At 66.9% G+C, this 53,734-nt stretch carries 52 protein-coding genes; 25 read left to right on the forward strand and 27 right to left on the reverse strand.

Annotated elements, in window-relative coordinates:
• Positions 1-127: 127 nt before the first annotated feature.
• On the reverse strand, positions 128-694 hold the full coding sequence (locus ACTJJM_RS06040) for an N-acetylmuramoyl-L-alanine amidase (RefSeq protein WP_010486193.1): 567 nt from the start codon (positions 692-694) through the stop codon (positions 128-130).
• A 72-nt stretch (positions 695-766) separates the two neighbouring features.
• Between ACTJJM_RS06040 and ACTJJM_RS06045 the strand changes: the two genes are divergently transcribed.
• Positions 767-1,294: an alpha/beta hydrolase gene (locus tag ACTJJM_RS06045; protein WP_019336678.1), complete on the forward strand. Its 528-nt coding sequence runs from the start codon at positions 767-769 to the stop codon at positions 1,292-1,294.
• A gap of 145 nt (positions 1,295-1,439) precedes the next feature.
• Positions 1,440-3,578 (forward strand): bifunctional 23S rRNA (guanine(2069)-N(7))-methyltransferase RlmK/23S rRNA (guanine(2445)-N(2))-methyltransferase RlmL, encoded by a 2,139-nt coding sequence (gene rlmKL / locus ACTJJM_RS06050; protein ID WP_010486189.1) that lies wholly within the window; start codon positions 1,440-1,442, stop codon positions 3,576-3,578.
• 71 nt (positions 3,579-3,649) lie between these two features.
• On the opposite strand, the gene ACTJJM_RS06055 is transcribed toward rlmKL, so the two are convergent.
• From ACTJJM_RS06055 to ACTJJM_RS06080, 6 genes are all read right to left on the reverse strand, one after another.
• Complete coding sequence (locus tag ACTJJM_RS06055) at positions 3,650-3,979, reverse strand: DUF3325 domain-containing protein (protein WP_010486188.1); 330 nt, start codon at positions 3,977-3,979, stop codon at positions 3,650-3,652.
• Positions 3,976-5,604 (reverse strand): PepSY-associated TM helix domain-containing protein, encoded by a 1,629-nt coding sequence (locus tag ACTJJM_RS06060; RefSeq protein WP_159359956.1) that lies wholly within the window; start codon positions 5,602-5,604, stop codon positions 3,976-3,978. The genes ACTJJM_RS06055 and ACTJJM_RS06060 overlap by 4 nt, the downstream gene beginning before the upstream one ends.
• Positions 5,601-5,915, reverse strand: a complete 315-nt coding sequence (locus ACTJJM_RS06065) for a DUF3649 domain-containing protein (RefSeq protein WP_019336682.1) — start codon at positions 5,913-5,915, stop codon at positions 5,601-5,603. The genes ACTJJM_RS06060 and ACTJJM_RS06065 overlap by 4 nt, the downstream gene beginning before the upstream one ends.
• Before the next feature lie 244 nt (positions 5,916-6,159).
• Positions 6,160-7,446 carry a DUF445 domain-containing protein gene (locus ACTJJM_RS06070; protein WP_341927536.1) on the reverse strand — a complete coding sequence of 429 codons (1,287 nt, stop codon included), beginning with the start codon at positions 7,444-7,446 and terminating at the stop codon, positions 6,160-6,162.
• Between the two features lie 124 nt (positions 7,447-7,570).
• A complete protein-coding gene (locus ACTJJM_RS06075) occupies positions 7,571-8,449 on the reverse strand; it encodes a plasmid replication/partition related protein (protein WP_341927534.1) in 879 nt (292 codons plus the stop codon).
• Between the two features lie 63 nt (positions 8,450-8,512).
• Positions 8,513-9,865 carry an aspartate aminotransferase family protein gene (locus ACTJJM_RS06080; protein WP_440865317.1) on the reverse strand — a complete coding sequence of 451 codons (1,353 nt, stop codon included), beginning with the start codon at positions 9,863-9,865 and terminating at the stop codon, positions 8,513-8,515.
• A gap of 104 nt (positions 9,866-9,969) precedes the next feature.
• Between ACTJJM_RS06080 and ACTJJM_RS06085 the strand changes: the two genes are divergently transcribed.
• Positions 9,970-11,466: an aldehyde dehydrogenase gene (locus ACTJJM_RS06085; protein ID WP_126560969.1), complete on the forward strand. Its 1,497-nt coding sequence runs from the start codon at positions 9,970-9,972 to the stop codon at positions 11,464-11,466.
• 145 nt (positions 11,467-11,611) lie between these two features.
• Here ACTJJM_RS06085 and ACTJJM_RS06090 read toward each other — a convergent pair whose 3' ends face one another.
• Positions 11,612-12,253, reverse strand: a complete 642-nt coding sequence (locus ACTJJM_RS06090; protein WP_440865318.1) for a hypothetical protein — start codon at positions 12,251-12,253, stop codon at positions 11,612-11,614.
• Positions 12,254-12,400: 147 nt separating this feature from the next.
• Between ACTJJM_RS06090 and ACTJJM_RS06095 the strand changes: the two genes are divergently transcribed.
• Positions 12,401-13,702, forward strand: a complete 1,302-nt coding sequence (locus tag ACTJJM_RS06095) for an MFS transporter (protein WP_010486179.1) — start codon at positions 12,401-12,403, stop codon at positions 13,700-13,702.
• On the opposite strand, the gene ACTJJM_RS06100 is transcribed toward ACTJJM_RS06095, so the two are convergent.
• From ACTJJM_RS06100 to ACTJJM_RS06110, 3 genes are all read right to left on the reverse strand, one after another.
• The gene (locus ACTJJM_RS06100) at positions 13,683-14,144 is read right to left on the reverse strand and encodes a bacteriohemerythrin (protein ID WP_004151683.1); all 462 of its coding nucleotides are present in this window, start codon (positions 14,142-14,144) and stop codon (positions 13,683-13,685) included. The two genes, ACTJJM_RS06095 and ACTJJM_RS06100, sit on opposite strands and share 20 nt — an antisense overlap.
• A gap of 85 nt (positions 14,145-14,229) precedes the next feature.
• Positions 14,230-15,573, reverse strand: a complete 1,344-nt coding sequence (locus ACTJJM_RS06105) for a diguanylate cyclase (protein ID WP_049455536.1) — start codon at positions 15,571-15,573, stop codon at positions 14,230-14,232.
• A gap of 95 nt (positions 15,574-15,668) precedes the next feature.
• A complete protein-coding gene (locus ACTJJM_RS06110; RefSeq protein WP_043400407.1) occupies positions 15,669-17,222 on the reverse strand; it encodes an MASE1 domain-containing protein in 1,554 nt (517 codons plus the stop codon).
• 324 nt (positions 17,223-17,546) lie between these two features.
• Between ACTJJM_RS06110 and ACTJJM_RS06115 the strand changes: the two genes are divergently transcribed.
• Positions 17,547-17,972 (forward strand): hypothetical protein, encoded by a 426-nt coding sequence (locus ACTJJM_RS06115; RefSeq protein WP_043400410.1) that lies wholly within the window; start codon positions 17,547-17,549, stop codon positions 17,970-17,972.
• A 126-nt stretch (positions 17,973-18,098) separates the two neighbouring features.
• Here ACTJJM_RS06115 and ACTJJM_RS06120 read toward each other — a convergent pair whose 3' ends face one another.
• A complete protein-coding gene (locus tag ACTJJM_RS06120) occupies positions 18,099-19,697 on the reverse strand; it encodes an MASE1 domain-containing protein (protein WP_043400413.1) in 1,599 nt (532 codons plus the stop codon).
• 196 nt (positions 19,698-19,893) lie between these two features.
• Positions 19,894-21,171 carry an NAD(P)/FAD-dependent oxidoreductase gene (locus tag ACTJJM_RS06125; protein ID WP_049455535.1) on the reverse strand — a complete coding sequence of 426 codons (1,278 nt, stop codon included), beginning with the start codon at positions 21,169-21,171 and terminating at the stop codon, positions 19,894-19,896.
• Between the two features lie 161 nt (positions 21,172-21,332).
• On the opposite strand from ACTJJM_RS06125, the gene ACTJJM_RS06130 reads away from it, so the two are divergent.
• The 3 genes from ACTJJM_RS06130 to ACTJJM_RS06140 all read left to right on the forward strand — a co-directional run bounded on the left by ACTJJM_RS06130 (position 21,333) and on the right by ACTJJM_RS06140 (position 24,689).
• Positions 21,333-22,094 (forward strand): gamma-glutamyl-gamma-aminobutyrate hydrolase family protein, encoded by a 762-nt coding sequence (locus ACTJJM_RS06130; RefSeq protein ID WP_049455534.1) that lies wholly within the window; start codon positions 21,333-21,335, stop codon positions 22,092-22,094.
• Positions 22,091-23,488 (forward strand): glutamine synthetase family protein, encoded by a 1,398-nt coding sequence (locus ACTJJM_RS06135; RefSeq protein WP_019337139.1) that lies wholly within the window; start codon positions 22,091-22,093, stop codon positions 23,486-23,488. The genes ACTJJM_RS06130 and ACTJJM_RS06135 overlap by 4 nt, the downstream gene beginning before the upstream one ends.
• Before the next feature lie 91 nt (positions 23,489-23,579).
• Positions 23,580-24,689: a polyamine ABC transporter substrate-binding protein gene (locus ACTJJM_RS06140; protein WP_010486170.1), complete on the forward strand. Its 1,110-nt coding sequence runs from the start codon at positions 23,580-23,582 to the stop codon at positions 24,687-24,689.
• 20 nt (positions 24,690-24,709) lie between these two features.
• On the opposite strand, the gene ACTJJM_RS06145 is transcribed toward ACTJJM_RS06140, so the two are convergent.
• A complete protein-coding gene (locus ACTJJM_RS06145) occupies positions 24,710-26,134 on the reverse strand; it encodes a flavin-containing monooxygenase (protein ID WP_043400424.1) in 1,425 nt (474 codons plus the stop codon).
• Between the two features lie 273 nt (positions 26,135-26,407).
• Here ACTJJM_RS06145 and ACTJJM_RS06150 point away from each other — a divergent pair, with 273 nt between their 5' ends.
• From ACTJJM_RS06150 to ACTJJM_RS06165, 4 genes are all read left to right on the forward strand, one after another.
• A complete protein-coding gene (locus ACTJJM_RS06150) occupies positions 26,408-27,544 on the forward strand; it encodes an ABC transporter ATP-binding protein (RefSeq protein WP_010486163.1) in 1,137 nt (378 codons plus the stop codon).
• Positions 27,541-28,473, forward strand: coding sequence for an ABC transporter permease subunit (locus ACTJJM_RS06155; RefSeq protein WP_049431291.1), 933 nt, complete (start codon positions 27,541-27,543; stop codon positions 28,471-28,473). Before ACTJJM_RS06150 ends, ACTJJM_RS06155 begins: the two co-directional genes overlap by 4 nt.
• Positions 28,470-29,312: an ABC transporter permease subunit gene (locus ACTJJM_RS06160; RefSeq protein WP_004151945.1), complete on the forward strand. Its 843-nt coding sequence runs from the start codon at positions 28,470-28,472 to the stop codon at positions 29,310-29,312. The genes ACTJJM_RS06155 and ACTJJM_RS06160 overlap by 4 nt, the downstream gene beginning before the upstream one ends.
• A 63-nt stretch (positions 29,313-29,375) precedes the next feature.
• Positions 29,376-30,740, forward strand: a complete 1,365-nt coding sequence (locus tag ACTJJM_RS06165; protein WP_049455532.1) for an NAD-dependent succinate-semialdehyde dehydrogenase — start codon at positions 29,376-29,378, stop codon at positions 30,738-30,740.
• 112 nt (positions 30,741-30,852) lie between these two features.
• On the opposite strand, the gene ACTJJM_RS06170 is transcribed toward ACTJJM_RS06165, so the two are convergent.
• The 7 genes from ACTJJM_RS06170 to ACTJJM_RS06200 all read right to left on the reverse strand — a co-directional run bounded on the left by ACTJJM_RS06170 (position 30,853) and on the right by ACTJJM_RS06200 (position 36,783).
• Positions 30,853-31,875 (reverse strand): magnesium and cobalt transport protein CorA, encoded by a 1,023-nt coding sequence (locus ACTJJM_RS06170; protein ID WP_440865319.1) that lies wholly within the window; start codon positions 31,873-31,875, stop codon positions 30,853-30,855.
• Between the two features lie 6 nt (positions 31,876-31,881).
• The gene (locus ACTJJM_RS06175; RefSeq protein WP_440865320.1) at positions 31,882-33,135 is read right to left on the reverse strand and encodes a lipoprotein N-acyltransferase Lnb domain-containing protein; all 1,254 of its coding nucleotides are present in this window, start codon (positions 33,133-33,135) and stop codon (positions 31,882-31,884) included.
• Positions 33,132-34,013: an HlyC/CorC family transporter gene (locus ACTJJM_RS06180; RefSeq protein ID WP_005408827.1), complete on the reverse strand. Its 882-nt coding sequence runs from the start codon at positions 34,011-34,013 to the stop codon at positions 33,132-33,134. Before ACTJJM_RS06180 ends, ACTJJM_RS06175 begins: the two co-directional genes overlap by 4 nt.
• Before the next feature lie 64 nt (positions 34,014-34,077).
• The gene (locus ACTJJM_RS06185; protein WP_311069072.1) at positions 34,078-34,665 is read right to left on the reverse strand and encodes a hypothetical protein; all 588 of its coding nucleotides are present in this window, start codon (positions 34,663-34,665) and stop codon (positions 34,078-34,080) included.
• On the reverse strand, positions 34,665-35,273 hold the full coding sequence (locus ACTJJM_RS06190) for a membrane protein (protein WP_029380068.1): 609 nt from the start codon (positions 35,271-35,273) through the stop codon (positions 34,665-34,667). Before ACTJJM_RS06190 ends, ACTJJM_RS06185 begins: the two co-directional genes overlap by 1 nt.
• Before the next feature lie 41 nt (positions 35,274-35,314).
• The gene (gene ybeY, locus ACTJJM_RS06195; RefSeq protein WP_005408831.1) at positions 35,315-35,800 is read right to left on the reverse strand and encodes an rRNA maturation RNase YbeY; all 486 of its coding nucleotides are present in this window, start codon (positions 35,798-35,800) and stop codon (positions 35,315-35,317) included.
• On the reverse strand, positions 35,797-36,783 hold the full coding sequence (locus ACTJJM_RS06200; protein WP_049455531.1) for a PhoH family protein: 987 nt from the start codon (positions 36,781-36,783) through the stop codon (positions 35,797-35,799). Before ACTJJM_RS06200 ends, ybeY begins: the two co-directional genes overlap by 4 nt.
• A 482-nt stretch (positions 36,784-37,265) precedes the next feature.
• Between ACTJJM_RS06200 and ACTJJM_RS06205 the strand changes: the two genes are divergently transcribed.
• Genes ACTJJM_RS06205 through ACTJJM_RS06215 form a run of 3 tightly spaced genes read left to right on the forward strand, consistent with a single transcriptional unit; the run spans position 37,266 to position 40,275 of the window.
• Complete coding sequence (locus ACTJJM_RS06205; protein ID WP_241877037.1) at positions 37,266-38,222, forward strand: HlyD family secretion protein; 957 nt, start codon at positions 37,266-37,268, stop codon at positions 38,220-38,222.
• Between the two features lie 20 nt (positions 38,223-38,242).
• Positions 38,243-39,166: an ABC transporter ATP-binding protein gene (locus ACTJJM_RS06210; protein ID WP_010486131.1), complete on the forward strand. Its 924-nt coding sequence runs from the start codon at positions 38,243-38,245 to the stop codon at positions 39,164-39,166.
• Positions 39,163-40,275, forward strand: coding sequence for an ABC transporter permease (locus tag ACTJJM_RS06215; protein ID WP_049412557.1), 1,113 nt, complete (start codon positions 39,163-39,165; stop codon positions 40,273-40,275). Before ACTJJM_RS06210 ends, ACTJJM_RS06215 begins: the two co-directional genes overlap by 4 nt.
• 79 nt (positions 40,276-40,354) lie before the next feature.
• Here the strand turns inward: ACTJJM_RS06215 and miaB are convergent, their stop codons facing one another.
• Both miaB and ACTJJM_RS06225 read right to left on the reverse strand, forming a co-directional pair.
• Entirely contained in the window at positions 40,355-41,773 is a 1,419-nt protein-coding gene (gene miaB / locus ACTJJM_RS06220) for a tRNA (N6-isopentenyl adenosine(37)-C2)-methylthiotransferase MiaB (protein ID WP_191863135.1), read from the reverse strand.
• A 188-nt stretch (positions 41,774-41,961) separates the two neighbouring features.
• The gene (locus tag ACTJJM_RS06225) at positions 41,962-42,582 is read right to left on the reverse strand and encodes a glutathione S-transferase family protein (RefSeq protein WP_010486127.1); all 621 of its coding nucleotides are present in this window, start codon (positions 42,580-42,582) and stop codon (positions 41,962-41,964) included.
• Positions 42,583-42,662: 80 nt separating this feature from the next.
• Between ACTJJM_RS06225 and ACTJJM_RS06230 the strand changes: the two genes are divergently transcribed.
• The 7 genes from ACTJJM_RS06230 (at position 42,663) to ACTJJM_RS06260 (ending at position 48,697) form a co-directional block, all read left to right on the forward strand.
• Positions 42,663-43,631, forward strand: a complete 969-nt coding sequence (locus ACTJJM_RS06230; protein WP_010486125.1) for a helix-turn-helix transcriptional regulator — start codon at positions 42,663-42,665, stop codon at positions 43,629-43,631.
• 46 nt (positions 43,632-43,677) lie between these two features.
• Entirely contained in the window at positions 43,678-44,604 is a 927-nt protein-coding gene (locus tag ACTJJM_RS06235) for a lytic transglycosylase domain-containing protein (RefSeq protein ID WP_019337152.1), read from the forward strand.
• A gap of 164 nt (positions 44,605-44,768) precedes the next feature.
• Positions 44,769-45,389 carry a ubiquinol-cytochrome c reductase iron-sulfur subunit gene (petA, locus tag ACTJJM_RS06240; RefSeq protein WP_010486121.1) on the forward strand — a complete coding sequence of 207 codons (621 nt, stop codon included), beginning with the start codon at positions 44,769-44,771 and terminating at the stop codon, positions 45,387-45,389.
• Positions 45,389-46,648, forward strand: a complete 1,260-nt coding sequence (locus ACTJJM_RS06245) for a cytochrome b (protein ID WP_006429450.1) — start codon at positions 45,389-45,391, stop codon at positions 46,646-46,648. The genes petA and ACTJJM_RS06245 overlap by 1 nt, the downstream gene beginning before the upstream one ends.
• A complete protein-coding gene (locus tag ACTJJM_RS06250; protein ID WP_440865321.1) occupies positions 46,641-47,390 on the forward strand; it encodes a cytochrome c1 in 750 nt (249 codons plus the stop codon). The genes ACTJJM_RS06245 and ACTJJM_RS06250 overlap by 8 nt, the downstream gene beginning before the upstream one ends.
• Positions 47,391-47,524: 134 nt before the next feature.
• Positions 47,525-48,160: a glutathione S-transferase N-terminal domain-containing protein gene (locus tag ACTJJM_RS06255; RefSeq protein ID WP_005408842.1), complete on the forward strand. Its 636-nt coding sequence runs from the start codon at positions 47,525-47,527 to the stop codon at positions 48,158-48,160.
• 84 nt (positions 48,161-48,244) lie between these two features.
• On the forward strand, positions 48,245-48,697 hold the full coding sequence (locus tag ACTJJM_RS06260) for a ClpXP protease specificity-enhancing factor (protein ID WP_005412806.1): 453 nt from the start codon (positions 48,245-48,247) through the stop codon (positions 48,695-48,697).
• Positions 48,698-48,801: 104 nt separating this feature from the next.
• Here ACTJJM_RS06260 and ACTJJM_RS06265 read toward each other — a convergent pair whose 3' ends face one another.
• The 4 genes from ACTJJM_RS06265 to ACTJJM_RS06280 all read right to left on the reverse strand — a co-directional run bounded on the left by ACTJJM_RS06265 (position 48,802) and on the right by ACTJJM_RS06280 (position 51,518).
• Positions 48,802-49,152, reverse strand: a complete 351-nt coding sequence (locus ACTJJM_RS06265) for a DUF3301 domain-containing protein (protein WP_005408844.1) — start codon at positions 49,150-49,152, stop codon at positions 48,802-48,804.
• A gap of 68 nt (positions 49,153-49,220) precedes the next feature.
• Positions 49,221-50,219 carry a DUF2272 domain-containing protein gene (locus ACTJJM_RS06270; RefSeq protein ID WP_053442778.1) on the reverse strand — a complete coding sequence of 333 codons (999 nt, stop codon included), beginning with the start codon at positions 50,217-50,219 and terminating at the stop codon, positions 49,221-49,223.
• A 181-nt stretch (positions 50,220-50,400) separates the two neighbouring features.
• Entirely contained in the window at positions 50,401-51,252 is an 852-nt protein-coding gene (nadC, locus tag ACTJJM_RS06275; RefSeq protein WP_010486110.1) for a carboxylating nicotinate-nucleotide diphosphorylase, read from the reverse strand.
• Positions 51,249-51,518: a Trm112 family protein gene (locus ACTJJM_RS06280; protein ID WP_005408847.1), complete on the reverse strand. Its 270-nt coding sequence runs from the start codon at positions 51,516-51,518 to the stop codon at positions 51,249-51,251. The genes nadC and ACTJJM_RS06280 overlap by 4 nt, the downstream gene beginning before the upstream one ends.
• Positions 51,519-51,576: 58 nt before the next feature.
• On the opposite strand from ACTJJM_RS06280, the gene purE reads away from it, so the two are divergent.
• From purE to ACTJJM_RS06295, 3 genes are all read left to right on the forward strand, one after another.
• Positions 51,577-52,080 carry a 5-(carboxyamino)imidazole ribonucleotide mutase gene (gene purE, locus ACTJJM_RS06285; RefSeq protein ID WP_005412808.1) on the forward strand — a complete coding sequence of 168 codons (504 nt, stop codon included), beginning with the start codon at positions 51,577-51,579 and terminating at the stop codon, positions 52,078-52,080.
• On the forward strand, positions 52,077-53,225 hold the full coding sequence (locus ACTJJM_RS06290) for a 5-(carboxyamino)imidazole ribonucleotide synthase (RefSeq protein WP_440865322.1): 1,149 nt from the start codon (positions 52,077-52,079) through the stop codon (positions 53,223-53,225). Before purE ends, ACTJJM_RS06290 begins: the two co-directional genes overlap by 4 nt.
• A 112-nt stretch (positions 53,226-53,337) precedes the next feature.
• A complete protein-coding gene (locus ACTJJM_RS06295; protein WP_004152082.1) occupies positions 53,338-53,679 on the forward strand; it encodes a carboxymuconolactone decarboxylase family protein in 342 nt (113 codons plus the stop codon).
• Positions 53,680-53,734: the final 55 nt, after the last annotated feature.

Genomic DNA, 53,734 nt, shown 5'->3' on the forward strand with positions numbered 1-53,734 from the left:
CCCCCCCCCCCCTCCCCCCCCCCCCCCCCCCCCCCCCCCCCCCCCCCCCCCCCGCCATCCCAGGGAATCCTGCTGTTGCCCTTGCTTCGGCCGTTGCCTCTGCGGGTGCAGGGCGCAGCCCTGCCGCTTACCCAACAGGCTGCAGCGGCACCTTCGCCAGCACCCGCGCCCACGGGAACAACGGTCCCGGATCACGCTTGCGCGCCACCGTCAGCGTCGGATCATCGCTGGCCGGCACCTGCTCCAGATCCAGCTGGTCGTGCCCGGCAATCCGCCGCAGCGACGGATAGCGCGCCACCAGCGCCAGCAGCAGCGCCTCCAGCGCCGCCAGCTGTGCCTCGGTGTAGGCCTCGTCCATCGCCTGATGGCGGCTGTCGAACCAGTCCGGGTAGCGCCCGGTGTTGACCAGCTCGATGCCCAGCGTATGCGCGTTCATGCCGCGCACGTGGTGGGCCACCCGTTCCGGTGCCACGTACTGCACCACGCTGCCATCGCGGTCGATGTAGAAGTGGCCGCTGTTGCCGGCGCCGCTGTCATACAGCACGCGCTCGCCGTACTCGCGGGCCATCGCCAGATCGGGCAGCTCGGTGCAGTGGATCACCACCATCTCCAGCGTGGCCGGGTCGCGCAGCGGCAGGCGGTCTTGATAGGGCAGGGGCTGCAGCTGCAGGTCGGGAAGGAGCGGGTTGGGCATCCAGCGATGCTAGCATTGCGGCATGAACCTGCCTCCTCTTTCGCCGCCGACCCGCTCCCACGGAGCGCGTGCATGAGCCGCGGCCACTGCATCCTGTCCCACGGTTTCGAGAGCGGCCCGGAAGCGACCAAGGTCACCGCGCTGGCCGACGTGGCGCAACGCCTGGGCTGGACCCATGAACGCCCGGACTACACCGACCTGGACGCGATGAGCGAGGTCAGCCGGGTGGGTGACGTGCGCACCCGGCTGCAGCGCCTGGTGGAACGTACCGCCATCGCCGCCCAGCAGGGCCCGGTGGTGCTGGCCGGCTCCAGCCTGGGCGCCTACATCTCCGCCATCGCCTCGCTGCAGGTGCCTGTGGCCGGCCTGTTCCTGATGGTGCCGCCGACCACCATGGGCCCGATGCCGGCGCTGGATGCTGCGGCGGTGCCGACCACGGTGGTGCAGGCCTGGCATGACGACGTGGTACCGGCCGCCGGGGTGATTGCCTGGGCGCAGGCGCGTTCGGCGCAGCTGCTGCTGGTCGACGACGGTCACCGCCTGGAGCACCACGTGGAGGCCTCCGCGCAGGCCTTCGAGCGCCTGCTGCGGCAACTGTGAAGCCCGGGCGCACGGCGCGCCCGCCCGCTTTGACTACAATGACAGCCCCGCCGCCCCCGGCGCGGGCCTGCCGGCCGTGCCTACGGCCCTCCTTTCCGACTGGCCCGGCCCCTGTGCCGCGCCCGACCATCTGCGAACCGATTCCGTGAAATTCTTCGTCTCCTGCGCCAAGGGCCTGGAATACCTGCTTGCCGATGAACTGTCGGCCCTGGGCCTTGCCAAGGCCACTGCCACCATTGCCGGCGTCAACGCCGAGGGCGAACTGGAGCAGGCGCTGCGGATCGTGATGTGGTCGCGCCTGGCCAGCCGCGTGCTGTGGCCGATCGACGAGTTCGAGTGCCCGGACGAGCAGGCCCTGTATGACGGCGTGCGTGCGCTGCCGTGGCATGAGCACATCAAGCCGGAGATGACCCTGGCGGTGGACGCACATGTGTCCGGCGACAAGATCACCCACGCCCGCTTTGCCGCCCAGCGGATCAAGGACGCCATCGTCGACCGCATGCGCGATGAGGGCCTGGAACGCCCCTCGGTCAACACCGACCTGCCGGACGTGCGCGTCAACCTGTCACTGCGCAAGGGCCGTGCCTCGCTGTCGATCGATCTCGGCGGCGGCCCGTTGCATCGCCGGGGCTGGCGCGGTGCCGCCCACGAGGCACCGCTGAAGGAAAACCTGGCTGCCGCGCTGCTGCTGCGCGCGCAGTGGCCGCGCCTGCACGCCGCCGGTGGTGGCCTGCTGGACCCGATGTGCGGCAGCGGCACGCTGCTGATCGAGGGCGCGCTGATGGCCGCCGACGTCGCTCCCGGCCTGATGCGCCATGGCAGCCTGCCGCCGAGCCGCTGGCTGGGCTTCGACAAGGCCGCCTGGAAGACCATCCAGAGCGAAGCGCGTGACCGTGAGGCCGCAGGCCTGGCCGCGCTGAAGCCGGTCATCCACGGCAGCGACATCGACCCGACCGCGATCCAGGCGGCACGCGAGAATGCCGAGGTCGCGGGCGTCGCCCACGCGATCCGCTTCACCCGCGCCGACGTCGCCGACCTGGCCGCGCCGGAGCAGGAGATCGGCGCGGTGGTCTGCAACCCGCCGTACGACGAGCGCCTGGCCGCCGATCCGGCGCTGTACCGCGCACTGGGCAACGCCCTGCAGAAGGCCGTGCCGCAGTGGCGTGCCAGCCTGCTGTGCGGCAACGACGAGCTGGCCTTCGCCACCGGCCTGCGTGCGGGCAAGAAGTACCAGATGTTCAACGGTGCGCTGGAATGCGCGCTGATCGTCTGCGACCCGATCGCCGTGCCGGGCCGTGACCCGGCGCAGCCGCGCGAGCTGAGCGAAGGTGCGCAGATGGTGGCCAATCGCCTGCGCAAGAACCTGAAGAAGTTCAAGAGCTGGCGTGCCCGCGAGGACATCACCTGCTTCCGCGCCTACGACGCCGATCTGCCGGAGTACGCGGCGGCCATCGATGTCTACGAGGAAGACGGTGGCAAGCGCCGCACCTTCCTGCATGTGCAGGAATACGCCGCACCGGCGGCGATTCCCGAGAACGACGTGCGCCGCCGCCGCAACGAGCTGCTGGCGGCAGCGCGCGAAGTGTTCGGCGTGCCGCCGGAGCAGGTGTCGATGAAGTCGCGTGAGCGCGGCAAGGGTGGCAGCAAGTACGGCCGTTTCGAACAGCGTGATGAATTCATCGTGGTGCGAGAGAACAATGCGCTGCTGCAGGTGAACCTGTTCGACTACCTCGATACCGGCCTGTTCCTCGACCACCGCCCGCTGCGCCGGATGATGGCCGAGCAGGTGCGCGGCAAGCGTTTCCTCAACCTGTTCTGCTACACCGGCGTGGCCAGCGTGCAGGCCGCGGTGGCCGGTGCCACCAGCACCACCAGCGTCGACCTGTCGGCCACCTACCTGCAGTGGTGCTACGACAACCTGGCGCTGAACGGGCAGGGGGGCAACCAGCATCTGCTGGTCCAGGCCGATGCCATGGCCTGGCTGGAAGGCGACCGGGGCCAGTACGACGTGATCTTCTGCGACCCGCCGACCTTCTCCAACTCCGCGCGTGCCGATGACTTCGATGTGCAGCGCGAGCAGTTGAAGCTGCTGCGCGCAGCCGTGGCGCGGCTGGCACCGGGCGGCGTGCTGTATTTCTCGAACAACTTCCGCCGCTTCAAGCTGGAAGAGAACGCCATCGCCGAATTCGCCCAGTGCCGCGAGATCACCGCGCGCACCATCGGTCCGGATTTCGAGCGCAACGCGCGCATCCACCGCGCGTGGGAACTGAAGCGGTTGGGGTAAGTCCGTCAGTGCCGGCCGATGGCCGGCACCACCCATCTGGCCAGTAGATCCACGCCATGCGTGGATGGCGGTTACAGCAACCCCACCACCAGCCCGGCCACCGGCAACGCGATCGCCAGCGGCGCGATCCACTTCGGTCGGTACGGGTACAGCCCGAACGACAGCGCCACACCGCCCAGGGTCATCGTGCCCAGCCACAGCACCGGGCCCATCGCCCAGCCATGGTCGACCACGCACAACGCGAACGCCACCGTCAGCAGGGCCCAGCCCAGCACCCGCCACTGCGTGCGCCGTGCCGGGGGAGCTGCAGCCTTACCGTGCAGGTCGTGCTGGTGCTTTTCCATCGCCAGCGACAGGGCGGTGAACGCAGAGAACGACAGCGTCAGAGCCAGCAGCATCATGCGCTGGCCTCCGCTTCGGCCGCTTCGACTGATGCCTTCGGCGCTGCTGCGGCAGCCGCGCGCTTCTTCCTCTCGGCCGCACTCAGCGGTGGCGTCCAGCGCTGCATGCGCCAGCCGCACATCGCCAGCATCGCGCCGAAGGCAATCATCGACAGATCAACGCCGGCCAGCACCCAGTCACCGTTGCGCAGGGTGACGCCCAGGTGGGCATGCGTGGTCAGCGCGTTGACCACCGGCACCAGCGCGAACGCGGCGGCGCCCAGGTACAGCTGCCACGCCCACATCATCCGCTTCGGCCAGATGAAAGCGGCCAGCAGCGCGCCGCCCCAAGCGTAGAAGAACACGTTGGCTTCCGCACTCGAGCGCTCGGCGATGGCCAGCGGCAGCAGGCGGTTGCCCCAGAAGTAGGCGGCAAAGGCGATCGGCAGCCCGGCCACGGTGCCGATGTTCAGCGCATCGACCAGGCGCAGGCCGAAGCCGATGCGTCCACTCTTGGCATGCTTGGGATGTTCCTTCACCGCCCACAGCACCACGCCGCTGGCGACCATCAGGCAGCCGACCAGGCCGGACAGGAAGAACAGTGCACGCAGGCCCCAGTCGGCAAAGCGTGCCAGATGCAGGCCGTACAGCACGCCGCGGGTGGCGGTGGCGCCACCGGAGGGCGGTGTTTCTTCCAGCAATGCACCGCTGACCATGTCGTAGCGCACGGCCGGGGTGTCGGTGGACAGGCGCTTGCCATCACGCTGGCGGATGTCGATCACCGCATTGGCCGCGCCCGGGTTGGACACGGTGAAGCCGGCCACTTCCACGCCGTGCCAATGCGCACGCGCGCTGTCCAGCAGTTGCGCGATCGGCAGCGGTGTTGCGCGGCCTTCGGCCGGCGCGGTCACCTCCGGCATGCCGCCGAAGGCTTCGCTGAAGAACTTGTCCTCGTCCTGCGGGTAGGCGACTTTCACGCCCCACGGCAGGTACATGATCATCAGCGTGACGATGCCGGTGTAGGTGATCATCGCGTGGTAGGGCAGGGCCATCACCGCGCTGACGTTGTGGAAATCGAGCCAGGAGCGCAGGCCCTTGTCCTTGCGGAAGGTGAAGAAGTCCTTGAAGATTTTCTTGTGGGTGATGACGCCGGTGATGATCGCCACCAGCATGAACATCGCGCAGAAGCCGACCAGATAGCGTGCCCACAGCACCGGGATGTAGTGCAGGTCGAAGTGCAGGCGGTAGAAGAAATCACCGCCGCGGGTCTCACGGGCCTTCAGTGCCTGGCCGGTGTTGGGGTCGAGCGTGGCATCGCCGAAGCCGCCTCGACGGCCACGGCTGGGGTCGGCCAGTTCCGGGGGCAGTCGCCAGAACATCTGCATGGCCGGGTTGCGCGGCTGCGGCAGGGTGACGAACCAGTTCTCGGCCTGCGCGGCGTTGGCCTGCAGGTAGTCCACCGCGCGCTGCGCGGCGACGTCGATGCTGACGTTGCTGGACGGCAGTTCGGGACGCATCCAGCGGCTGATTTCCTCGCGGTAGTAGCTGGCCGTGCCGGCCATGAAAATCAGCAGCAGCAACCAACCGACCAGCAGCCCGGTCCAGGTGTGCAGCCAGGCCATCGACTGGCGGAATCCGTTCTTCATGCCCAGGCCCCCAGCATGCGCGCGATGGCAGCCATCAGCAGGGTGGGAGCGAGAATGCCGATCCACGCACGCAGCGCGCTGCGGGTAGCGAACGCCCACAGCGCCGCGCAGGCGGCCACCAGAATCGCCAGCAGCATGCCGGTCAGCACGGTCTGGCCGCGCGCGCCAGGCAGGGCCACCGCGCAGAACACGCTGGTCACCGAGGCCAGCGCGTAGCCGCCGAAGATTGCAGCCAACGAGCGTGACAGCACGCCCCAGCGCGGGTTGGAGAAGAAGGTGCGGGGGCTGGCGGTTGCGGGCGAGCGGTCCACGGCGTTCCTGCAGGTAGGGGAGGGGATGGAACGCGTCCGCGGCCCCCTTGCGCCCTGCGCATGTCGCCCAGCGTGTCCCATCGACGAAGCACTGCCCGCGCAGACGGGCAGCCCAGAAGTCGGGGCAGTACACGGGCGATGGGCACGTCTTCGTGCCCGTTTGGCTAAGCGTACAACCGATCAGTAAATGATATGTATTCGCATTTTATGAATCAAGCGTGCTGATCGTGGGCGTTGGCCGGGGCTAGAACCTGAACACCACCGTGGCCGCATGCAGCAGCAGGCCAATCAGGCCACCTACCAGGGTGCCGTTGAAGCGGATGAACTGCAGGTCGCGGCCCACACTCAGTTCCAGCTGCTCGACCAGGTGCCGCTCGTCCCAGCCCTTCACGGTCTGCGCGATATGCGTGGTCACGCCTTCGCGCAGGCGACCGGTCAGACGTTGGGCGCCCTCCAGCAGATGCTGGTTCAGCGCGTCGCGCAGGGCGGGATCGGCCTGCAGGCTGCTGCCCAGCGAGGCCAGGCTGCGCTGCAGGTGGCCGACCAGTGCCGAGTCCTCGCGTTGCAGGTCGGCGCGCAGGCTGGCATGGATGCGCGCCCACAGCCCCTGCACGTAGTCCTGCAGGGCGGGGTGGTCGATCATGTCCTGCTTGAGCTGTTCGATGCGCTCGGCCAGCGCCGGGTCTTCGCGCAGGCGCTGCACGTAGTTCTGCAGCCAGGTCTCATAGTCCTGGCGCAGCGGATGCTGCGGCTCGGCCAGCACCTGTTGCAGTTCTTCCAGTACCGCCCGCGCCAGGCGTTCGGCCAGGCTGTCGCCGATCTCGTCGATCGGCTTGACCCAGTTCACCGTGCTCGACAGGGTGGGCCACTCGCGCTGGATGTAACGCACGATCAGCTGCGAAGCACGCTCCTTCACTTCCGGTTGCTCCAGCCAGCGCCCCAGGCGCTGCAGGCCTTCGTCCAGCACGCGCTGGTGGCGCCCATCGGCGGTCAGCAGGGCCAGCAGCTCACCGGCGGTGGCGGCGGCATTCCACTGCCGCAGCTGCTGCACCACAAAGGCGTGCAGCTGGCGGCGTACGGCGGTTTCGTCGAAGAAATCCAGCGCCTGCAGGGCCCAGCCGCGGGCCATGTCGGCCAGCATCCGCGAGCGCGCCGGGTCGGCCAGCCAGCTGCCGAGGCGGCTGGCTGGATCGAACACCTGCAGCTTGGCCAGCAGCACACCCGGCTCCAGGAACTGGTCGCGCACAAACAGGGCGAGACTGTCGCCGATGCGTTCCTTGCTGCGCGGGATGATTGCGGTATGCGGGATCGGCAGGCCCATCGGCCGCCGGAACAGCGCGACCACAGCGAACCAGTCGGCCAGCGCGCCCACGGCCGCTGCTTCGCAGAAGGCCGAGACCCAGGCCCAGATGCCGCGCTCGCCCTGCCAGTGGCTGATTGCGAAACCGGCCAGCATCAACAGCAACAGGCCCAGCGCGAGGGCTTTCAGGCGCCGCAGCTGAGCGCGGCGCGGATCGTGGGCAGGCGTCATGCGGAAAGTCTAACCGCAGCTTGGTGACGCCTGTCTGTAGAGCCGAGCCCATGCTCGGCTGCCTTGCGCGTGGAAAAGAGCAGCCGAGCATGGGCTCGGCTCTACAGAAGCGCGTCGAGAGCGCTTAGAGCGCTTCCAGCTGCTTGCGCAGCGCGGCCAGCTGCGCGCGCAGGGTGTCGTTCTCGCGGGTCAGCGCGACCACGCGACGGCGCAGGGCCGGTGCATCCTCGCCCAGCTGTTCCAGTGCCGACAGAACCTCGGCATCGCGGCTGGCCACCTCGTCCTCGCTGGGTTCTTCGAAATCCATCTCGGCTGGTTCAGGCTTCGGTGCACGCGGCTTGCGCTTGGACTCGCGCACGCGCTTGGCGGCCTGCTTCAGCTCGTCCTTGCCACCGGCGGCGGCAGCGCGCTGCTCGTCTTCCGGCAGGTCGGCCACGGCCGCAGCGGCGCTGATCGAGATCACGCCGGCCTTCACCGCTTCCACCACCTCGGCCGCGGCCTGGGCGTGGATGCGCTCGATCATGCCGACCTGGCTTGTGCTCAGCTTGGCCTCGCGGGCCAGCTCGGCGCGGCTGATCTTCGGCGCCGGTTCCCACGGCGGGCCGTCCTCGCCCGCGTCTACGACGACGTCGGCGGTGCCGTCGCTCTCGCGCTGCAGCTGGGCCTGCTCGACCTGCTTGCGGGCGGCCAGGATGTCGCGCTTGCGCAGCGCCAGCACACCGCGCTGGAAATCGGACACGCTGCGGCGGCCCAGGTGCTGCTCGATCATCCACAGGTGCACGTCTTCCATGCTCTGGAAACGGGTGTTCTGCACGGTGTTGAAGGGCAGGCCGTGCTTCTGGCAGATGCCGAAACGGTTGTGGCCATCGACCAGCACATCACCCCACAGCACCAGCGCATCGCGGCAGCCTTCGGCCAGGATGCTGCGCTCCAGCGCGTCATGTTCGTCCGCGGTCAGCGGGTCGATGTAGGCCTTGAGTTCTTCTTTGACGACGATATCCATGGGCACGGCAGCGAGCAGGAGCGGAACCGCCGATTGTACCCGCTCGCCACCGCTGGCCCGGGCTCAGGCGGTGGCCTGGATCATCTCGCCCAGGGTGCCGGTGATCTGGTCGATCTGTGCCTTGTCCACGATCAGTGGCGGCGACAGCGCGATGATGTCGCCGGTGCAGCGCACCAGCAACCGGCCGTCGTGGAAGCAGCGCCGGAACACCTCGTAGCCACGGCTGCCGGGAGCATCGCGGCGCGGTGCCAGCTCGACCGCGCCGACCAGCCCGAAGTTGCGGATGTCGATCACGTTGGGCAGGCCCTGCAGTGCATGCAGCCGTTCCTGCCAGTACTCGCCCAGCTCGATGGCACGCTCAAACAGGCGCTCCTCGGCATAGACGTCCAGCGTCGCCAGCGCTGCGGCGCAGGCCAGCGGGTGGCCGGAATGGGTATAGCCATGGAACAGCTCGATGGCCTGCGGCGGGGCCTGCATCAGCGTGGTATGCACGGCGTCGCTGGCCAGCACGCCGCCCAGTGGCACCGCGCCGTTGCTGACCGCCTTGGCAAAGGTCAGCAGGTCCGGGGTGACCCCGAAGCGCTGCGCGGCGAACGGCATGCCAACCCGGCCGAAGCCGGTGATGACCTCATCGAACACCAGCAGGATGCCGTGGTGGTCGCACAGCTCGCGCAGGCGCTGCAGGTAGCCGGGTGCGGGCAGGATCACCCCGGCGGAGCCGGCGATGGGCTCGACGAAGACGGCGGCAATGGTGGAGGCGTCGTGCAGCGTGATCAGTCTTTCCAGGTCGTCGGCCAGTTCCGCGCCCTGGCGCGGCAGGCCCTTGCTGAACGCATTGCGCGGCAGGTCCAGGGTGTGGCGCAGGTAGTCCACGCCACCCAGTTGCAGGCCGAACGCCCTGCGGTTGTTGGGCAGCCCGCCAAGTGCCATGCCGCCGAAACCGACGCCGTGATAGGCCTTCTCGCGGCTGATGAAGCGGGTGCGCTGGCCCTCGCCACGCTGGCGGTGGTAGGCCAGCACGATCTTCATCGCCGTATCCACCGCCTCGGAGCCGGAGCTGGTGAAGAACACATGGTTGAGCGGGCCCGGAGCCAGTGCGGCCAGTCGCTGCGCCAGCGCGAAGGCCGGCGGCGAGCCCATCTGGAAGGCCGGCGAGTAGTCGAGCGTGCGTGCCTGCTCGGCGATGGCATCGACAATGCGTGGGCGGGCATGGCCGGCGTTGCAGCACCACAGGCCGGCAGTGCCATCGAGGATCTGGCGGCCGTCGACATCCTCATAGTGCATGCCTTCGGCGCGCACCAGCATGCGTGGTGCCGCCTTGTACTGGCGGTTGGCGGTGAACGGCATCCAGTACGCGTCCAGTGACTCGGGGCGCTGGGTGGCCAGGTCGTGCAGGTCGCTTTCGGGACGCTTCATGCCAGCTCCGTCGGGTCCGATGCGACGAATGTAGCGCAGCCGCGTCACGGCGGAGTCGCGGCGGTCCCGGTATAACGAAGGCTCGTTGAATGTTGGAGCTTCCCATGGCTGATTTCCCCGACCGTAGCCATTGGCAGGCGCTGGCCCTCCAGCTGTCGATGCCGGGCCAGGCCTTCATCGACGGCCGCTATGTCGATGCCGCCAGTGGCGCCCGCTTCGACTGCATCAGCCCGATCGACGGTCGCGTGCTGGGCGCGGTTGCCGACTGCGACGCGCAGGATGTCGAGCGCGCGGTCCTGGCCGCGCGACGCAGCTTCGAGGCGGGCCACTGGTCGCAGGCCACTCCGGCCCATCGCAAGCGCGTGCTGCTGGCGATGGCGGCATTGGTGGAAGCGCACGCCGATGAACTGGCCCTGCTGGAAACCCTGGACATGGGCAAGCCGGTGCGTGACGCGCGCCGTATCGACCTGCCCGGCGTGGTGCGCTGCCTGCGCTGGACCGCTGAAGCGGTGGACAAGCTGTACGGCGAGGTCGCGCCCACCGGCCCGCACGAGCTGGGGCTGGTCACGCGTGAGGCCGCTGGCGTAGTGGCGGCCATCGTGCCATGGAACTTCCCGCTGTTGATGGCGTGCTGGAAGATCGCACCGGCCTTGGCCATGGGCAACTCGGTGGTGCTCAAGCCTTCCGAGCGGTCACCGCTGAGTGCGCTGCGGCTGGCCGCACTGGCCGCCGAGGCGGGCCTGCCGGAGGGCGTACTGAACGTGTTGCCGGGCCACGGTGCGCGCGTCGGTGAACCGTTGGCCCTGCACATGGACGTGGACGTGCTGGCCTTCACCGGTTCCACTGCCACCGGCGCGAAGCTGCTGCAGTATTCAGGGCGATCCAACCTCAAGCGGGTCTGGCTGGAGTGTGGTGGCAAGAGCCCGCATGTGGTGTTTGCCGACGCCCCCGATCTGGACGTCGCCGCCAAGGCGGTGGCACAGGGCATCTTCTTCAACCAGGGCGAAGTCTGTACTGCCGGCTCCCGGCTGCTGGTCCAGCGCTCGATCCGCGAGGATTTCGTGCATCAGGTGATCGCCCATGGCCAGCACATGCAGCCGCAGCATCCGCTGGAGGCCGATGCACCGATGGGCGCGCTGGTGGATGCCGCGCATCTGCACAAGGTGATGGACGATATTGCACGCGCAGAAGGCGAGGGCGCGCGGCTGCTGCTGGGTGGGCGACGGGCCGAGGTCGAGGCCGGCGGCAGCTATGTGCAGCCGACAGTGTTCGACCAGGTGCGCCCGGAGCAGGCCTTGGCGCGTGAGGAAGTATTCGGGCCGGTGCTGGCCGTACTCGGCTTCGACGACGAGGCCGAAGCGGTGCGCCTGGCCAATGACAGTCGCTACGGCCTGGCCGCGGGCCTGTGGACGCGTGATCTCAGCCGCGCCCATCGGGTCGCGCGGCAGTTGCGCGCGGGTAGTGTCTGGGTGAACGGCTGGGATGGTGGCGACATGACCGCCCCGTTTGGTGGTTACAAGCAGTCCGGCAATGGGCGGGACAAGTCACTGCATGCGTTCGACAAGTACAGCGAGATCAAGGCTACCTGGATCCAGTTGTAACGACGCGATTGCTGGACGGCTGTTCGCTCTTTGTAGAGTCGAGCCATGCTCGACTGCCGTTCGCCCCTCTGTAGCGCCGAGCCATGCTCGGCTGCATCTCGGCAAGAGCAGTCGAGCATGGCTCGACTCTACAAAGGCGTGCCCTCTACCGGCAGCGGGTGCTCACCTGCAGCACGGCCGCACGCAGCATGTCGCGGTCGGCTTCTTCGACGGCGTTCTGGAAATAGTCCATGTCCTGCTTGCCCAGCTCGCACGGGTCGACGATGTACCCCGGTGGCCACAACCCCAGCAGCTGCGCCACGCCATGCACGATCTGCTCGGGGGTCATCTGCCGACGGATCCGGAAGTAATTGCGGCGCGGCCCGAACGCGGGATGGACCTCGCGCCGACCGATCAGGCGTGGCGCCACGCCCGCCGCGCTGATACCGTCACCGCCATCGATGCTGCCCGCAGGCAGGTCCAGCATCAGTGGCGCCGGTGCAGGCGGTTCCTCGGACGCGGGCGTGTTGACATCCGTGGGTGCCGACGGGGTCGGGCGTGGCGCTGTCGAGGGGGCCGGACGCGCCGCCGATGTGGTGGGGGGCGCCGGATGTGGTTGAATCGCCGGGGGGGGCTCCGGCGGTATCCAGCGCAATGAAATCCTGGCACCTTCGTCGCTGCGCAGCGTCATCCTGCCACTGCCCAGCAGCCACACTGCCATCAACCCATGCACCAGCAGCACCGCCAGCCATGCCGCCATGCGCGGCAGCTTCGGCGAATCGGACCACGACAGCGCGACTGCAGTCATCGGCAAAGCATCCATGCAGGGACCGGTGGCGCAGACTAGCGGGCGGCCCGAAAAATTCCGTTGGCATCGGTGTCGGCTGAAACCATCGCCCCGTGTGGCCATCGGCGCGTGGCAGAATCGGGCGATCCGCCGTTACCCGTGTTGCCGATGTCGACGATCACCGCTGCCGCGCCACCCGTGAATTCCCCCAGTCGAGTCCTGCTGGCCAGCCTGATCGGCACCACCATCGAGTTCTTCGATTTCTACATCTACGCCACGGCTGCAGTGCTGGTGTTCCCGCACCTGTTCTTCCCGGACAGCAGCGAACAGGCCGCGCTGCTGCAGTCACTGGCGACGTTTGCGGTCGCGTTCATCGCGCGCCCGGTGGGCTCGGCGGTGTTCGGCCACTTCGGTGACCGCATCGGCCGCAAGGCCACACTGGTGGCCGCGCTGCTGACCATGGGCCTGTCCACGGTGCTGATCGGCCTGCTGCCCACCCATGCCCAGATCGGCCTGTGGGCCCCGGCGCTGCTGGCGCTGTGCCGCTTCGGCCAGGGTCTGGGCCTGGGCGGGGAATGGGGCGGGGCGGTGCTGCTGGCCACCGAGAACGCACCGCCGGGCAAGCGCGCCTGGTACGGCATGTTCCCGCAGCTGGGCGCACCGCTCGGCTTTCTGCTGTCGGCCGGCATCTTCCTCGTGCTTGGCCGCTGCCTGAGCCAGGACGACTTCCTGCAATGGGGCTGGCGTATTCCGTTCGTGGCCAGCGCGCTGCTGGTCGGCCTCGGCCTGTGGGTGCGCCTGAACATCCACGAGACACCCGATTTCAAGAAGGCACTGGAGCGCAAGGCGCCGGTGCGGCTGCCGATGTGGACCGTGCTGCGTGATCATCCGGTGCCGATGCTGCTGGGCACCCTGGGCGCGTTCGCCACCTTCGTGCTGTTCTACCTGATGACGGTGTTCAGTCTCGGCCATGGCACTGCAGTGTTGGGCTACAGCCGCGAGCAGTTCCTGCTGATGCAGATGGCCGGCATGCTGTTCTTCGCGCTGGGCATCCCGCTGTCGGCGCGCTATGGCGACCGTTGGGGCACGCGGCGCACGATGATCGTTGCCAGCGTACTGATCGTCGGCTTCGGTGTGCTGTTCGCACCGCTGTTCCAGCCGCACAGCCCGTGGCTGGTCACTGGCTTCCTGTGCCTGGGCCTGTTCCTGATGGGCCTGACCTACGGCCCCTGCGGCACTTTCCTGGCCGAGATCTACCCGGTGGAGGTGCGCTATACCGGCGCGTCGCTGTCATTCAACCTGGCCGGCATCCTCGGTGCGGCGCCAGCGCCGTACCTGGCCACCTGGCTGGCCGAACGCTTCGGCCTGGTCGCGGTGGGCTACTACCTGTGCCTGACCGCGGTGGCGACCCTGTGCGCGCTGGTGGCACTGCACCGGCGCGCGCTGCGGCTCAACCAAAGAAGCGCTTGAGCGTGCGCCCCAGCCAACCGCCGCCCTGGTGTTCGCGGGCGAACTGGTTCAGGTGCGCCTTGACCTGTTCGGCATAGGCCTGGTCATCACCGCGGATGTGGTTGAACAGCCAGCGCGAGAGCATGGTGCGCAGTTCATCGCTGATGTCCTCACCGGCCTGGAAGCGCATGCGGTACTCCGATACCCGCTTGATGAAGACCTCATGCACGCGCTTGTGCGCGGCACAGAACGGATAGCCCGCTTCCTCCATCAGCTCTTCCTCGAACGCGAAGTGCGACATGGTGTAGTCCACCACCTCATCGATCACTTCACCCACCGCCGCACGCTGCATGCTGGCCTGGGCCACGTGCAGGTGGTTGAGCATCTCGATGATGCGGCGGTGTTGTTGGTCGATCACATCGATGCCGATGTTCAGATCGTCCTGCCAGACCAGTAGTGCCATCCCCGGCTCCCCTTCATGCGTATGTCGGGGCCGACTGTAGAACTGCCGCGCGGGTGCGGCGTTGATCTGGATCAAAGCGGGCCGGTCAGGGCAGGGCAGGCTCGCGCGGGCGCAGCGGGCTGGCCACCGTGGTGCAGCTGACCCGGTTGCGGCCACCGGCCTTGGCCAGGTACAGCTGGCGGTCGGCCTCGGAGATCAACCGGTGCAGTGCATCACGCTGCGGGCGCAGGCAGCACAGGCCGATGCTGACCGTCATGCGCAGGGTGGCGGTGCCGATGTCCACTTCCAGTGCGGCAATGCGCTGGCGCAGTTCCTCGAAGTACAGCAGCGCCTCGTCCTGTTCCATGTCCGGCACCAGCAGGCAGAACTCCTCGCCACCGAAACGTGCGATCAGGTCCTGGCTGCGCGCATGTGCGGCCACTGCGCCGGCCACCGCACGCAGTGCATCGTCGCCGGCTTCATGGCCGTGGGTGTCATTGATGTGCTTGAAGTGGTCGATGTCGATCATCGCCACCGCCACGCACTGGCCATGCAGCTGCAGCTGCGGCAGCTGGCGCTGGCTCTGCTCCAGGAAGCAGCGGCGGTTGGGCAGGCCGGTCAGGAAGTCGCGGGTGGCCAGATCCTGCAGGGTGCCGATCAGTTCCAGCTGGTCCACGTTCTGCGAGACACGGCAGAAGAATTCCTCGCGCGAAAAGGGTTTTCGCAGGAAATCGTTGGCGCCGTTCTTCAGGAAGCGCGGGATCAGCGAGGCATCGGTATTGCCGGAGATGCCAATCACCGCCACCTTGTCGCGCGAGCGCAGGGTGCGCAGGCGACGGGTGAACTCCACGCCCTGCATGCCGGGCATTTCCTGGTCGACCACCGCCAGGCGGATCGCCGGGTGCGCCTCGATCGCAGCCAGGCCCTCGTTGCCGTCGGCGGCTTCATGCACCTCATGGCCGTACATGCGCAGCAGGGCCGCAGCATAGCCACGCGCGGACGGCGAATCGTCCACCACCAGCGCGGCGATGCGGCGGTTGCGTTCCAGCCGCTGCACCAGCCACACCAGGTAGTCGATGCTGCCGGGGGTGTTCTTCAGCACGTAGTCGATGATCTGCTGCTGCAGCACGCGCTTGCGCAGGTCCTCGTCGTACACGCCGCTGACCACCACGGTGGGCAGGTCGCGCTTGAGGAAGAACTCGACCACCGCATCACGGTCGCCGTCGGCCAGCACCAACCCGGTCAGCACCAGGAACCAGCCGCCGCCTTCGTTGAGCAGGCGGTCGGCCTCGGCCAGAGTGGAGGCGATCACCACTGGCAGTTCCAGGCGCTGTTCGATGGCTTCGCGCAGCATGCCGGTGAACGCACGGGAGTTTTCGACCAGCAGGATCCGCTGTGGCAGGGGATCGGCCAGGTCGCCATCGACGGCGGCCTGCGGCAGGACGGGCATGATGCGGTGGCTCACGAAGGAGGGCTCGGCACGGATAGCGGCGGTTTCGGGTGTAACTTTAGCGGCGAACGTTGCGCGCTGGGCCAGATTCCGTGTCAGGCCGCCGCTGGCGCCGCGTGGCTGATCGATTCATGCAGGACCAGTCGCAGCCGATTGCCCCGGCAGTTGACCTTGCCGCCGTAAGCAAGCATTCGACCGGCCAGGCGCTCGACGGCCTGGTCGGTGGTGCGTGCCGACAGCGTGCAACCACGGTCGAGCAGGCTCACGACAGCAACGATGCCGCGACGTCCGCCCGCCCGGCCACTTCGGGCACGCACGCAGACCTGCCCGGTCTCCAGCTCCAGCAGCAGTGACACCGCCTCGATCAAGGAGCGATAGATGGCCAGTTGCAGATCTACAGTCAGCAGACAAGGGTTACCCGCCAGCCTGGGCGGAATGACGCGATGCGTGTTGTTCCAGATCTCGCATGCGCCGCCTGCTTGCAGCGCGATGTACAACCCGACCTGCTCCAGCCCGGTGGGGTAGACCATGCTGGCCTGCTCGCGGAACAGACGTGAGTGCACGGATGACGCGTGTTGCAGGCTGTTCGCCACGGCATGATGACCCTGATCCTTCAGCCAGCTGACCATCTCGCTGAGCGAACTGTCCATGCCCTCGCCCAGATGCTTCAGATGGGCCGCGCGTTCACGCAGCTCACGCTCGCTGGTCTGGTGGGAACTGCGTGCCAGACGCAGGGCGTTCCGTTCAGCCTGCCAACGGGCCTGTGCGCGTTGATGGTGATAGCTGATGCTGGATCCGAGTGCGAGCAATGCGACGCTGATCACAGCCATGTTCTGTTGGGTGGCGAACGTACCGAGGTCGAAAGAGGAGGGCAGGCCGGTACTGGGCGTAGCGCCGTGAAGTGGGAGATTCAACAGCGGAATCGCGATGGCAGCGCCACGCCAGCCATGCATGAAGGTCAGGGCGATGGCAGGCAGAGCCGCCAGCAGGACAAGGTGTGTGCGGGTGGTATGGGCGCTGCTGTCTGTCAGTTGCATGCCCAACCCCAGTATCAGCATCGCCAGGATCGCCGCAGCTGTAGGCGCGACAAAGCGGGTGCTCCAACTGGGATCCACGTGCCGCTGCGCCCAAAGAAAGGCCAGTGGGAGCAGGGTAATGATGGCCGCGAAGTGGCCAAAGATCGTTCGGTCGACCGCGTCCAGCAGGTTGCTCGGCGGAGGATTCGACCAGAGGACATATGAAATGCTCAGGTTGAGAGCCGGGACGAACAGTGCCGTGCAGATCGACAACGACAGCAGCCAGAGGCCGGTGGCTGCCTCGGACGGCATTCTCCTTCGATGCAGGTAGACCACCAGCATCGCCATCGGCATCAGCAGTGTCGAAGCCAGAATGACCCAATCCAGGCCATAGGAGTCGATCATAGGAATGCGCAGCGTTGCGAAGTACGCATACTCGCCCAGCAGCAGGTAGGGCCACAGACGGGTCGGGACGATCAGCAGCGCCGCTGCCCGGATACCTGCGGGCAGGAAGAACTGATCCAGCGAGAACTGACGCGATATGAGGCAGCTGGCAGCATAGGTGGCGGCCAGCACAAGACCGACCGGACGGATCCGGAAGCTCAGCTCAATTGCCTTCTTGAATCGGTCCAAGCCTGAGCCTCCCATGCTCCGGGGCATCACGCCAAGCCCGATGTGGACACTATCTGTAGACGAAAGGACGTGCAATCTCTACGGGGGGCATAGGGCGCCCACAGGGTGCTGGTAGTTGGTTCCTGATCTTCCGCGGCGGACGCAGTTTTCCACATTGCATCCAGATGCGCGCTGCTATGTATCAAGAGGGCCCATAGACATATAGTGGTCCTTGAATGCCCAGGTGAGGCGAGGGTGCCGTGCGGCGGAGCATTGACGGCGGTGCCCGGCTCAACAGGGTGGGAGTTTCATCGTGCTCTTCGTTTTCTTTATCGAGGAAAAAAAATGCGAGTAACTAATGCTGGGGCGGTGTTGGGAGTGATCATCGCCGCTGGGCTGCCGATGGCGGTTTGGGCACAGTCTGACGATCACGGTATCCGTTTGAGCCGGCAGGGGCTGGGGGAGGCATTCCCTGCGACGGTCAATCTGAGCCAGGATCCTGCTTGGCAGGTCTACGGTTTCCAGCGTGATGGTATTTCCTATTTCCAGGTAAATGACCTCGCTGGTCGCATCCAGGTCATCATAGGCAACGCTGGTGGAGTTTTCTGGGCGCTCCCGGCCGGCAAGGCGCAGATACCTGTGTCGTTGCCAGGCCAGCCGTTGCCAGTACCAGGCAATGCAATCCGCTCGCTGGTCTATCGCGGAAATGGTTTCGTGTTGGTGCGCTACAGCGCCGGTACAAGTGCGGTCTGGGCCATCGAAACGCAGTAATCACTGGTCAGCAGGTGGCAAACATCACCTGTTGGTCAACCGTTCTCAGCCAAATCTCGGTCAGCCATGTGTCCGTTCACCGGCACGCCGTTGCGACTGTGGTCAGGCGTTCACCCGATTTTGAGCCTAGGCGGAAGATGCAACTCGGGCGCCAAATGAACTCCCTTCTTGCGACTCACGCAGTGTCGTGGTGCCAGGCTCCACCAGCACCATGACGATGCGGCTTTGGCGACAGTGAACGGACCCACCAAAGGCCAGCGCACGCCCGGCCAACCGCTCCCTGACGAGACTGACGGTTGTTGGGGACAATGCGCGATGCCGATCCAGCAGCGAGGCTGTCATGACGATTCCTCGCTGTTGTCCCGCGTTGACGCAGCGTGCCCGGACGATGACCTGCCCGGATTCGCACTTCAACAACAAAGAAACGGCATCGATGAGAGTCCGGTATGCCGTCAGCTGCAAGTCCAGGCTGAGACGGCAGGGATCACCGGCAAGGCGCGGTTCGGCTACGCGGTGCGTATTGACCCACGCCGAGCGCACGCCTCCGGCCTGCAGTGCAACATACAGACCCAACTGCTCAAGCGCAGTGGGATACACCAGGCTTGCCTGTTCGCGGAACAGCCGGGAGTGCACATTGGCTGTGTGAGTCAGGCTGTTGGCAATTGCGGAATGACCGTGGCTGTTGAGCCAGTTGATGACTTCCGAAAGCGACAGGTCGATGCCGTCACCCAGCTTGCGCAGGTGAATCGCGCGTTCGCGAAGATCTGACTCGCTCGCCAGGTGCGAGCTGCGCGCAAGGTTGATGGCGTTCTTTTCGCCCACCTCACGCAACTGATAGCGCCGACGAAAGTGGCTTATACGGGAGCCAAGCAGCAGTAGTGCTACTCCCGTGATGGCCATGATTTGCTGTGTGGTGAACGTTGCGGCATCAAAGGCTGCTGCATAGGGCTTTGGCGTTGTCAGGCCAATAATCAGATTCAGCATCGGTACGCCGACGGCCGCACCGCGCCAGCCATGCAGGCACGTGAGTGCGATCACGGGCAGCCCCATCAGTAACTGCAGGGACGTCCGGAGTGTACTGGCTTCGTTGGGAATCAACGATGCGGTAACGCCGAGCAATGTCATCAACAACAGGGCCACGGCGGTGGGGCCTGTGAAAATGGTCTTCCAGTGTGGTTCGGTGTTTCTCATTGCCCAAAGCAATGCGAGGGGAGTCACCGTAAGGATGGCAATGAAATCACCTACGCTGAAACGTGCTGCACGGGAAAGGAACGCAAGCGCCGAATCTGCGGGTGGCGTTGGCCAAAGCAGTTGGGAAAGGCTCACATTCAAGAGAGTGACCACGACGGAGGAAAGGAACGCGATGGCCAGAAGACGGGATGTGACCGAGTTCGCAAAAAAGCTGCGGGCCCAGCGGGTGATGAGCATTACTGCAGGCATCAGCACGCCTGACGCGAGGATGGCCCAGGCTGCGCCGTACTTTTCAACCATCGGCAATCGCATCTGCGCAAAGTAGGCGTACTCACCCAGCAGCAGATAAGGCCAGAACCGCGTTGGGCATAGCAGCACTGCAGCCACGCGAACGCCGGCAGGTAGGTAGAACTGATCAAGGGACAACTGGCGGGTGGCCCAACAGGCAATGGCATACAGCACAGCCAAGGCAAGTCCTGCCGGATGGATGCGCAACTTCAGCTGCAGGCCTTCATTCCACCAATTCAATCGCACTACCCCTTCACAGTACGTTCCCTGTCAGCATCCATTCGCCGCGGGACCCGGTTCGTGCCGACGGTATCGACACGCGTTCGATTATGCAATCTCCGCAGCGCAGCGCCGGGCAAGTGAGAAAATCATCACATGAATTCCCGTGGCGACGGGTTTCACAGTTTCCGAGGGAGCCAATTCAGGGTGATCCCTGATCAACTCACCACAACGCATCCCGCAGCTTGTACCACGACATCGCCGCCACCAGCAGCGGCGTGCGCAGCAGCCGGCCGCCAGGGAAGGGGGCATGCCGCAGGCGCTGGAACACATCCAGGCGCTCGCTCTGGCCTGCAATGGCAGCGGCGATCACCTCACCGGCCAGCCCGGCGGCGGCCACCCCATGGCCGGAGAACCCCTGCGCGAAGTACAGGTTGCCGTCCAGCCGGCCCCAATGCGGGGCGCGGTTGCGGGTAATGTCCACATAACCGCCCCAGACCTGCTCCAGCGCCACGTCGGCCAGCTGCGGGAACACCTGGTGCATGCGCCGCTGCATCACCCCGCGCAGGCCGGGCGGGGGCAGTGCTGAATAGCTGGCACGGCCACCAAACAGCAGGCGGTGGTCGTGGCTGAGACGGAAGTAGTCCAGTGCCCAGGCGGTGTCGGCCACGGCCATGTTGTTGCCGATCAGGGCATGGGCGCGCTCGGCACCCAGCGGCGCGCTGGCGCCGATATAGGTGCCGACCGGCATGATCCGCCGTTCCAGCTCGGGCAGCAGGCCCTGCAGCCAGGCGTTGCCGGCCACCACCAGATGCGCGGCGCGCACGCTTCCCTGCGCGGTATGCAGGGTGGGCTGCGGTCCGAGCTGCACGCGGGTCACTGCGGAGTTCTCGTGGATCACCGCGCCGGCCGCACGCGCCGCATCGGCCAGTCCGCGGGCATAGGCCAGGGGCTGCAGATGCGCGCTGAGCGGATCGAACATCGCGGCGCGGTAGCGCGGGCTGTCCAGCTGTGCGCGCAGGGCATCACGGTCCCACCACTGCATGGGGTAGTCGTAGTGGCGTTGCAGATGCTCGCAGTTGGCCCGCAGGTCGCGCTCATGGCGTTCGCGGATCGCGACGCTGGCGTGGCCTTCCACCCAATGGCAGTCGATGCCGTGGCGATCGATGCGTGTGCGCATTGCCTGCACCGCGTCGCGTGACCAGTCGAACAGGTGGCGCGCATCATCACGACCGAGCTGACGCTCCAGCTCGTCCACCTCGCAGCCATAGCCGACCAGCGCCTGGCCACCGTTGCGACCGGACGCGCCCCAGCCGATCCGCTGCGCGTCCAGCACCACCACGCGCTGGCCGCGCGTAGCCAGTTCAAGTGCGGCGGTCAGGCCGGTATAACCCGCGCCGAGCACTGCGACATCGGCCTGCACATCCCCCCGCAACGAGGGCAGTGCGGGCGGTTCGGGCAGGCTGGCGGCGTACCAGCTGGGCGGGAAGGCGGCGCTCACCGCGGGCCTCGCGGGCGCAGTGCGGGAGGGGGGAGCGGGAGAGGACGATCAGCATTCACCCGCGTAGTTTCGCCGATGCGTGACAGCCATGGTGTGACGGCGACGACTTGCCGCCCTCGGCGGGCGACGGGTAACGTGTCGGCACGTCAAGGAGTTTTTCCATGCGCCGCCTGCCCTGGGTGGGCCTGCCCACCGACAGTACCGTGCTCGGCCATCACCGCTTCGCGGTGGCCGGCGAGAAGTACGTGCGCGCGCTGGCCGAGTCCGCCGAAGTGACCCCGGTGGTACTGCCGAGCCTGCAGCCTCCTTTGCCGGCTGGCGACTGGCTGCAGGGGCTTGATGGCCTGCTGTTGACCGGCGCGGTCAGCAACATCGAACCGCAGCACTACGAGGGCGGTCGCAGCTGGCCGGGCAATCCGCATGACCCGGCCCGTGATGCCAATGCGTTCGCGTTGCTGCGTGAGGCTTTGGCGCAGGATCTTCCGGTACTGGCGATCTGCCGCGGCTTCCAGGAACTGAACGTCGCGCTGGGTGGCAGCCTGCATCCGCAGGTGCATGCGGTGCCGGGCCTGTCCGATCATCGCGAAGACCCGCAGGCGCCGGTGGAGGTGCAGTATGGGCCGGCCCATGCGATCACCCTGGCTACCGATGGCTGGTTGGCGCAGTGGCACGGCAGTGACCGGGCGCAGGTCAATTCGGTGCACGGGCAGGGCATTGCCCGCCTCGCGCAGGGTCTGCAGGTCGAGGCCGTGGCTGATGATGGACTGGTCGAGGCGGCGCGCAGCCTGCACCATCGTTTCGTGCTCGGCGTACAGTGGCACCCGGAGTGGCGTGTCATGCAGGCGCCGTTCTATCACGCTATTTTCCGTGCGTTCGGCCAAGCTTGCCGGCAGCACCAACAGAACCGACTGGATTCCCGATGAGTTCCCGAACGCGCCCGCGCAAGACGGCCACGCCCCCCGCACCGCAGGAAAGCAGCCTGCTGCGCTGGCTGAAGGAGCGGCGCATCACCGAGGTCGAATGCCTGGTGCCGGACATCACCGGCAACGCGCGCGGCAAGATCATTCCCGCCGACAAGTTCTCGCACGACTACGGTACGCGGCTGCCCGAAGGCATCTTCGCCACCACCGTCACCGGCGAGTTCCCTGATGACTACTACGAGCTGACCTCGCCGTCGGACTCGGACATGATGCTGCGCCCCGATCCGGACACGGTGCGCATGGTGCCGTGGGCGGCCGATGCCACCGCGCAGGTCATCCACGATTGCTACACGAAGAACGGTGAGCCCCACGAACTGGCACCGCGCAATGTGCTGCGCCGGGTGCTGGCAGCCTACGCCGAGCTGGGCCTGCGCCCGGTGGTGGCGCCGGAGCTGGAGTTCTTCCTGGTGCAGAAGAACACCGACCCGGACTTCCCACTGCTGCCACCGGCCGGCCGCTCCGGGCGCCCGGAAACCGCGCGGCAGTCGTACTCGATCGACGCGGTCAACGAATTCGACCCGATCCTCGACCTGATGTACGACTACGCCGACGCGATGAAGCTGGACGTGGACACGCTGATCCACGAATCCGGCGCAGCGCAGCTGGAGGTGAACTTCACCCACGCCGATGCGATGGACCTGGCCGACCAGGTGTTCCTGTTCAAGCGCACCATGCGCGAGGCAGCGATGCGCCACGGGGTGTATGCCACCTTCCTGGCCAAGCCGATGGAGAACGAGCCGGGCAGCGCCATGCACATCCACCAGAGCCTGGTGCGGGTGAGCGATGGCAGCAATGTGTTCGCCGGCGAGACCCATGCCGAAGGCGAGTTCAGCCCGGTGTTCGGCCACTACCTGGGCGGCCTGCAGAAGTACGTGCCGCAGGCAATGGCGTTCTTCGCGCCGAATGTGAATTCCTATCGGCGACTGGTGTTCGGCGAGGTCTCGCCGAGCAACGTGCACTGGGGCTATGACAACCGCACCTGCGGGCTGCGCGTGCCGCTGGACACGCCTGAGAACATGCGCGTGGAAAGCCGCTTCGCCGGCTCCGACGCCAACCCCTACCTGGCGATGGCCGCGACCCTGGCCTGCGGCCTGCTGGGCATCCGTGAGCGGCTGGCACCGGACGCACCGGTCACCGGCAGTGCCAAGGAACTGGGCTACAACCTGCCGCGCTCGCTGGGCGAAGCGCTGGACGGGCTGGAGCAGTGCAGCGAGCTGCAGGCGCTGCTGGGCGAGCGCTTCTGCCGCGCCTACATCTCGGTCAAGCGCAAGGAATACGAGACCTTCTTCCGCGTCATCAGCTCGTGGGAGCGCGAGTTCCTGCTGCTGAACGTCTGAGCATCTGGAATAGAAAAATCCGCCGCCGGGGGGTAGGCTGGCACCCGTTGCCGGCCCCGCCGGCCCCCCTTTCCGCATTCTGGAGCACCCGATGAAGCTGCGTATCCTCACGCTCGGCCTGGCCTCCGCCATGCTCGCCGCCTGCAGCGGTGGCAACGGCGGCGCGCAGGACAGCCAGGTCCTGAACGTCTACAACTACAGCGATTACATCGCCGAGGACACCATCCCGACCTTCGAGAAGGAGAGCGGCATCAAGGTCACCTACGATGTGTTCGACAGTGATGAGATGGTCGAGACCAAGCTGCTGGCCGGCAACAGTGGCTACGACGTGGTGGTGCCGACGCTGAACTTCTTCGGCCGCCAGATCCAGGCCGGCGTGTTCCTGCCGCTGGACAAGAGCAAGATCCCGAACCTGGCCAACCTCGATCCGGCGGTGATGAAGCGCATCGCCACCCAGGACCCGGGCAACCAGTACGGCGTGCCGTACATGATCGGCACCACCGGCATCGGCTACAACGTGGACATGCTGAAGCAGCGCTTCGGCGGCAGCACCGACATCGCCAACAGCTGGGACCTGGTGTTCAAGCCGGAGAACATCAGCAAGATGAAGGACTGCGGCGTGACCATCCTGGACACGCCGGCGGACATGATTCCGATCGCGCTGCATTACCTGGGCCTGGACCCGCACAGCGGTGACCCGGCCGAGCTGCAGAAGGCGGCCGACCTGCTGAAGTCGATCCGCCCGTACGTGCAGAATTTCCACTCCTCGCAGTACGTGGGTTCGCTGGCCAACGGTGGAACCTGCCTGGTGGTCGGCTGGTCGGGTGACATCATCCAGGCCCGCGACCGCGCCGAGGAAGCCAGCAACGGCGTGCACGTGGCCTATTCGATCCCGAAGGAAGGCGCCCCGCAGTGGTTCGACATGCTGGCGATCCCGAAGGATGCCAAGCACCCGGAAGCCGCGTACGCGTTCATCAACTATCTGCTGCAGCCGAAGGTTGCCGCGGCCAACACCAACTTCATCCACTACGCCAACCCGGTGCCGACTGCGACCCCGCTGGTGGATGAGGCGATCCGTACCGACCCGACCATCTACCCGCCGGCCGATGTGGCCGAGAAGATGTTCACGTACTCGATCAACACGCCGGAGACCGACAAGCTCTACACCCGGTTGTGGACCGAGGTGAAGACCGGCCGTTAAGCCGGTCTGGCGCCGCCGGGTCATGCCCGGCGGCTCCCTTGCCCTGCGCCGGAACCGGTACTCCCGCTTCGGCCCAGGTGCCGCAGGATGGCCGGCAGCAGGTCGCGTGCATCACGGCCGCCGTTGCACAGGAACGATGAACTCATCCGCTGCAGGTTGTGCATGCCGATGAAGAACAGCCCCGGCTGCGGGGAAACGCCGAAGTCGCCAAGCGGATAGCCCTGTGCATCCAGCGCGCCCTGCACGTCGAGCCAGGGCCATTCGGCGACGAAGCCGGTGGCCAGCACCACCGAACGAATGCCTGCGGCCTGCAGATCCAGCGCGCATGGCGACGGTTCCGGCTCCCAGTGCAGATAGACCTCTTCGGGAATGTAACGGGCATCGTCGGTGCGCGGTTCGGGCCGCGTGGCGTAGTACGCGCTGGCCAGCGAATCGAGATAGGCATACTCGGCCCGAGTGGCCTCGATCGCGGTGCGCAGCTGCGGGCGGACATCGGCAAAGCGGGCGGTGTTTCCACTGAATTCCTGCAACCGGCCCAGCAACCTGATACCTGCGCGGTGCATCGCCAGCAGGCTGATCGAGCTGCCCCGGCCGCCGCTTCCCTTGCCCGAGATCAGCGGAAACTCCGCAGTGCGGGCCCTGCGCAGCGCATCCGGTTCTCCGGCCAGTACGGCGGCCGCTTCACTCACATGCTGGTGGATGCGCCCGGCCATGTCCCACCAGGTCATCGAGTCCTTGCCGCGCAGCCGGCGGGTGTGCGAGTGACGCTGGGCCAGTGACCAGTACACGCTGCGACCGCTGTCGCGCAGGTCCTGGGCGATCTGCGCGCCGGACTGGCCGCCGCCGATGACCAACACCGCGCCCTCGGGTAGCAGGCCGGGACTGCGGTAGTCGCTGGAGTGCAGCACGGTGAGGCCTGGTGCGGGCGCGAATGGGACCCGGGGCATCCGCGCGCGACGGTATTCACCGGTGGCGACCACCACCGTCTGGGCGTGGATCGGCCCCTCGCTGCTGTCGATGGCATAGCCACCGGACTCGGGCCCGACCCGGTGGACCACGCACCCCTCGCTGATCGGCAGGGAACGCTCGTGGGCATACTCGCGGAGGTGCCGGATCACCTCCGGGGCGCCCATGAAGCCTTCCGGGTCATCGCCGGCATAGGCATGACCGTGCAGGGCCATCGTCGCGTTGGCGGTGTTGGTCTGGAACGACTCCCAGCGCCGTTGCCAGCTGGCGCCCACGGTTTCGGCCTCCAGCACGCGATGCTCGACGCCGGCCTCCTGCAGGAGCGCGCTGAGCGACAACCCGGCCTGGCCGGCGCCGATGATGACCAGTGGCAGCCTTGCGGGCAGGGAGCCCGGCAGGCGGGGCGGGAAGGGGGAGGGGGAGGGGCTGTCCGGGGGAATCACCAGTGTGGGTCCATGCAAGGCCTTGATCCGAGGCATTGCGCGGGGAATGTCCTTGGCTTTCAACGGATCCCGTTCTGAAAAATGTTGCAGATCGGGCTGCCGCCCGTGGTGTCTGGTCGGGACGGCCGCCCGGGCGTCGAAGAGAGCCCGGGCCTTCCGGCGGACAGGCCAGCATGGCGGGGGAAAACCGACACCCCTCGAGGCCCCGAGGCCGGCCAGCGGCCGCTTCCACCTGCTCCCGTCATATCCCCTGCAGCCCCCGGCCGGTAGAATGGCGGCCGCTGTCCACCGCCCGCTCCCGGAGCCCCCATGCCCGTTGAAGCCCAGCCGGTAGCCGCCGTCGTCGACACGACCGGTGCGCCCGGCTATCTCTCCATTCGTGATTTGCGCAAGGAATTCGACGGTTTCGTCGCCGTCGACGACGTCAATCTGGACGTGCGCAAGGGCGAGATCTTCGCCCTGCTCGGTGGCTCCGGCAGTGGCAAATCGACCCTGCTGCGCTGCCTCGGCGGCTTCGAGACGCCCACCAAGGGCAGCATCACCCTCGATGGCCAGCGCCTGGACGCGCTGCCGCCGTACCAGCGGCCGGTCAACATGATGTTCCAGTCCTACGCCCTGTTCCCGCACATGACGGTCGAGCAGAACATCGCCTTCGGCCTGAAACAGGATGGCCTGGGCAAGGACGCGATCAGCAAGCGCGTCGGCGAGATGCTCGACCTGGTGCAGATGGGCCACCTGGGCAAGCGCAAGCCGCACCAGCTCTCCGGCGGCCAGCAGCAGCGCGTGGCGCTGGCGCGGTCGCTGGCCAAGGGGCCGAAGCTGCTGCTGCTGGACGAGCCGATGGGCGCGCTGGACAAGAAGCTGCGCTCGCAGATGCAGCTGGAACTGGTCAGCATCATCGAATCGTCGGGCGTGACCTGCGTGATGGTCACCCACGACCAGGAAGAAGCGATGACCATGGCCACCCGCATCGCGGTGATGGATGCCGGCTGGATCCAGCAGGTCGGCAAGCCGGACGAGGTCTACGAGCAGCCGGCCAACCGCTTTGTCGCCGAGTTCATCGGTTCGGTCAACCTGTTCGACGGGGTGATCGACGAGGACCTGCCCGAGTACGTCACCGTGCGCTCGCCGCTGTTCCCGGCGCCGATCTACATCGCCCATGGCATCACCGGCTATGAAGGGCAGCCGGTCGCGTTCGCGCTGCGCCCGGAGAAGGTGATGATCGGCAAGGACGAGCCGGAAGGGCACACCAACAAGGCCCAGGGTGTGATCGAGGACATCGCCTACTTCGGCAGCCATTCGGTCTACCACGTGCGCCTGCCCAGCGGTGCCAAGGTGCTGGCCAACTTCGCCAACTCGCAGCGCTGGGCCAGCGATGGCCTGACCTGGGGCGACAGTGTGTGGGTGCACTGGCGCGACAACGACGGCGTGGTGCTGACCTCATGAGCACGGCCGGCCTGAAGCGCTGGCTGCCGGGGCTGCGTGCCACGGTGATCGGCATTCCGTACCTGTGGCTGCTGCTGTTCTTCGCAGTGCCGTTCCTGATCGTGCTGATGATCAGCTTCTCGCTCAGCCGGGTCGGCTCGCCGCCGTACACTTGGCTGCTGCAGTACGTGGATGGCGGCTTCTCGCTGAAGCTGAACCTGGAAAACTACCTGGCGCTGTTCCGCGATTCGATCTATGCGCAGGCCTTCCTGAGCTCGATCAAGATCGCGGCGATCTCCACCTTCCTGACCCTGCTGATCGGCTACCCGATGGCCTATGCCATCGCCCGCCTGTCACCGGCCGCACGCAACGTGGCGATGATGCTGGTGGTGCTGCCGTCGTGGACCTCGTTCCTGATCCGCGTGTACGCGTGGAAGGCGATCCTGGACCGCAACGGCCTGCTCGACCAGTTCCTGCAGTTCACCGGCCTGCAGTCGCTGATGACCAGCCTCGGCCTGCCCAAGCTGCAGCTGATCGATACGCCGACTGCCGCCTACATCGGCATCGTCTACTGCTACCTGCCGTTCATGGTGCTGCCGTTGTACGCCAACCTGGTCAAGCATGACCACCGGCTGCTGGAAGCGGCCTACGACCTGGGTGCCAAGCCGTGGCAGGCGTTCCTGCGCATCACCCTGCCGTTGTCGAAGGCGGGCATCATCGCTGGCTGCATGCTGGTGATGATTCCGGCAATCGGTGAATTCGTAATCCCGGAAATGTTGGGCGGCTCGGAGACGCTGATGGTCGGCCGCCAGCTGTGGAACGAGTTCTTCAACAACCGTAACTGGCCGGGCGCCTCGGCGATGGCGGTGGCAATGATCCTGTTGCTGCTGGTCCCGATCCTGCTGTTCAACCGTTCCCAGCAGCGCCTGCTGGAAGGGAAGCAGGCATGAGCCCGCGTACCGCCAAGGGCCTGGGGCTGGGCGTGCTGCTGCTCGGCTTCGCCTTCCTGTACCTGCCGATCCTGCTGTTGATGTTCTATTCGTTCAACAGCTCGCGGCTGGCGATGGTCTGGGCCGGGTTCTCCACCCGCGCCTACAGTGACCTGTTCGCCGACCGCGCGCTGATGGATGCGATGTGGACCAGCCTGGTGGTCGCGTTCTGGACCGCCTGCACGGCTACCGTGCTCGGCACGCTGGCGGCGATGGTGATGACCCGCTTCAAGCGCTTCCGTGGCAAGCCACTGTTCGGTGCACTGGTGACCGCACCGCTGGTGATGCCGGATGTGATCCTGGGCTTCTCGCTGATGGCGCTGCTGGCCTCGATGGGGGCGATTCCCGGGTTCCCGGCGCGTGGCCTGACCACGATCTGGATCGCGCACGTCACCTTCACCCTGTGCTTTGTCACCGTGGTGGTGTCCTCGCGCCTGCAGGAAATGGACCTGTCGCTGGAAGAAGCGGCGATGGATCTGGGCGCAAGCCGATTGACCGTGTTCGGCCGCATCACCCTGCCGATCATCGCGCCGGCGCTGGTGGCGGGCTGGCTGCTGGCCTTCACCCTGTCGCTGGATGACGTGGTCGTGGCCAGCTTCGTCGCCACGCCGGGCTCGACCACGCTGCCGATGAAGGTGTTCGCTTCGGTGCGCATGGGCATCAGCCCGAAGATCAACGCACTGGCCACGCTGCTGGTGTCGGCGGTGTCGATCGCCGCGGTGATCGGCTGGTACATCAATGCGCGTGCGGAGAAGCGGCGCCAGCGCGATCTGCAGCTGGCGCGGCAGGACAACGGCTGATCCGGCAACACCCGGCTCACGGCCGGCGGCGCACAATGGGAGTCTTCCAGATGGAGATCCCCCATGACCGTCGAGATCATCAACCCGGCCACCGGCCAGGTGACCTACCGCCATGAACTGATGGGTGCAGCCGACATCGAGCAGCGCCTGCAGGCCGCTGCCGATGCCTTCCCCGGCTGGGTTGATCACTCGCTCCAGGACCGCGGCGCCATTCTCCGCCAGATTGCCGCGCAGCTGCGCGCCCGTCGCGATGACCTGCAGCAGGCGATGACCCACGAGATGGGCAAGCTCAAGGCCGAGGCGCTTGCCGAGGTCGACAAGTGCGCTGCCGCCTGCGAGTACTACGCCGACCACGCGGCCGACTACCTGAAGCCGCAGCTGATCGACACCGAAGCCCAGCGCAGCTATGTGCGCTATGAGCCGATCGGCTGCGTATTCGCGGTGATGCCGTGGAATTTCCCGATCTGGCAGGTATTCCGTTTCCTGGCCCCGGCGTTCATGGCCGGCAACGTCGCCCTGCTCAAGCACGCCAGCAACGTGCCGCAGTGCGCCGACCTGATCCTGGCGGTGTGCCGTGACGGCGGCCTGCCCGATGGCGTGTTCGATGTACTGCACATCGACAACGACCAGGCCGCCGAGGTGCTGCGCGACGCGCGGGTGAAGGCGGTGACGCTGACCGGCAGCGAACGGGCAGGGCGCTCGATCGCTTCCAATGCCGGCAGCCAGCTGAAGAAGTCGGTGATGGAGCTCGGCGGCAGCGATGCCTTCGTGGTGCTCGACGATGCCGACCTCGACAAGACCGTGGCCGCGGCAGTGAAGTCACGCTTCGACAACAGCGGGCAGACCTGCATCGCGGCCAAGCGCTTCATCGTGGTCGATGCGGTGGCCGATGAATTCACCCGTCGCTTCGTGGAAGCGGCGGGCGAGCGCCAGTATGGCGACCCTGACGAGCGCGGCACCACGCTGGCGCCGATGGCGCGCGCCGACCTGCGCGACGAACTGCACAAGCAGGTGCAGGCCAGTGTCGCCAAGGGCGCGCGCGTGCTGATCGGTGGCGAGCCGATTGCCGGCACGCATGCCGGCTATCCGGCCACCGTGCTCGACCAGGTGGGTCCTGGCATGCCGGCCTACGATGAGGAACTGTTCGGGCCGGTGGCGGCAGTGATCCGGGTCAAGGATGAAGCCGAGGCGCTGCGCGTGGCCAACGACACCCGTTTCGGCCTGGGCGGCAGCGTGTGGACGCGCGACGCGGTGCGCGGCGAAGGCTTTGCCCAGCGCATGGAATGCGGCGCCGCGTTCGTCAACGCCATCGTCAAGAGCGACGCGCGGCTGCCGTTCGGTGGCAGCAAGCAGTCCGGTTTCGGTCGCGAACTGGCCGACCATGGCATCCATGAGTTCATGAACATCAAGACCGTCTACGTGGCTTGATGGATCATCCAATGCGCCACGACCAACGGTCGTGGCCTACCGGTCTGGCGGGTATCGACCGTTGGTCGATATGTCCCCGGTTTTGTGGGTATCGACCGTTGGTCGATACGCTCTACAGCCACTTGGCGCGCTTGAACAGCCGGTACAGCCCCACGCACACGCCGCCCACGCCAACGATCATCAGCGGGTAGGACCACGGTTCGCTCAGCTCGGGCATGTGGCTGAAGTTCATGCCGTACCAGCTGGTGATCAGCGTCGGCGCCGCCAGCAGCGCCGCCCATGCACCCAGCCGCTTGACCGTCTCGCCCTGCGCCAGCGTCACCAGCGACAGGTTCACGCTCAGTGCGGTGCCCAGCATCTCGCGCAGGGTGTCGATCACATCGCTGATGCGTACCGCGTGGTCGTGCACGTCGCGGATGTACAGCTTCACCTCGTCGGGGATCAGTTCGCCCTGATAGCGACGCAGCTGTGCCAGCACGTCCTGCAGCGGCGCCACCGCCATGCGCATCTTGTTCAGTTCGCGCTTGAGCTCGTACAGCCGCACCACGGTGCTGCGCTTGTAGGTGTCGGCGAAGATGTCCTTTTCGAGCAGGTCCAGGGTGTCGCGGAAGCGGTGCACGATGGGCAGGTAGTTGTCGACCACGAAGTCGGTCACCGCATACAGGCAGTACGACGGGCCCATTTTCAGCAGCTGCGGCTCGCGCTCGACCCGCGCGCGTACCGGGGCGTAGGACAGCGAAGCGCCATGGCGCACCGTCACCAGAAAGCGTGGGCCGAGGAAGGCGTGGGTTTCGCCGTACTGGATGCGCTCGTCGACCATCTGCGCGGTGGTCACCACCACGAACATCGAATTGCCGTAGGTCTCGACCTTGGGCCGCTGGTGCGCATTGCGCGCATCCTCGATGGCCAGGTCGTGCAGGCAGAACTCTTCCTGCAATTTCAACAGCACATCGTCATTGGGGTCGTACAGGCCGACCCAGACGAAGCCATCGCCACCGGCAATGACATCGCTGATGGCGTCCAGGGTGATGTCGTGGCGTTTGCCCTCGTCATCGTAGTGGACGCAGTTGATGACGCAGGCGGGGTTGGCCGAGGCGGGCGCGGCAGCGGAGGCGGGCAATGACATGCCCGCCATCGTGCGTCAGGGCTGTGTTTTGGACAAGTGAGGAGTACGCCCCAGCACCCATGCCAGCGTGACGTGGACGGGCAGCAGCAGCACGATCCACTGCACGTTGTACTGCGCCTGCAGGCTCAGCCAGTGCAGCACCAGCGCGGCCACCGCCTGTACCGCCAGCAGCCACAGTACGATCCTGAACATGCGGCCCGGCACGCGCCGGCGCAGCAGGCTGATCGCCCCGGGCAGCAGCAGCACCGCCAGCGGCGAAAGCAACAGCAGGTTGCGATTGGCCCACGCGGCGTAGTGGATGCTGAAGCCCCACAGGAACACCAGTACGCCGCCGAACAGGGCACACAGCAGCCAGAACGGCAGCGCCAGCCCGGCCAGCAGGCGCGGACGGCGGCGCAGCGCCAGCACGCCGGCGGCGATCACCAGGCCGCACAGCAGCCACGGCCACCAGCGGCGCGCGGATTCCTTCGGCTCCGGATCGATACGGTGCGGCAGCAGTTGCTGTTCGGACTGCACCAGCGGACGGCCATCGCTGTTACGTGCCTGGCGCAGCGCATCGGCCAGGCGCATCGGTACGAAGGCTTCCTGCCAGCGCGACAGCGGCTGGTCGGCGAACGGCCCCAGGCCTACATCGAAGCCCAGCCACATCCAGGGTGCCGGCGAGGCCAGGCGCACCGATTCACTGCGGTAGGTGTTGCCGCGCGAGCGCCCCGACAGCTGCGACTGCAGGCCGCCGCCGAGTGCCTTGTCCACCGTGTCGCGCACCATCGTGGCGCAGTTGGCGGTGTAGTAGTCGTAGTGGTAACGCGCGTTTTCCGGCTTGGCCCGTTCGGCCAGATCGGCAGCGAGCGCACGTGCCTGGTCGGGGCGCAGGTCCAGCCACTGCACGCTGGCGCCACGGCCGGTCTCGTCGTAGTAGGACAGGTCCTGCTGCAGCGGCAGCGCCACCAGGTAATACATCATGTCGCCGCGCGCGAAGCGGCTGATGAAATCGTCCTCGGACGGATCGAAGTACCCGAAGTTGTACGAGGTCGCTTCGCCGCTGAGCGGATCGACCACGACGATGGCGTCGTGGCCGAAGCGTTCGAAGAACACCGTGCCCGGCTGCATGGTGACCACGCCGATGCGCGGGGCGGGGGCTTCAGTACTGGCGGGCGCTGTAGCGGCAGGCGGGGCCGCCGCCGGCTGCGCGAACGCGGCCAGCGGCAGGGCCATGGCCAGCACGCACAGTGCCAGCCACAGCTTCAGGATCAGGCCGCGGCGCTTCAAGCGTCGTCCTGCGCGTCCGGCGGCAGCACGGTCACGTGGAAGGCCTGCACCCGGCGCGCATCGGCGCGGGCCACGCGGAACATGAAACGGTCCAGCGCCAGTTCGTCACCGACTTCCGGCAGATGGCCCACGGCCTCGGTGACCAGGCCACCGATGGTGTCGTAGTCCTCGTCGGAGAAGGTGGCACCGAAGCGTTCGTTGAAGTCGCCGATCGGGGTCAGCGCGTCGACCACGTACTGGCCGTCGGACTGGATCGCGATCTGCGCCGAGGGATCTTCAGCTTCGTCATGCTCGTCGTCGATCTCGCCGACGATCTGTTCCAGCACGTCCTCGATGGTGACCAGGCCGGCGACACCGCCGTACTCGTCCACCACGATGGCCATGTGGTTGCGCGACAGGCGGAATTCCTTCAGCAGCACGTTGAGCTTCTTCGCCTCCGGGATCAGCACCGCCGGGCGCAGCAGCTCGCGCACGTTGGCCGGGCCGTTGTCGGCAACCACGCCGCGCAGCAGGTCCTTGGCCAGCAGGATGCCAAGGATGTCGTCCTTGTTCTCGCCGTGCACCGGGAAGCGTGAATGACCGGATTCGACCACCTGCTTCATCAGTTCCAGGAAGGGCGCTTCGACCGGCAGCGAGACCATCTGCGAGCGCGAAATCATCACGTCGCCCACGGTCAGCTCGGCGACCGAAATGGCGCCTTCCATCATCTTCAGGGTATCGGCGGCGATCAGACCCTCTTCCTGCGCGGTGTGCAGGACAGCGACCAGCTCGTCGCGGGTATGGGGTTCGCCGGAGAAGGCGGAGGTCAGGCGTTCAAGCCAGCCGCGCTTCTTTTCACTGTGCTCCGCAGGGGAGCTACTACTGTCGTCTTCTGACATCTCTGGAAAAAAGGCACCCGGCAGGCCGGGCGTTGGCCCAAGTCTAGCAGGATGTGACGGCCTGTCAGTGACTGCCGGTGGCCGGGGCAGGGGCGGCCGGGGCCGGCTCCTCCTCGGGCAGGTCCAGGCTGTAGGTGCAGCCGGCCAGGGTCTTGCCCGGGTGGGAGGCCACGGTGGAGACGCTGAGGATGATCGACTCGATCTGGGCCTCGCCGGTCTTCGGGTCGGTCACGTCGCGGCTGACCAGCTCGCGGCCGGCCATGAACTTGCCGTCCTGGTCGTAGCCGGTCTCCAGCGCCAGGCGCTTGGCCAGCGGGCGTGGGTCGGCCTGGTCGAGCACCGCCATGATGCTGGCGCCGGCCACGGCCACCCGCTCGGTGCTCATGCCGAACACGCTGATCGGCTGGGCCAGGCGGAACTCACTCATGAACTGGTTGCCCTGCGGCAGCGGCTGCAGGCCCTGGGCCACGGCCTTCAGCGGGTCGGCCAGCAACGGCGCCAGCGCGGCCTGGTCGGCCACGCCCTGGCGGCATTCGATCAGCGCCGGCAGGTCCAGGCTGGAAGCGAAGGCGGATGGGACCGCAAGGGCACACAGCAAAGGCAGGCAGCAGCGCAGTGACACGGGCGGTTTCCGCAGGCGAAGGACCGCCATCATAGCTCCGGTGAGCGCCTGAACAGCCCGGTGAGAAGGCGCAGGAATCCGGTCATCGCCCGCCGCGCGACCATCAGTGAGAGGGTCAGCACGACCGCAAGCATGGCGATCTGCATCGATTGCCCCGCGATGCGCGCCACCGCCGGCCACAGGCCCGGGCTGGTGAGCCAGGGCATCAGTTCCGATGCGGCTGTCCTGGCCACTTTCATGTAGATCACGGCCAGCACGAACAGCACCAGCAACGAGGTGCGGCTGGCATGGAAGAACGGGAGTGCGTTGACCGGCGTGCCAAGCCGCTGCTGCAGCAACGTTCGCCACAGCACCGGCAGGGTCAGGGCACCGACCAGTATCAGCACCATCGACGTTTCCCACAGCCCGGGCAGGTGGGCGGGTTCCGCTCTACCCGTGAGGTGGGGGCCGATCATGCCCGTCGCCAGCCCAGCCAGCAGGCACAAAGGCGAGAGCAGGGCGAGGCTGCGCAGCAGCCAGTGCCTGCCGGCGGGTTCACGAGCGCTGAGGCGACGCACGGTGTGCGCGCCCAGCATCAGCAGGCCGGCGAACAGGCCCGCGCTCATCGCAAACGTCGTGAAGCTGTTTCCCGGAGTCATCCTTGATCCCCTTGTAGTCGTGGCGACGGGCGGTGGCCCGCTCAGCGCTCGCCCGCGTATGGGTCGTCGATGCCCAGCTCGGCCAGGATCTCCCGTTCCAGCTGCTCCATCGCCTCGGCTTCCTTGTCGTCCTCGTGGTCCCAGCCGAGCAGGTGCAGCACGCCGTGCACGGTCAGGTGCGCGTAGTGGGCATTGAGCGCCTTGCCCTGTTCGTCGGCCTCGCGTGCCACGACCGGTGCACAGATCACCAGGTCACCGAGCAGCGGGAACTTGACGCCCTTGGGCAGGCCTTCGGGTACTTCGGCCGGGAAGCTGAGCACGTTGGTGGCGTAGTCCTTGCCGCGGTAGTGGCGGTTCAACGACTGTCCTTCCTTGGCATCGACCACGCGGATGGCCAGATCGGCCTCGCGGATGCGGCCCTTCAACGCGGCGGCCACCCACTTGCGGAAGCTCACTGCCGCCGGCAGGCCGGCACGCGGCAGGGCATAACTGACGGCGACGTCCAGTCGCACGGGACCACGGGTCATGGAGTTGCTCCAGGTTGGATCTGATGCAGGTCGCGGCGGTCGTAGGCGCTGACGATGCGTGCGACCAGCGGGTGGCGGACCACGTCACGGGATTCGAAGAAGGTGAAGCTCACGCCCTCGACCTCACGCAGCACGTCGATGGCGTCGCGCAGGCCGGACTTCACATGCTTGGGCAGGTCGGTCTGGGTCAGGTCACCGGTGACCACCGCAGTGGAGCCGTAACCCAGGCGGGTCAGGAACATCTTCATCTGCTCGATGGTGGTGTTCTGTGCTTCGTCCAGGATCACGAACGCATCGTTGAGCGTGCGGCCGCGCATGTAGGCCAGCGGTGCGATCTCGATGACGTTCTTCTCCAGCAGCTTGACCACCTTCTCCACGCCCATCATCTCGTACAGGGCGTCGTACAGCGGTCGCAGGTAGGGGTCGACCTTCTGGCTCAGGTCGCCGGGCAGGAAGCCCAGCTTCTCGCCGGCCTCCACCGCCGGGCGCACCAGGATCAGGCGCTGCACCCGCGATTCATTCAGTGCTTCGACCGCGCTGGCCACGGCCAGGAAGGTTTTGCCGGTTCCGGCCGGGCCGATGCCGAAGTTGATGTCGTGGGTGGCGATCTGGTGCAGGTAGCGGCCCTGGTTTGCGCCGCGGCCGCGCACCGTGCCGCGCTTGACCTTGATCGTCACGTCCTGCGCTTCATAGGAGCGCTCGGCGATCTGCTCGACATTGGCCTGCGCCAGGCGCAGGTGGATGGCGTGGTTGTCGAAGGTGGTTTCGCCGGCTTCGGCGTACAGCGCTTCAACCAGCTTCTGCGCCTCGACGATGGCTTCTTTGGGCCCGCTGATGCGGAACACGAAGCCACGATTTGCGATCTCCACGCCGAGCTTCAGCTCGATCTGGCGCAGGTGCCCGTCGAAGGGGCCGCACAGGTTGGCCAGTCGCTCGTTGTCTTCCGGCGACAGGGTGAAGTCTCGATGATCGATGCTTTTCATTGCTTGGGGTGGGGCCGACGCCTTCCACCGCAGTGTATTCAGGGAGGACAAGGGTAGCGCGCGTGCGGGGCACACGGCCAGCAGACGGTCGATACAGCGTTTTCCACACCCGGTGTGGACGGGGCACGCGGAAACCTGTGGATAGACCTCTGCGATGCTTGTGCCACAAGGCCCATGAGGTCCTGGTGAAAAAAGCGTCATGGCCGTTCGTCGCTGCGGCAGCACTGCCACGGGTGGCCTGTACGGGGTCATTCATCGTGATGGCAGTGCAGGTTTCGTTGCCGGGCGAGCAACAAAGCCACCTCCCTGCGGATTTCCACAGCGGTTGTGGAATGATGCCGAATCAACCTGTGGATAGGTGGTGCGGAGCCTTGCGGCAAAAGGCTTGCCCACGTGTGGTGAAAAAACCGTCAGGGCTGATCGGAATCATTGAGGGTGCACGGGGTACATGGCACCGTGTCGCCGTCGCAGGAGGGGATGGCATGGGCATCGGCAACGGGATGCGTGGGATCGGATTGGCGGGCATCGGCCTGCTGGCGGGGTGTGGGCAGTCAACGCCGACTGCACTGGGCACGCTGGAATGGGACCGGATCACGGTGCCGGCGCCGGCGGCCGAAGTCATCGCCACGGTGGAGGTGCGCGAGGGACAGCAGGTCAAGGCCGGGGCCGTGCTGATGCAGCTGGACCCGGCCCGGGGAGACGCGCAGTTCGCCGCGGCTCAGGCTGATGCGGCGCGTGCGCAGGCCCAGCTGGAAGAACTGCAGATCGGTCCACGCCAGGAGCAGATCGCGCAGGCCCAGGCGCAACTGGCCGCGTTGCGCGCACAGGCTGCCGAAGCAACTGCCTATTACCGACGTGTCCAGCCGTTGGCACAGCAGCGCCTGATTGCCGCCGCTGAACTGGATCGTGCACGCGCCGCTGCCGGCAATGCCGAGGCCAGCGCGCGTGCTGCCGAGCAGGCCTGGCTGGAGCGGGTGCACGGCAGCCGTGTGCAGGATATCGCCCAGGGCCAGGCGGCCGCGGATGCCGCACAGGCACAGCAGGTGGTGCAGGGCGTCAACCTGCAGAAGCTGCAGCTGCGCGCACCGCGCGACGGCGTGGTCGATGCCTTGCCTTACCGGCAGGGGGACCAGGCGCCGGTCGGCGCGCCGCTGGCGGTGATGCTGGTCGGCGAGCGCCCCTATGCACGCGTCTACCTGCCGCAACCGCTGCGCCTGCAGGTCAAGGTCGGACAGGCCGCGCAGATACAGCTGGAGGGAGGCAGCACGGTGCTGACGGGGCACGTGCGTGCGATCCGCAGTGAGCCGTCGTTCACGCCGTACTACGCACTGACCGGTGATGACGTCGAGCGCCTGAGCTATCTGGCCGAGATCGAAGTGGACAGGAACAGCGACATGCAGAAGCTGCCAGCGGGCCTTCCGGTACAGGTGCGCTTCTGAACACCGGTGCGGACATCGCGGTGCACGCGCAGGGCCTGACCCGCCGCTTCGGCGATCTGCTGGCCGTGGACAATGTCGACCTGACCGTGCCGCGTGGCCAGGTCTATGGCTTCCTGGGGCCGAACGGGTCGGGCAAGTCGACCACCATCCGCATGCTGTGCGGCCTGCTGGAACCGAGTGCCGGGCAGATCGAGGTGCTGGGCCTGGCGGTTCCCGAGCAGGCCGAAGCACTGCGCCGGCGCATCGGCTACATGACCCAGCGCTTCTCGTTGTATGAAGATCTTTCGGTACGCGAGAACCTGGAATTCCTCGCCGCCATCCAGGATCTGCCACGCGCGCAGGCCCGGCAGCGGGTCGACGAACTGCTGCAGCAGTATCGTCTTCTGGACAGGCAGCCGCAGCTGGCCGGCACCCTCAGTGGTGGCCAGAAGCAGCGCTTGGCGCTGGCCGGCGCCGTCGTGCATGCGCCCGAGCTGTTGTTCCTGGACGAGCCGACCAGCGCAGTCGATCCGGAATCGCGCCGCGATTTCTGGGAGGCCCTGTTCGAACTGGCCGATGCGGGCACCACCGTGCTGGTCTCGACCCACTACATGGACGAGGCCGAGCGCTGCCACCGCCTGGCGATCCTTGATCGTGGCGCGCTGGTGGCCGACGGCACGCCGGCCGAACTGTGCGCACGGCTGGAAGGGCGCACGCTGCAGGTCACCGCGTCGCAGCCGCGCCTGGCCAGCCGCGCACTGGCCGATCTGCCCGGCGTGCTAAGCGTGGCGCAGATCGGCACCCATCTGCGCGTGCTGTGCAATGAGGGAGCGGCGGACATCGCAGTGCTGGGCCGTGCGCTGGCCAGTGCTGACCCGCAGGCCAGCATCGAGAAGGTGGCACCGAACCTGGAAGACGTGTTCGTGGCCGCCACCCGTGGTCGTGGCCGGGAGCCGGCGGAATGAACCTGCGCCGGCTGTGGGCGATCATGCTCAAGGAACTGCGGCAGCTACGGCGCGACCGCATCACGCTGGCGATGATCGTCGGCATTCCGGTGATGCAGCTGCTGCTGTTCGGCTATGCGATCAATCTCAACCTGCGTCACCTCGACGCCGGTGTCGCCGATCAGGCCAACAGTGCCGCCTCGCGCGCGCTGGTGCAGGACATGGTCGCCACCGGCGTGATCACGCCGCGCAGCGAGGCGTACACGCCCGACCAGCTGATGCAGGCGCTGCGCCGTGGCGAGATCAGTGTCGGCATCGTGGTGCCGGCCGACTTCGAGCGTCGCCGCTTCGACGGTCGCGAAGCAGTGCAGGTGCTGGTCGATGGCAGCGACACCGTGGTGCAGAGCGCAGCGATCCAGCTGGCGCAGGTGCCGCTGGACACGCGTCCGACCAGCAACACGCGTCCCCTGCGCGAAGGCAGCATCGCCAGTGGTCCTATCAGCGTGACCAGCTTCTACAACCCGCAGCGGCGCTCGGCGGTGAACATCGTGCCGGGCCTGATCGGGGTGATCCTGACCATGACCCTGGTGATGTTCACGGCCGTGGCGGTGGTGCGCGAACGCGAGCGCGGCAACATGGAGCTGCTGATCGCCACGCCGGTGTCGCGCAGCGAACTGATGGTGGGCAAGGTGCTGCCTTATGCAGCGATTGGCCTGCTGCAGACCACGCTGGTGCTGGTGCTGGGCACCTGGCTGTTCCAGGTGCCGATCCGCGGCAGCCTGCTGGACATCTACCTGGCCGCAGTACTGCTGGTGCTGGCCAACCTCGCACTGGGCCTGCTGATTTCCACGCGCGCGCGCTCGCAGTTCCAGGCGATGCAGATGACGTTGTTCCTGTTCCTGCCGTCGATCCTGCTGTCGGGCTTCATGTTCCCGTTTGCGGGCATGCCGCGGCCGGTGCAATGGCTGGCGGAAGTGCTGCCGCTGACCCACTTCCTGCGGCTGGTGCGCGGCATCATGCTGCGCGGCGCCTCGCTGTGGGAGCTGTGGCACGACGCGCTGGCGCTGCTGGCCTTCATCGTGGTGATGATGACGCTGGCGATCCTGCGCTTCCGCAAGCGATTGGATTAAGGCCTGTCATTCGGTAGTGCCGGCCGCTGGCCGGCATCATTTCCGGTGGGTGCCGACCGTTGGTCGGCACACCCAGACCTTACTCCGCCAGCACCCGCGCGCGCAGCGAATTGGTCAGCGCTTCGGTGATCACCACATCCACGAACTGGCCGATCAGCCGTGCCGGCGCCGGGAAGTTCACCGAGCGCATGTTCTCGGTCTTGCCGGTCAGCTCGTTCGGATTCTTGCGCGACGGACCTTCCACCAGCACGGTCTGCACCGTGCCCACCATCTTCTGGGAGATGCTGGCCGCGTGCGCATTGATGCGCTCCTGCAGGCGCGACAGGCGCGCGTGCTTTTCGGCATCGCTGATCGTGTCCTCCAGGTCGGCCGCTGGCGTGCCCGGGCGGCGCGAATAGATGAAGGAGAAGCTGTGGTCGAAGCCGATGTCTTCGATCAGCTTCATGGTCTTCTCGAAATCGGCATCGGTCTCGCCGGGGAAGCCGACGATGAAGTCCGAGCTGATCGAGATGTCCGGGCGCACCGCGCGCAGCTTGCGGATCTTCGACTTGAATTCCAGTGCGGTGTAGCCGCGCTTCATCGCCGACAGCACGCGGTCGCTGCCGGCCTGCACCGGCAGGTGCAGGAAGTTGGCCAGCTGCGGTACGTCGCGGAACGCATCGACCAGCGAATCGCTGAACTCCAGTGGGTGCGAGGTGGTGAAGCGGATGCGGCCAACGCCATCGATCTCGGCGATGGTGCGGATCAGCAGGCCCAGGTCGGCGAACTCACCATCGCCATACGGGCCACGGTAGGCGTTGACGTTCTGGCCGAGCAGGTTGATCTCGCGCACGCCCTGCGCGGCCAGCTGGGCCACTTCCACCACCACGTCCTCGAACGGGCGGCTGACCTCCGTGCCGCGGGTGTAGGGCACCACGCAGAACGAGCAGTACTTCGAGCAGCCTTCCATGATCGACACGAACGCCGAGGCGCCATCGGCACGCGGCTCCGGCAGGCGGTCGAACTTCTCGATCTCGGGGAAGCTGATGTCCACCTGCGGGCGCTTCTGTTCGCGCCGCGCGCGGATCAGTTCCGGCAGGCGGTGCAGGGTCTGCGGTCCGAACACCAGGTCGACGAACGGCGCGCGCTTGATGATCGCTTCGCCTTCCTGCGAGGCGACGCAGCCGCCGACGCCGATGATGACCTCGCGGCCCTTGTTCTTCAGGCCCTTCCACACGCCCAGCTGGCTGAATACCTTCTCCTGCGCCTTCTCGCGGATGGAGCAGGTGTTGACCAGGATGACGTCAGCGTCGTCCGGGGTATCGGTCAGTTCCAGGCCATCGCTGGCGGCAAGCACGTCGGCCATCTTGGCCGAGTCGTACTCGTTCATCTGGCAACCGTGGGTCTTGATGTACAGCTTGCCCTTGACCTGGTCGGGCTTGCGCGGACCAGCGGGCAGGGCAACGAGCGGGGTACCGCCCGGCGTGGCGGGCGGAAAGACGTCTGGCGTCCCGGTCATGGCGCTTAATCCATTCGGGTGGCGGGAAAGCGGGCAATTCTACCCGCATCCCGCGCCAGCCGCCGCGTTCATGCGGCCAAGCCCAAGCCCGGCGTGGTCATCACTGTAGAGCCGAGCCCACGCTCGGCTGCCTTGTGCAAGGCGGAGGAGCAGCCGAGCGTGGGCTCGGCTCTACAAGGGGGCGCTGATTACGCCGCCACCAGCTCCGCATCGATCCGCCGCGACCGGTCGAAGGCGGTCATCGCGCTCATCCGGGCGATGTAGTCGGCTGTTGCCGGCGCCGGCTGTACGAGGCCAAAGGCGGTGGTCCAGGCCAGCGCATTGCCCCACAGCACATCGGCGGCGCTCATCGTCTCGCCGAGCAGGTACGGGCCCTGCGCCAGCTGGGCCTCGACCACCTGCAGCACGGTCTCGGCGTCGTTGTACGGCGACATCAGGCGCGGCGGCGGCTCGCGATGCATCGCCTTGTCGATCATCGCCGGCTCGAAACAGGCGCCATAGAAGGCCATCCAGCGCAGGTAGGGCCCGCGCAGGGCGTCGCCGATCGGCGGGGCCAGCCCGGCTTCCGGATACAGGTCGGCCAGGTACAGATAAATGGCCACCTGTTCGGTTACCAGTGCGCCGTTGTGGACGATGGCCGGCACCTTGCCCATCGGGTTGATGGCCAGGTAGGCCGGGGCCAGGTTGGCGCCGGCCTTCAGGTCCAGCACCTGCATGCGGTAGTCGGCACCCAGCGCTTCGAGCAGGGCCACGGCGCCGCTCGAGCGGGAACGGGCGGCGTGGTACAGGGTGATCCGGCGTGAATTCATGGCATTGCTCCTTGCGGTGGGTGGTGAACTGGAGGCCATCCTGGGGCACTATTGCGGACGACTTCTGTCCTCGATCCTTCATGCGCCATACCGCCCACCGACTGCTGCGCCTGATCGCCCTGTTGCAGGCCCGCCGCCAGTGGTCCGGGGCCGAGCTCGCCGAGCGCATGGGTGTGGACCGGCGCAGCATCCGCCGCGATATCGAGCGCCTGCGCGAGCTGGGCTACCCGGTGCAGGCCTCGGCCGGGGTCGGCGGCGGCTATCAGCTGGGGGCCGGGGCACCGGTACTGCCGATGCTGCTGGACGAGGAGGAGGCAACCACCCTGGCCATCGCCCTGCGCGCGGCCTCGGCCACCGTCGCCGGCATCGACGACACCGCGCGTGGCCTGCTGTCCAAGCTCGACCCGCTGGTGCCGACCCGTCGCCGCCAGCAGGCCGGCGAGGTGCATGCAGCGACGGCCACCCTGTCCGATCTTCCGTCCACCGACGCACGCCTGCTCGGACGGCTGGCCCAGTACTGCCGGCAGGCGTCACGGCTGGCCTTCGAATACCGCAGCGCGCAGGAGGCTGTTACCCAGCGCGAAGTCGAGGCACAGCACCTGGTCAATTACGGCCGGCGCTGGTACCTGTTGGCCTGGGATCTGGGCCGGCAGGACTGGCGCACCCTGCGTGTGGACCGGATGGGCGCGGTGCGCGAATGCACCGAGCCCGGCCTGCATCGGCGCACGCCGGCACCCCCGGACGTGATGGTGCGGCAGGCGGTCAGCCAGGCCCCGTTCGCGCTGCAGGCCATCGTCCGCCTGGCCGGCAGCCGCGCCGAGCTGGAAGGCCGCATTCCTCCCTGGTGCGGGGTGCTGGAGGCGGATGGTGCCGAGCACTGCCTGCTGCGCATGGGGGCCGAGAGCCGGGGCATGATGCTTGCGCAGATCCTCAGCCTGGACCGCGTGCCGGTGGCGCTGTGGACCACGCCGCCGGGCCTGCGCGACGAACTGGCCCAGCGCCTGGCCGGGCTGGGCCAGGTGCTGGCCGTGCCGCCGGTCACAGGCTGAGCCACATCGCTTGGCAAGCTCCGGCGAAGCTGGGACACTCGCCGCCATGAAGGGGATACTGGGGACAACGGCGATCATCATCGCTGCGCTGACCGCTGCGCCGGCCAGCGCTGGCACCCTGTACAAGTGCCAGGGCCCTGACGGCGTCACCAGTTATGTAAGCAAGCGGGTGGCAGGTGCGCGCTGCAGCACCATCAGCTACAGCCGCGACACCCGTCCTGCGCCGCGCCCGGTGGTGGCCGCATCCAGGCCGGCGCCGACCACGGTGGCCAGCATCGAACGCAACCCGGTTGCCGTTGCCGCCAGCGCCGCAGCGCCGGCAACGGTTGCGCCGGCTCCTGCATCCGCGCCCGCAGCTGCTCCGGCACAGCCGGCCGCCTCGCGTGCCGGGCGCATGGTCAGCGGTCAGGTCTATTCCTTCATGAAGGACGGCGTGCGCCACTACACCAGTGCGCGCCCGACCCAGGTCGCCAACCTCGGCCCGGTGCGGACCATCCGCTACAGCTTCATGGAGCGCTGCTACGCGTGCGGGGTCAATCCACGCGTGGACTTCGGCAGCGTGCGCCTGAACACCTCGGCCTTCCAGACCGAGATCACCTCGGCCGCGCGCGAGTTCGGCGTGGAAGAGGCGGTGGTGCGGGCCATCATCCATGCCGAGTCGGCCTACAACCCGACCGCGCTCAGCCGTGCCGGTGCGCAGGGCCTGATGCAGCTGATGCCGCCAACCGCCGCGCGCTTCGGGGTCAGTGACTCCTACGATGCCGGGCAGAACATCCGCGGCGGCGTGCAGTATCTTGCGTGGTTGCTGAAGCGCTTCAATGGCGACCTGACCCTTGCCGCAGCCGGCTACAACGCTGGCGAAGGCGCGGTCGACCGCCATGGCGGCGTACCGCCCTACAGCGAAACCCAGTACTACGTGCGCCGGGTCGGTCAGCTGGCCGAGCGTTACCGCACCGCCCTGAGCCACCAGTAGGTGCCGCAGACTGGTGGGTGCCGACTGTTGGTCGGCACTCCTTGCAAAGAGCGTTGTGTGGCGCGCGACGGTTCCGCTACACTCAACCGTGATTCAATGCGGCTCTGGCCCCCACCGGATCCGCTGGCAGCCTTAAAGCTACCTAATCAATATCGGAGTGCCGGATGGCCAACGATGGGGTACACGATCCAGTCAACACCGGACGTCGGCGTTTTCTTTCTGCCACCACAGCCGTGGTGGGCGCCGTCGGCGTCGGATTCACCGCAGTTCCTTTCATCAAATCCTGGAACCCCAGTGCCCGCGCCAAGCTTGCCGGCGCACCGGTGGTGGCCGACATCAGCGCCCTGCAGGAAGGCCAACGCCTGATCGTGGAATGGCGTGGCCAGCCGATCTGGATCGTCAAGCGGTCCAAGGCGATCCTCGATGCGCTGCATGGGCTGGACGGCCGTCTCAAGGACCCCGAGTCCGGCGAGAAGGACCAGCAGCCGGAGTACGTGCTGAAGCAGAACCCCGAGCTGCGCTCGATCAAGCCGGATATTTCCGTGCTGGTCGGCCTGTGCACGCACCTGGGCTGCTCGCCGGAAATGGTGGCCGAGATCCGGCCTGAGCCCTACGACCCGCAGTGGAAGGGCGGCTACTTCTGCCCCTGCCACAAGTCGCGCTTCGACATGTCCGGCCGCGTCTTCAAGGACGTGCCGGCGCCGATCAACCTGAAGGTGCCCGCGCACCACTACCAGGACGACAACACCATCATCATCGGTGTCGATCCGCAGGGGGCTGCCTGATGGCCAATATCCTCAGCCGTACCGCCAGCGGCGTGGCCGACTGGGTCAATGCCCGCGCACCGGGCCTGATGCCGGTGTACCGCAAGCACGTCAGCGAGTACTACGCGCCGAAGAACTTCAACATCTGGTACTACTTCGGTTCGCTGGCGCTGCTGGTGCTGGTCAACCAGATCGTCACCGGCATCTTCCTGACGATGCACTACAAGACCAACGCCGCCGAGGCGTTCGGCTCCATTGAATACATCATGCGTGATGTGGAGTGGGGCTGGCTGATCCGCTACATGCACTCCACCGGGGCCTCGCTGTTCTTCATCGTGGTCTACCTGCACATGTTCCGCGGCCTGCTGTACGGCAGTTACCAGAAGCCGCGCGAGCTGGTGTGGATCCTGGGCATGCTGATCTACCTGGTGCTGATGGCCGAAGCGTTCATGGGCTACGTGCTGCCGTGGGGCCAGATGTCGTTCTGGGGCGCCAAGGTGATCATCTCGCTGTTCGGCGCGATACCGGTGATCGGCAACGGCCTGACCGAGTGGATCATGGGCGACTACCTGCCCAGTGACGCCACGCTCAACCGCTTCTTTGCACTGCACGTCATCGCCCTGCCGCTGGTGCTGTTGCTGCTGGTGGTGCTGCACCTGGGCGCGCTGCACGAAGTGGGGTCGAACAACCCGGACGGCGTGGAGATCAAGAAGGGGCCGAAGGGCAACCGCTGGTCGCCGAACGCACCGGCCGACGGTATTCCGTTCCACCCGTACTACACGCTCAAGGATGGTGTCGGCGCCGGCTTCCTGCTGATCATCGCCGCCTTCATCATCTTCTTCGCGCCTGGTTTCGGCGGCCTGTTCCTGGAGCACGACAACTTCACCGAGGCCAACCGCCTGGTGACGCCCGAGCACATCAAGCCGGTCTGGTACTACACGCCCTACTACGCGATGTTGCGCGTGGTGCCGAACAAGCTGGGCGGCGTGCTGGTGATGTTCTCGGCCATTGCGATCCTGTTCCTGGTGCCGTGGCTGGACAAGGCCAGGGTGAAGTCGGTGCGCTACCGCGGCTGGATCTCGAAGGTGATGCTGGGCGTGCTGGCGGTGTGCTTCGTCTGGCTGGGCGTGATTGGTTCCGGCCCGGGCACCGACGTGCACGAGACCTACATCGGGCGGGTGCTGACCTTCCTGTACTTCGCGTTCTTCATCACCATGCCGCTATGGACACGGTTGGACAAGACCAAGCCGGTACCGGAGAGGGTGACCACCCATGACTGATCGCTGGATGGTCCGGCTGGCCCTGACGGCCGCCCTGATGCTGGGCAGTTTCCTGGCCTCCGCCGCCGAAGGCGGCACCAAGCTGCTGCAGGCCGGCAACGACCTCGGTGACCGCGCCTCGCTGCAGCGCGGCGCGCAGCTGTACATGAACTACTGCTCCGGCTGCCACGCGCTGAAGTACCTGCGCTATTCGCGGATGGCGCAGGACCTGGGCCTGACCGAAGAGGAGGTGATGAACAACCTCAACTTCACCGGCTCGGCGATCGGCGATCCGATCCCGGTGGCGATGCCCAAGGAGAATGCCGAGAAGTGGTTTGGCAAGATGCCGCCGGACCTCAGCCTGATCTCGCGCGTGCGGGGCAGTGACTGGGTCTACACCTATCTCAAGTCGTTCTACCTGGACAGCAGCCGGCCGCTGGGCTGGAACAACGCGCTGTTCGCCAACGCGTCCATGCCCAACCCGCTGTGGGAAATGCAGGGCCTGCAGCATGCCGTGCATGGCAAGCCCGAAGCGCCGGGCATGGACCCGCCGGTGACCGGCCTGAAGATTGAAACGCTGGGTTCGGTCGATGCCGGGCAGTACGACCAGGCCGTGCGGGACATCACCAACTTCCTCGAATATGCCGGCGAACCGGCCGCGCTCAAGCGCCAGCAGCTGGGCGTGTGGGTGATCCTGTTCCTGGCCCTGCTGACCTTCCTGCTGTATCTGTTGAAGAAGGAATACTGGAAGGACGTTCACTGAATCTGCCGCCGGCCATCGCACGGGCCTATTGGCTTTTGTGATGGTCGGTTGCACACTCGGGGAGGAGTCGATCGCTGGCACGGTGCCGGCGGCGCCGATGCGGCAGGCGGTCTCCTGTCGTGGGAGAGCCTTTGATGGCGGCGAGCGTACGCATGCGCAATACACTGACGCTGTTTTCCTCGAACGACGATGTACTGTGCCACCGTGTACGCCTGGTCCTGGCGGCCAAGGGTGTGACCTTCGACTTCGTTCCGGTCGATCCACAGAACCCGCCTGAAGACCTGATCGACCTCAATCCGTACCACTCGGTGCCGACGCTGGTCGAACGCGAACTGGTGCTTTACGCCGCGTCGGTGGTCAGCGAGTACCTGGACGAGCGCTACCCGCATCCGCCGCTGATGCCGGTCGACCCGCTGTCGCGTGCGCGCATCCGCCTGGCCATGCTGCGCATCGAGCACGACTGGGTGCCGCAGGTGCAGGCCATCCAGCTGGGCAACAAGACCCAGGCCGAGGCCGGCCGCAAGCGCCTGAAGGAGTTGCTGACCGCCTCGCTGCCGCTGTTCAAGGCCAGCAAGTTCTTCCTCAACCCGGAAATGAGCCTGGCCGACTGCGCGATGGCGCCGATCATCTGGCGCCTGCAGTCGCTGGACGTACCGCTGCCGAAGGACGGCAAGGCGATCGAAGACTACGGCAACCGCATCTTCCGCCATCCCGGTTTCGTCCGCAGCCTGACCGACCAGGAAAAGAAGCTGCGCGATCTGCCGGTCTGATCCGGGCATGCGTTACCCGTCTGCACGCCGACCGGCGTGCAGGCGATCCGCCCCGGCAGGGCGCCGGGCGCGTACACTTCACGCATGACCGAAGACTTCTTCCACATGACCAGCCACCGCCCGTACCTGCTGCGGGCGCTGGTGGAATGGATCAACGACAACCAGCTGACCCCGCACATCCTGGTCGACGCCGGCGTTCCCGGCGTGCAGGTCCCGCCTTCGGCGGTCAAGGATGGCCGGGTCGTGCTCAACATCGCCGAACGTGCCGTCGTGCGGCTGATGATCGACAACGAGATGGTGAGCTTCTCGGCGCGCTTCTCCGGCACCAGCTACCCGGTGCAGGTACCGATCAGCGCCGTGCTGGCCGTCTACGCCCGCGAGACCGGGCAGGGCATGGCATTGCCGGATGACATTCCGGGCAACGAAACCGCGCCGACCAGCGACGAGCTGCTGCACGAGGAAGGCACGCCGCCGGACGATACGCCGCCGGCCAGTCCGCCGCCGAAGGGGCGCCCGAACCTGCGCGTGGTCAAGTAATGTTTCCGACGCCGCCCCGATGGGCGGCGTTTTCCTTTGCAGGATTTATCGGCGGGTGCCGGAATTGTGTGGGTGCCGACCGTTGGTCGGCACACCTTCAGGTCCTACACATCCTCGGCATCGTCCACATCTGCGCGGATCTGGCTGATCCGCGCCGCGCCCGGGCCAGTGAATGAGATCAGCTGATCGCCGCGCAGCACCATGCGGCCTACATGGCGATCGATGCCATCGTAGGAATACTCGAACTTGAAGGTGCGCTCGAAGCCGAGTCGGCCATCCTCGCCGCGCGACAGGCGCAGGCCGGTGGCGTGCACCGCCTGGTCCAACCATTGCACATCGGCGGCGCGGCAGGCATTGCGCCCCAGTTCGACCGCGCGCTCGGCGGCCGAACGTGCGGCATTCCAGAAGAAATAGATGATTCCGCCGGCAATCAGCAACAGCAGCAGGGTGGGCATGGCTTCAGCCGTCAGAGGTCGATCCCGCAAAGATGGCGGCGAACGCGCGCTGGATCAAGCGCCTCGCATCACCGCGTCGGTTGTGGACCAGCAGAGACTGGTTGAGGCGGTATGACGACCGGCTGCGGTGGCGCGGACTGCATTGGCGTCGCAGTTGGCGACGGCATCACCAGCGGTGATGTGGCGGTCAACTGCAGCAGCGCTGCCCAGTCCTGGCGGTTGAAGCTGCATTCGTCCTCGCGGCCTGGCGTGCAGCTGGGGTCGATGCCGGTACTGTTGCGTTCGCGTGCCGGAGGCAACTTGATCAGCCCGGTGCGGTCCAGCTGCAGCAACCGCATCGCCACGGTGTTCATGACGTTGCCACCGACCAGGTACAGGGTCTGGTCGCCCCCCAGGTTGGCAGCCACCACCACTTCGCAATGCGATTTCCAGTGGCCCACCGAACCGTTGCCCAGCGCCTGCACCAGCCCGCTGTAGCTGAGCGTGGTGCTGCGGTCGCGCAGGAAGCACAGCAGGTCGCCGGGCGCGGGCTTGGCGGTGGCCGGGTCGACCAGCCGGTAGGGCACGCCCGAAGGCCCACCCTGGTACGCGGCGCGGATGTAGTCGATATGGCGCGGCGAGGTGTTGAAGCCGGGCACGCCGGCACGCACCATCACCCACGAAATGAAGGCGGCTGACCACGGGTTGTCGATCAGGAACGCGCGGCAGTCGCTGTCGGTGTAGCGCGTGCCCAGCGGCGCCAGGCAGCTGCTGGCGCCGGTGATGCTGCCCATTGCGTTGAGCGTGCCGCTGTCGCGCCAGTAACCGGCTACGCGCTGCCAGGCGATCAGGCCGTTGTCGGCCAGGTGATCACGTTCGGCTTCGGTGACGCTGAGGCTGGCGGCGCGGCCATCGCGGTCGATGAAGGGCCGGTACCAGAGCCGGTGCTCGTTGCAGGCAGTGTTGCGGATGGCCACCGCCAGCGGACTCAGGCCGAAGCGCGGTGGCACATCGCAGGCTTCGGCGGCCGCTGCGGACAAGGGGGCTGCCGCGAGCAGCAGACAGGCAGGCAAGAGCATCCGGCGCATGCGCGGCTCCTGTGGGGGATGCCGGCAGCGTCGCAGAGGCAGGCGTGGCCGAGCCGTGAAGGCGTCCCGGATTGTGTAGAGCCGAGCCCATGCCCGGCTTATCGCGCGAAGCGCGTGCAGGGCGCGCCGCAGATCGAGAAGCAGCCGAGCGTGGGCTCGGCGCTACAAGGTCCCGTAGGCCTCAACCCGGCGGCGGGCCCAGCTTCAACGACAGGTCAATCGCCTGCACGTGCTTGGTCAGGCCACCAATGGAGATGCAGTCCACGCCGTCCTCCGCGATCGAACGCAGGCCACCCAGGCCCACGCTGCCGGACACTTCCAGCGGAATGCGGCCCGCCGTGATGCGCACGGCCTCGCGGCGCAGGTCCGGGCTGAAGTCATCCAGCAGGATGCGTTCGCAACCGGTTTCCAGCGCCTGGCGCAGCTGCGCCAGATCCTCCACCTCGACCACCAGCGGCAGCGCGGGCCATTGCCGGCGCGCGGCAGCCACGGCTGCGGGCAGCGAACCGGCAGCACGGATGTGGTTTTCCTTCAGCATCACTGTGTCGTACAGACCGAAGCGGTGGTTCTCGCCGCCGCCACAGCGCACTGCGTACTTCTGCGCCAGGCGCAGGCCGGGCAGGGTCTTGCGGGTATCGAGAATGCGCGTGCCGGTGCCGGCCACCGCCGCCACGTAACGCGCGGTGGTCGTGGCGGTGCCGGACAGCGTCTGCAGGAAGTTCAGCGAGGTGCGCTCGGCGCTCACCAGGCTGCGGCTGCGCCCATGCAGCAGGGCCAGCACGGTGCCGGCAGTGACCGCGTCACCTTCGGAGACACGCCATTCAATGCGCACCTCCGGGTCGAGCGCGCGGTGGGTGGCGTCGAACCAGGGGCGACCGGCGATCACCCCGTCCTGCTTGCACAGCAGGTACGCGCTGTCAGCCTGGTCGGGCAACAGCGCAGCGGTGACGTCGCCGCTGCCCAGGTCCTCGGCCAGCGCACGCGCGACATCGGCGGCGACAACGGCCGCATCCGGCGTCGGCAGCGCGCTCATGCGGCCGGGAAGTCGGCGATCTGGGCGGTGGGGATGGCTTCCTCGGCCAGCAGCACCGGGATGCCGTCGTCAACGCGGAAGACCTGCTTGCGGTCGCGGGTGACCAGCGCTTCGCGCAGCGGCTGCGCCAGCGGGTTGCCATCGGCCTTGTTCACCGCGCCGGCGGAAATGGCCTTGTTGAGGGCTTCCAGGCCCTTGCCATCCAGCAGGGACAGGGGCTGGCGGGTGTCCGGCGACACCAGCAGGTCGAGCAGCTTGCGATCCATGGTTCTTCGTCTTGCGTGGAAGATGGCTAGAATACGTCTTTAAGGCAGGTGACGGCCAATGACCCCCAACCCGATCGCGCCGCTTGTCGGCATCGTCATGGGTTCCCGTTCCGACTGGGAAACCATGCAGCACGCCGCCCAGAAGCTTGAAGCCCTGGGTGTTCCGTTCGAAGTGAAGGTGGTGTCCGCGCATCGGACGCCGGATGTGTTGTTCAGCTACGCAGAGCAGGCGGGCCCGCGTGGCCTGCGCGCGATCATCGCCGGAGCCGGCGGGGCCGCGCACCTGCCGGGCATGATCGCCGCCAAGACCGCCGTGCCGGTGCTGGGCGTGCCGGTGCAGTCCAAGGCCCTCAACGGCATGGATTCGCTGCTGTCGATCGTGCAGATGCCGGCCGGCATTCCGGTCGCCACCTTCGCCATCGGCAATGCCGGCGCCTCCAACGCCGCGCTGTTCGCCGCAGCGATGCTGGCCAGCGACCAGCCGGCGATCGGCCAGGCGCTCGACGCCTTCCGTGCACGCCAGACCGAAGACGTGATGGCCCACGACGATCCGCGCCAATGAGCCTGACCGTCGGCATCCTGGGCGGCGGTCAGCTCGCCCGCATGATGGTCCTGGCCGGTGCGCCGCTGGGATTGCGCTTCGAACTGTACGACCCGGCAGCCGACGCCTGCAGCGGCCCGCTGGCGCCGCTCACCGTCGGTGCCTTCGATGACCGCCAGGCGTTGGCGGATTTCGCCGCCAAGGTGGACGTGGTCACCTTCGATTTCGAGAACGTGCCTGCCGACAGCGCGCAGTTCCTGGCCGACCGCATGCCGGTCTACCCGCCGCCGGCTGCGCTGGCGGTGGCCCAGGACCGGTTGAGCGAGAAGACCCTGTTCCAGCAGTTGGGCATTCCGCTGCCCGCCTTTGCTGACATCCGCAGCCGTGACGAGTTGGCCGCGAAGGCCGCCGAGTTCGGCCTGCCGTGCATCCTCAAGACCCGCCGCCTCGGTTACGACGGCAAGGGCCAGTTCCGCCTGCGCAGCGAAGCCGACATCGACGCTGCATGGGACGCGCTTGGCGCACAGGTCGAGCGCACCGGGCTGATCCTGGAAGGCTTCGTTGCCTTCCAGCGCGAGGTCAGTGTGGTCGCTGTGCGTGGCCGCGATGGCAGCTTCGAGGCCTGGCCGGTCACCGGCAACTGGCATGTCGACGGCGTGCTGTCGGCCAGCGTGGCCCCGGCCGTGCTGTCCGATGCCGATCAGCAGGCCGCGATCGGCTATGCCCGCCGCGTCGCCGAGCACCTGCAGTATGTGGGCGTGTTCGCACTGGAGCTGTTCTGTCGTGACGGCGAACTGCTGGCCAACGAGATGGCACCGCGCGTGCACAACTCCGGCCACTGGACCATCGAAGGCAGCGAGACCTCGCAGTTCGAGAACCATCTGCGTGCGGTGCTGGGCCTGCCGCTGGGCAGCACCCGCATGCTCGGCCACGTCTGCATGCTGAACTGGCTGGGCGCGATGCCGGACCCCGCGCCGGTGCTGGCTCAGGCCAGTGGCCATTGGCATGACTACGGCAAGGAGCCGCGCGAAGGTCGCAAGGTCGGCCACGCCACGTTGCGCGACGATGATGCCGCTGCATTGGCCGATGCGCTGGACCAGGTCGGCCTGGAGCTGGACCGCCAGGCCCAGGTGGCGCCGGCGGTACACGCGCTGCGCAATCGCTGAGCCCGGTAGTGCCGGCCGTTGGCCGGCAGTGCAACGCTGTGACGCGCCGGTGCAGGCATCGGCGCAACATTCCCGGTGGTAGCGTGGAGCTCCTTTCACAGGAGTCATCCCCATGCTCGACTGGAATGCCTACCGCAAGGAGCTTAAGGGTCGTATCGGCGAGATCGGCAAGCTCTCGCCGGACACGGTCAAGGGCTATGCCACGCTGGCCAACGCCGGTGCCCAGACCAACCACCTCGATGCCAAGACCCGCGAGCTGATCGCGCTGGCGGTGGCCGTGACCACCCGCTGCGACGGCTGCATCACCGTGCACGTGGATGCCGCGCTGAAGCACGGCGCCAGCCGCGAGGAGATCGCCGAGGCGCTCGGTGTGGCGGTGTCGCTGAACGCCGGTGCGGCGCTGGTGTACTCGGCGCGGGTGATGGACGCCGTGGCCGCGCACGAGAGCGCGTGATGCCTGATCTGTAGAGCCGAGCCCATGCTCGGCTGGCCGGACAGCAGCCGGGCGT

Origin of the sequence: Stenotrophomonas sp. 22692 (assembly GCF_052045015.1) — a bacterium.
Taxonomy (GTDB): Bacteria; Pseudomonadota; Gammaproteobacteria; order Xanthomonadales; family Xanthomonadaceae; genus Stenotrophomonas; species Stenotrophomonas geniculata.

Coding starts and splice junctions, on each gene's coding strand:
- ACTJJM_RS06255 (WP_005408842.1), top strand. CDS start 47,525: ATGGCGGCGAGCGTACGCATGCGCAATACACTGACGCTGTTTTCCTCG.
- ACTJJM_RS06140 (WP_010486170.1), top strand. CDS start 23,580: ATGAAGCTGCGTATCCTCACGCTCGGCCTGGCCTCCGCCATGCTCGCC.
- ACTJJM_RS06055 (WP_010486188.1), bottom strand. CDS start 3,979: ATGATGCTGCTGGCTCTGACGCTGTCGTTCTCTGCGTTCACCGCCCTG.
- ACTJJM_RS06100 (WP_004151683.1), bottom strand. CDS start 14,144: ATGGCACTACTGGTCTGGCAGGACGATCTGAACATCGGCATCGATGTG.
- nadC (WP_010486110.1), bottom strand. CDS start 51,252: ATGAGCGCGCTGCCGACGCCGGATGCGGCCGTTGTCGCCGCCGATGTC.
- miaB (WP_191863135.1), bottom strand. CDS start 41,773: ATGACCGGGACGCCAGACGTCTTTCCGCCCGCCACGCCGGGCGGTACC.
- ACTJJM_RS06250 (WP_440865321.1), top strand. CDS start 46,641: ATGACTGATCGCTGGATGGTCCGGCTGGCCCTGACGGCCGCCCTGATG.
- ACTJJM_RS06280 (WP_005408847.1), bottom strand. CDS start 51,518: ATGGATCGCAAGCTGCTCGACCTGCTGGTGTCGCCGGACACCCGCCAG.
- ACTJJM_RS06190 (WP_029380068.1), bottom strand. CDS start 35,273: ATGACTCCGGGAAACAGCTTCACGACGTTTGCGATGAGCGCGGGCCTG.
- ACTJJM_RS06105 (WP_049455536.1), bottom strand. CDS start 15,573: ATGCCCGTCCTGCCGCAGGCCGCCGTCGATGGCGACCTGGCCGATCCC.
- ACTJJM_RS06170 (WP_440865319.1), bottom strand. CDS start 31,875: ATGGCGGGCATGTCATTGCCCGCCTCCGCTGCCGCGCCCGCCTCGGCC.
- ACTJJM_RS06235 (WP_019337152.1), top strand. CDS start 43,678: ATGAAGGGGATACTGGGGACAACGGCGATCATCATCGCTGCGCTGACC.
- ACTJJM_RS06145 (WP_043400424.1), bottom strand. CDS start 26,134: ATGCCTCGGATCAAGGCCTTGCATGGACCCACACTGGTGATTCCCCCG.
- ACTJJM_RS06150 (WP_010486163.1), top strand. CDS start 26,408: ATGCCCGTTGAAGCCCAGCCGGTAGCCGCCGTCGTCGACACGACCGGT.
- ACTJJM_RS06230 (WP_010486125.1), top strand. CDS start 42,663: ATGCGCCATACCGCCCACCGACTGCTGCGCCTGATCGCCCTGTTGCAG.
- ACTJJM_RS06040 (WP_010486193.1), bottom strand. CDS start 694: ATGCCCAACCCGCTCCTTCCCGACCTGCAGCTGCAGCCCCTGCCCTAT.
- ACTJJM_RS06185 (WP_311069072.1), bottom strand. CDS start 34,665: ATGGCGGTCCTTCGCCTGCGGAAACCGCCCGTGTCACTGCGCTGCTGC.
- ACTJJM_RS06165 (WP_049455532.1), top strand. CDS start 29,376: ATGACCGTCGAGATCATCAACCCGGCCACCGGCCAGGTGACCTACCGC.
- ACTJJM_RS06090 (WP_440865318.1), bottom strand. CDS start 12,253: ATGACTGCAGTCGCGCTGTCGTGGTCCGATTCGCCGAAGCTGCCGCGC.
- ACTJJM_RS06060 (WP_159359956.1), bottom strand. CDS start 5,604: ATGAAGAACGGATTCCGCCAGTCGATGGCCTGGCTGCACACCTGGACC.
- ACTJJM_RS06245 (WP_006429450.1), top strand. CDS start 45,389: ATGGCCAATATCCTCAGCCGTACCGCCAGCGGCGTGGCCGACTGGGTC.
- ACTJJM_RS06045 (WP_019336678.1), top strand. CDS start 767: ATGAGCCGCGGCCACTGCATCCTGTCCCACGGTTTCGAGAGCGGCCCG.
- ACTJJM_RS06200 (WP_049455531.1), bottom strand. CDS start 36,783: ATGAAAAGCATCGATCATCGAGACTTCACCCTGTCGCCGGAAGACAAC.
- ACTJJM_RS06080 (WP_440865317.1), bottom strand. CDS start 9,865: ATGAAGCGTCCCGAAAGCGACCTGCACGACCTGGCCACCCAGCGCCCC.
- ACTJJM_RS06270 (WP_053442778.1), bottom strand. CDS start 50,219: ATGCGCCGGATGCTCTTGCCTGCCTGTCTGCTGCTCGCGGCAGCCCCC.
- petA (WP_010486121.1), top strand. CDS start 44,769: ATGGCCAACGATGGGGTACACGATCCAGTCAACACCGGACGTCGGCGT.
- ACTJJM_RS06215 (WP_049412557.1), top strand. CDS start 39,163: ATGAACCTGCGCCGGCTGTGGGCGATCATGCTCAAGGAACTGCGGCAG.
- ACTJJM_RS06075 (WP_341927534.1), bottom strand. CDS start 8,449: ATGGATATCGTCGTCAAAGAAGAACTCAAGGCCTACATCGACCCGCTG.
- ACTJJM_RS06135 (WP_019337139.1), top strand. CDS start 22,091: ATGAGTTCCCGAACGCGCCCGCGCAAGACGGCCACGCCCCCCGCACCG.
- ACTJJM_RS06115 (WP_043400410.1), top strand. CDS start 17,547: ATGCGAGTAACTAATGCTGGGGCGGTGTTGGGAGTGATCATCGCCGCT.
- ACTJJM_RS06265 (WP_005408844.1), bottom strand. CDS start 49,152: ATGCCCACCCTGCTGCTGTTGCTGATTGCCGGCGGAATCATCTATTTC.
- ACTJJM_RS06085 (WP_126560969.1), top strand. CDS start 9,970: ATGGCTGATTTCCCCGACCGTAGCCATTGGCAGGCGCTGGCCCTCCAG.
- ACTJJM_RS06155 (WP_049431291.1), top strand. CDS start 27,541: ATGAGCACGGCCGGCCTGAAGCGCTGGCTGCCGGGGCTGCGTGCCACG.
- ACTJJM_RS06160 (WP_004151945.1), top strand. CDS start 28,470: ATGAGCCCGCGTACCGCCAAGGGCCTGGGGCTGGGCGTGCTGCTGCTC.
- ACTJJM_RS06205 (WP_241877037.1), top strand. CDS start 37,266: ATGGGCATCGGCAACGGGATGCGTGGGATCGGATTGGCGGGCATCGGC.
- ACTJJM_RS06070 (WP_341927536.1), bottom strand. CDS start 7,446: ATGACGCCTGCCCACGATCCGCGCCGCGCTCAGCTGCGGCGCCTGAAA.
- ACTJJM_RS06130 (WP_049455534.1), top strand. CDS start 21,333: ATGCGCCGCCTGCCCTGGGTGGGCCTGCCCACCGACAGTACCGTGCTC.
- ACTJJM_RS06095 (WP_010486179.1), top strand. CDS start 12,401: ATGTCGACGATCACCGCTGCCGCGCCACCCGTGAATTCCCCCAGTCGA.
- ACTJJM_RS06295 (WP_004152082.1), top strand. CDS start 53,338: ATGCTCGACTGGAATGCCTACCGCAAGGAGCTTAAGGGTCGTATCGGC.
- ybeY (WP_005408831.1), bottom strand. CDS start 35,800: ATGACCCGTGGTCCCGTGCGACTGGACGTCGCCGTCAGTTATGCCCTG.
- ACTJJM_RS06290 (WP_440865322.1), top strand. CDS start 52,077: ATGAGCCTGACCGTCGGCATCCTGGGCGGCGGTCAGCTCGCCCGCATG.
- ACTJJM_RS06180 (WP_005408827.1), bottom strand. CDS start 34,013: ATGTCAGAAGACGACAGTAGTAGCTCCCCTGCGGAGCACAGTGAAAAG.
- purE (WP_005412808.1), top strand. CDS start 51,577: ATGACCCCCAACCCGATCGCGCCGCTTGTCGGCATCGTCATGGGTTCC.
- ACTJJM_RS06260 (WP_005412806.1), top strand. CDS start 48,245: ATGACCGAAGACTTCTTCCACATGACCAGCCACCGCCCGTACCTGCTG.
- ACTJJM_RS06225 (WP_010486127.1), bottom strand. CDS start 42,582: ATGAATTCACGCCGGATCACCCTGTACCACGCCGCCCGTTCCCGCTCG.